The 57,671-nt window shown below is 40.2% G+C and carries 54 protein-coding genes (1 of these 54 running past the window's edge); 24 read left to right on the top strand and 30 right to left on the bottom strand.

The genetic code is table 11. The features are described from left to right. The 20 genes from PSE83_RS14185 to PSE83_RS14090 all read right to left on the bottom strand — a co-directional run. A protein-coding gene (locus PSE83_RS14185) for an efflux transporter outer membrane subunit (RefSeq protein ID WP_036958244.1) crosses the window boundary here: on the bottom strand, window positions 1–647 show its beginning. Its footprint begins 766 nt before the window's first position; 647 of the gene's 1,413 nt are visible here — the first part of the coding sequence; the start codon lies at window positions 645–647; its stop codon lies off the left edge, out of view. Window positions 648–649: 2 nt separating this feature from the next. Next, on the bottom strand, window positions 650–2,623 hold the full coding sequence (locus PSE83_RS14180; RefSeq protein ID WP_164565585.1) for an ABC transporter permease: 1,974 nt from the start codon (window positions 2,621–2,623) through the stop codon (window positions 650–652). Continuing rightward, a complete protein-coding gene (locus PSE83_RS14175; RefSeq protein ID WP_004259542.1) occupies window positions 2,623–3,804 on the bottom strand; it encodes an efflux RND transporter periplasmic adaptor subunit in 1,182 nt (393 codons plus the stop codon). The genes PSE83_RS14180 and PSE83_RS14175 overlap by 1 nt, the downstream gene beginning before the upstream one ends. Continuing rightward, window positions 3,801–6,002: a peptidase domain-containing ABC transporter gene (locus tag PSE83_RS14170; protein WP_110591116.1), complete on the bottom strand. Its 2,202-nt coding sequence runs from the start codon at window positions 6,000–6,002 to the stop codon at window positions 3,801–3,803. Before PSE83_RS14170 ends, PSE83_RS14175 begins: the two co-directional genes overlap by 4 nt. A 6-nt stretch (window positions 6,003–6,008) precedes the next feature. Beyond that, a complete protein-coding gene (locus tag PSE83_RS14165; protein ID WP_036958073.1) occupies window positions 6,009–6,965 on the bottom strand; it encodes an ABC transporter in 957 nt (318 codons plus the stop codon). Further along, window positions 6,962–7,648: a thiol:disulfide interchange protein DsbA/DsbL gene (locus tag PSE83_RS14160; protein WP_036958248.1), complete on the bottom strand. Its 687-nt coding sequence runs from the start codon at window positions 7,646–7,648 to the stop codon at window positions 6,962–6,964. The genes PSE83_RS14165 and PSE83_RS14160 overlap by 4 nt, the downstream gene beginning before the upstream one ends. Window positions 7,649–7,727: 79 nt before the next feature. Further along, window positions 7,728–7,925 (bottom strand): DUF4762 family protein, encoded by a 198-nt coding sequence (locus PSE83_RS14155; RefSeq protein ID WP_004259555.1) that lies wholly within the window; start codon window positions 7,923–7,925, stop codon window positions 7,728–7,730. 110 nt (window positions 7,926–8,035) lie between these two features. Next, window positions 8,036–9,706 carry an O-antigen ligase family protein gene (locus tag PSE83_RS14150; protein WP_272660941.1) on the bottom strand — a complete coding sequence of 557 codons (1,671 nt, stop codon included), beginning with the start codon at window positions 9,704–9,706 and terminating at the stop codon, window positions 8,036–8,038. Between the two features lie 11 nt (window positions 9,707–9,717). Further along, a complete protein-coding gene (locus PSE83_RS14145) occupies window positions 9,718–10,281 on the bottom strand; it encodes a fimbrial protein (protein WP_262960852.1) in 564 nt (187 codons plus the stop codon). An 8-nt stretch (window positions 10,282–10,289) separates the two neighbouring features. Then, window positions 10,290–11,411 carry a fimbrial protein gene (locus PSE83_RS14140; protein WP_272660940.1) on the bottom strand — a complete coding sequence of 374 codons (1,122 nt, stop codon included), beginning with the start codon at window positions 11,409–11,411 and terminating at the stop codon, window positions 10,290–10,292. A gap of 2 nt (window positions 11,412–11,413) precedes the next feature. Further along, window positions 11,414–12,028 carry a fimbrial protein gene (locus PSE83_RS14135; protein WP_004259573.1) on the bottom strand — a complete coding sequence of 205 codons (615 nt, stop codon included), beginning with the start codon at window positions 12,026–12,028 and terminating at the stop codon, window positions 11,414–11,416. Window positions 12,029–12,038: 10 nt separating this feature from the next. Further along, window positions 12,039–12,791, bottom strand: coding sequence for a fimbrial biogenesis chaperone (locus PSE83_RS14130; protein WP_004259578.1), 753 nt, complete (start codon window positions 12,789–12,791; stop codon window positions 12,039–12,041). A 41-nt stretch (window positions 12,792–12,832) separates the two neighbouring features. Further along, entirely contained in the window at window positions 12,833–15,310 is a 2,478-nt protein-coding gene (locus PSE83_RS14125; RefSeq protein WP_272660939.1) for a fimbria/pilus outer membrane usher protein, read from the bottom strand. Between the two features lie 74 nt (window positions 15,311–15,384). Beyond that, a complete protein-coding gene (locus tag PSE83_RS14120; RefSeq protein ID WP_004259587.1) occupies window positions 15,385–15,924 on the bottom strand; it encodes a fimbrial protein in 540 nt (179 codons plus the stop codon). 83 nt (window positions 15,925–16,007) lie between these two features. Continuing rightward, window positions 16,008–16,550: a fimbrial protein gene (locus PSE83_RS14115; protein ID WP_004259591.1), complete on the bottom strand. Its 543-nt coding sequence runs from the start codon at window positions 16,548–16,550 to the stop codon at window positions 16,008–16,010. Between the two features lie 187 nt (window positions 16,551–16,737). Next, window positions 16,738–17,058, bottom strand: coding sequence for a helix-turn-helix domain-containing protein (locus PSE83_RS14110; RefSeq protein WP_004259596.1), 321 nt, complete (start codon window positions 17,056–17,058; stop codon window positions 16,738–16,740). A 680-nt stretch (window positions 17,059–17,738) separates the two neighbouring features. Further along, complete coding sequence (locus PSE83_RS14105; protein ID WP_004259599.1) at window positions 17,739–18,347, bottom strand: sulfite oxidase heme-binding subunit YedZ; 609 nt, start codon at window positions 18,345–18,347, stop codon at window positions 17,739–17,741. After that, window positions 18,347–19,354: a protein-methionine-sulfoxide reductase catalytic subunit MsrP gene (gene msrP, locus PSE83_RS14100; RefSeq protein ID WP_036958075.1), complete on the bottom strand. Its 1,008-nt coding sequence runs from the start codon at window positions 19,352–19,354 to the stop codon at window positions 18,347–18,349. Before msrP ends, PSE83_RS14105 begins: the two co-directional genes overlap by 1 nt. Window positions 19,355–19,442: 88 nt before the next feature. Then, window positions 19,443–20,807, bottom strand: coding sequence for a heavy metal sensor histidine kinase (locus PSE83_RS14095; RefSeq protein WP_004259604.1), 1,365 nt, complete (start codon window positions 20,805–20,807; stop codon window positions 19,443–19,445). After that, the gene (locus PSE83_RS14090; RefSeq protein WP_004259607.1) at window positions 20,804–21,475 is read right to left on the bottom strand and encodes a heavy metal response regulator transcription factor; all 672 of its coding nucleotides are present in this window, start codon (window positions 21,473–21,475) and stop codon (window positions 20,804–20,806) included. The genes PSE83_RS14095 and PSE83_RS14090 overlap by 4 nt, the downstream gene beginning before the upstream one ends. Window positions 21,476–21,917: 442 nt before the next feature. Between PSE83_RS14090 and PSE83_RS14085 the strand changes: the two genes are divergently transcribed. The 14 genes from PSE83_RS14085 (at window position 21,918) to PSE83_RS14020 (ending at window position 33,150) form a co-directional block, all read left to right on the top strand. After that, the gene (locus PSE83_RS14085) at window positions 21,918–22,466 is read left to right on the top strand and encodes a tyrosine-type DNA invertase (protein WP_071585867.1); all 549 of its coding nucleotides are present in this window, start codon (window positions 21,918–21,920) and stop codon (window positions 22,464–22,466) included. Window positions 22,467–22,885: 419 nt separating this feature from the next. Continuing rightward, complete coding sequence (locus PSE83_RS14080; RefSeq protein ID WP_004259612.1) at window positions 22,886–23,200, top strand: helix-turn-helix domain-containing protein; 315 nt, start codon at window positions 22,886–22,888, stop codon at window positions 23,198–23,200. A gap of 10 nt (window positions 23,201–23,210) precedes the next feature. Continuing rightward, entirely contained in the window at window positions 23,211–23,441 is a 231-nt protein-coding gene (locus PSE83_RS14075; RefSeq protein ID WP_210839958.1) for a helix-turn-helix domain-containing protein, read from the top strand. Between the two features lie 169 nt (window positions 23,442–23,610). Then, a complete protein-coding gene (locus tag PSE83_RS14070; protein WP_004259621.1) occupies window positions 23,611–24,147 on the top strand; it encodes a fimbrial protein in 537 nt (178 codons plus the stop codon). 67 nt (window positions 24,148–24,214) lie between these two features. Further along, window positions 24,215–24,751, top strand: coding sequence for a fimbrial protein (locus tag PSE83_RS14065; RefSeq protein WP_004259625.1), 537 nt, complete (start codon window positions 24,215–24,217; stop codon window positions 24,749–24,751). A 92-nt stretch (window positions 24,752–24,843) separates the two neighbouring features. Next, window positions 24,844–27,513: an outer membrane usher protein gene (locus tag PSE83_RS14060; RefSeq protein ID WP_004259630.1), complete on the top strand. Its 2,670-nt coding sequence runs from the start codon at window positions 24,844–24,846 to the stop codon at window positions 27,511–27,513. Window positions 27,514–27,586: 73 nt separating this feature from the next. Next, window positions 27,587–28,360 (top strand): fimbria/pilus periplasmic chaperone, encoded by a 774-nt coding sequence (locus PSE83_RS14055; protein WP_409418040.1) that lies wholly within the window; start codon window positions 27,587–27,589, stop codon window positions 28,358–28,360. 39 nt (window positions 28,361–28,399) lie between these two features. Continuing rightward, window positions 28,400–29,008, top strand: a complete 609-nt coding sequence (locus tag PSE83_RS14050) for a fimbrial protein (protein WP_272660938.1) — start codon at window positions 28,400–28,402, stop codon at window positions 29,006–29,008. A 10-nt stretch (window positions 29,009–29,018) separates the two neighbouring features. Continuing rightward, on the top strand, window positions 29,019–29,555 hold the full coding sequence (locus PSE83_RS14045) for a fimbrial protein (protein ID WP_228677414.1): 537 nt from the start codon (window positions 29,019–29,021) through the stop codon (window positions 29,553–29,555). Between the two features lie 10 nt (window positions 29,556–29,565). Further along, a complete protein-coding gene (locus PSE83_RS14040; protein ID WP_036958077.1) occupies window positions 29,566–30,063 on the top strand; it encodes a fimbrial protein in 498 nt (165 codons plus the stop codon). A 2-nt stretch (window positions 30,064–30,065) separates the two neighbouring features. Beyond that, window positions 30,066–30,578, top strand: coding sequence for a fimbrial protein (locus PSE83_RS14035; protein WP_004259643.1), 513 nt, complete (start codon window positions 30,066–30,068; stop codon window positions 30,576–30,578). Window positions 30,579–30,596: 18 nt separating this feature from the next. Beyond that, window positions 30,597–31,127 (top strand): fimbrial protein, encoded by a 531-nt coding sequence (locus PSE83_RS14030; protein ID WP_110591110.1) that lies wholly within the window; start codon window positions 30,597–30,599, stop codon window positions 31,125–31,127. A 6-nt stretch (window positions 31,128–31,133) separates the two neighbouring features. Continuing rightward, window positions 31,134–32,000 (top strand): MrpH family fimbial adhesin, encoded by an 867-nt coding sequence (locus tag PSE83_RS14025; protein WP_136135308.1) that lies wholly within the window; start codon window positions 31,134–31,136, stop codon window positions 31,998–32,000. Window positions 32,001–32,616: 616 nt separating this feature from the next. Then, window positions 32,617–33,150, top strand: coding sequence for a MarR family winged helix-turn-helix transcriptional regulator (locus PSE83_RS14020; RefSeq protein ID WP_004259653.1), 534 nt, complete (start codon window positions 32,617–32,619; stop codon window positions 33,148–33,150). Between the two features lie 74 nt (window positions 33,151–33,224). Here PSE83_RS14020 and PSE83_RS14015 read toward each other — a convergent pair whose 3' ends face one another. Further along, window positions 33,225–34,166 (bottom strand): DMT family transporter, encoded by a 942-nt coding sequence (locus PSE83_RS14015; RefSeq protein ID WP_004259656.1) that lies wholly within the window; start codon window positions 34,164–34,166, stop codon window positions 33,225–33,227. 220 nt (window positions 34,167–34,386) lie between these two features. Here PSE83_RS14015 and dcuC point away from each other — a divergent pair, with 220 nt between their 5' ends. The 3 genes from dcuC to PSE83_RS14000 all read left to right on the top strand — a co-directional run bounded on the left by dcuC (window position 34,387) and on the right by PSE83_RS14000 (window position 38,174). Then, window positions 34,387–35,751 (top strand): C4-dicarboxylate transporter DcuC, encoded by a 1,365-nt coding sequence (gene dcuC / locus PSE83_RS14010; RefSeq protein WP_004259659.1) that lies wholly within the window; start codon window positions 34,387–34,389, stop codon window positions 35,749–35,751. A 26-nt stretch (window positions 35,752–35,777) separates the two neighbouring features. Then, the gene (locus PSE83_RS14005) at window positions 35,778–37,052 is read left to right on the top strand and encodes an amidohydrolase (RefSeq protein ID WP_004259661.1); all 1,275 of its coding nucleotides are present in this window, start codon (window positions 35,778–35,780) and stop codon (window positions 37,050–37,052) included. Between the two features lie 72 nt (window positions 37,053–37,124). Next, a complete protein-coding gene (locus PSE83_RS14000) occupies window positions 37,125–38,174 on the top strand; it encodes an asparaginase (protein ID WP_004259666.1) in 1,050 nt (349 codons plus the stop codon). Between the two features lie 205 nt (window positions 38,175–38,379). Here PSE83_RS14000 and PSE83_RS13995 read toward each other — a convergent pair whose 3' ends face one another. From PSE83_RS13995 to dpaL, 5 genes are all read right to left on the bottom strand, one after another. After that, on the bottom strand, window positions 38,380–39,726 hold the full coding sequence (locus tag PSE83_RS13995) for a cytosine permease (protein WP_004259669.1): 1,347 nt from the start codon (window positions 39,724–39,726) through the stop codon (window positions 38,380–38,382). 27 nt (window positions 39,727–39,753) lie between these two features. Then, the gene (gene hydA, locus PSE83_RS13990) at window positions 39,754–41,160 is read right to left on the bottom strand and encodes a dihydropyrimidinase (RefSeq protein WP_004259672.1); all 1,407 of its coding nucleotides are present in this window, start codon (window positions 41,158–41,160) and stop codon (window positions 39,754–39,756) included. 70 nt (window positions 41,161–41,230) lie between these two features. Then, window positions 41,231–42,829: an N-acyl-D-amino-acid deacylase family protein gene (locus tag PSE83_RS13985; protein ID WP_096865084.1), complete on the bottom strand. Its 1,599-nt coding sequence runs from the start codon at window positions 42,827–42,829 to the stop codon at window positions 41,231–41,233. A gap of 52 nt (window positions 42,830–42,881) precedes the next feature. After that, window positions 42,882–44,072 (bottom strand): YgeY family selenium metabolism-linked hydrolase, encoded by a 1,191-nt coding sequence (locus PSE83_RS13980; RefSeq protein ID WP_096865085.1) that lies wholly within the window; start codon window positions 44,070–44,072, stop codon window positions 42,882–42,884. Between the two features lie 14 nt (window positions 44,073–44,086). Beyond that, window positions 44,087–45,304, bottom strand: coding sequence for a diaminopropionate ammonia-lyase (dpaL, locus tag PSE83_RS13975; RefSeq protein ID WP_004259682.1), 1,218 nt, complete (start codon window positions 45,302–45,304; stop codon window positions 44,087–44,089). Between the two features lie 347 nt (window positions 45,305–45,651). On the opposite strand from dpaL, the gene PSE83_RS13970 reads away from it, so the two are divergent. Continuing rightward, on the top strand, window positions 45,652–47,406 hold the full coding sequence (locus PSE83_RS13970) for a sigma 54-interacting transcriptional regulator (protein WP_164565592.1): 1,755 nt from the start codon (window positions 45,652–45,654) through the stop codon (window positions 47,404–47,406). 260 nt (window positions 47,407–47,666) lie between these two features. Here PSE83_RS13970 and PSE83_RS13965 read toward each other — a convergent pair whose 3' ends face one another. Next, window positions 47,667–47,882, bottom strand: coding sequence for a YccJ family protein (locus PSE83_RS13965; RefSeq protein ID WP_047756975.1), 216 nt, complete (start codon window positions 47,880–47,882; stop codon window positions 47,667–47,669). 181 nt (window positions 47,883–48,063) lie between these two features. Between PSE83_RS13965 and rhaB the strand changes: the two genes are divergently transcribed. The 6 genes from rhaB to rhaM all read left to right on the top strand — a co-directional run bounded on the left by rhaB (window position 48,064) and on the right by rhaM (window position 54,265). Beyond that, window positions 48,064–49,512, top strand: a complete 1,449-nt coding sequence (gene rhaB, locus PSE83_RS13960; protein ID WP_172767467.1) for a rhamnulokinase — start codon at window positions 48,064–48,066, stop codon at window positions 49,510–49,512. 44 nt (window positions 49,513–49,556) lie between these two features. Beyond that, a complete protein-coding gene (locus PSE83_RS13955; protein ID WP_004259694.1) occupies window positions 49,557–50,807 on the top strand; it encodes an L-rhamnose isomerase in 1,251 nt (416 codons plus the stop codon). 10 nt (window positions 50,808–50,817) lie between these two features. Next, entirely contained in the window at window positions 50,818–51,639 is an 822-nt protein-coding gene (gene rhaD, locus PSE83_RS13950) for a rhamnulose-1-phosphate aldolase (RefSeq protein ID WP_164565594.1), read from the top strand. A 74-nt stretch (window positions 51,640–51,713) separates the two neighbouring features. Further along, window positions 51,714–52,748, top strand: a complete 1,035-nt coding sequence (gene rhaT, locus PSE83_RS13945) for an L-rhamnose/proton symporter RhaT (RefSeq protein WP_004259701.1) — start codon at window positions 51,714–51,716, stop codon at window positions 52,746–52,748. A gap of 39 nt (window positions 52,749–52,787) precedes the next feature. Continuing rightward, window positions 52,788–53,939, top strand: a complete 1,152-nt coding sequence (fucO, locus tag PSE83_RS13940; RefSeq protein ID WP_164565595.1) for a lactaldehyde reductase — start codon at window positions 52,788–52,790, stop codon at window positions 53,937–53,939. An 11-nt stretch (window positions 53,940–53,950) separates the two neighbouring features. Beyond that, window positions 53,951–54,265 carry an L-rhamnose mutarotase gene (gene rhaM / locus PSE83_RS13935; protein WP_096865089.1) on the top strand — a complete coding sequence of 105 codons (315 nt, stop codon included), beginning with the start codon at window positions 53,951–53,953 and terminating at the stop codon, window positions 54,263–54,265. A 36-nt stretch (window positions 54,266–54,301) separates the two neighbouring features. Here the strand turns inward: rhaM and PSE83_RS13930 are convergent, their stop codons facing one another. The 3 genes from PSE83_RS13930 to PSE83_RS13920 all read right to left on the bottom strand — a co-directional run bounded on the left by PSE83_RS13930 (window position 54,302) and on the right by PSE83_RS13920 (window position 57,626). Continuing rightward, window positions 54,302–55,159 carry a helix-turn-helix domain-containing protein gene (locus tag PSE83_RS13930; RefSeq protein ID WP_144140484.1) on the bottom strand — a complete coding sequence of 286 codons (858 nt, stop codon included), beginning with the start codon at window positions 55,157–55,159 and terminating at the stop codon, window positions 54,302–54,304. 42 nt (window positions 55,160–55,201) lie between these two features. Beyond that, window positions 55,202–56,011 (bottom strand): HTH-type transcriptional activator RhaS, encoded by an 810-nt coding sequence (rhaS, locus tag PSE83_RS13925; RefSeq protein ID WP_004259717.1) that lies wholly within the window; start codon window positions 56,009–56,011, stop codon window positions 55,202–55,204. 640 nt (window positions 56,012–56,651) lie between these two features. Further along, window positions 56,652–57,626, bottom strand: a complete 975-nt coding sequence (locus PSE83_RS13920; RefSeq protein WP_004259721.1) for a hypothetical protein — start codon at window positions 57,624–57,626, stop codon at window positions 56,652–56,654. Between the last annotated feature and the right edge of the window lie 45 nt (window positions 57,627–57,671).

Genomic DNA, 57,671 nt, shown 5'->3' with positions numbered 1-57,671 from the left:
CTAACTTTTCCTGCTAAATACCATGACTTAATTTGCTGCTGGCTTTTTTCTGCAATCTTTTGGCTCGCAATCAGGTTATCAATCTGTTGATTTAACAGTGCAATATTCCAATATAATTGTGCAGTCGTATTAATAACCACTAATGCTGTTGCATGGTAATCCTGTTCGGTTGCTATTGCTTCCCACTCATTCTTTTCACGAATACGTGCCAGTTTTCCCCATAAATCGATTTCATAATTTAAAGTTAGATTTGAGCTATAACTCTCTTGGGGGGAGGTTCCATGACGTATAGATTTTGTATTACTTGCTGAGCCCCCAAGGGAGAAATCTGGGGTTATATTGGTATTTGCTAGCCCAGCCGTACTTCGCGCCAGCTTTAATTTAATTGCCGCTGTGGCTAAATCATTATTATTTTCTAATACCTGATTGATCAGTTGGGATAACAGAGGATCTTTAAAGTTATCCCACCAATTTTCAGTTAGGTTCAATGCCTGAACTGATGTCATCACGTCATTTGCACCGGATTGGCGTATTTTATCATCCCACTGCTGTGGCAAAGTGAGCTCAGGGCGTTGGTATTCCGTACGCGTAAAACTGCCGCAACCATTTAGCAAAAATAAAGCAGAAATAATATAAAGTGATTTGATATTCATTCGCGTGCCAATGCCTCCGTTGGGTTGAGTTTGGCAGCCCGACGAGCAGGAAAATAACCAAAGACCAAACCAATTAGAGCGGAGAAACCGCACGCTAATAAAACGGGGAACAGGGTAAATACCATCGTAAATTCAGTGGTGAAATAAGAGAAAATCCACCCCGCTAACCATGCACCGACAATACCAATTAACCCGCCAAGCGAACAAATCATCACGGCTTCTATCAAAAATTGGTTCATAATATCTTGAGGACGCGCTCCGACGGAAAGGCGGATCCCGATTTCATGAGTTCGTTCCGTCACAGAAACCAACATGATATTCATCACCCCAACGCCCCCAACCAATAAGGAAATAGCGGCAATCGAAGTGATCAGTAATGACATAGAATCGGATGTTTTTTGTAATGCATTTGCGAGCTGGTCATCCGACTGAATAAAAAAGTCCTTTTTACCATGTTCGCGTAATAACAAACGCTCAACCTGTAATTCAGCTTGTTGAGAAGTTAAGTTTTCAGGGAAGCGCAGTGAAATAAACTCAATAGGTTTGTCCCCGACCACACGTTGCTGTAACGATGAGTAAGGCACCCACCCCATAACAAAGCCACTCGACATTTTGGGCCCCGGTTTACGGGCAATACCAATAATTCGCCATGGTGAATGACCAATCTGCACAATTTGCCCTAACGGCTCTTCTTCTGGCTGAAAAAGTACCTCTCGACTTCCTTCATCCAACACAATAACGGGCTCGCTGTCTGCCATATCGAGCGTACTGAAGAAATTGCCATGTAAAAGCTGAAACCCTTGTGCCGCAAAATACTCTTCTGAAACGCCATTAAGCATGATGGAGTTATCCAAGCCTTTATTAACGACCATCGTCATGCTGCTCGCGACGGGGGAAACAGACTCAATCCATGGCAACTGCTTTAGACTTTTAACATCATTTAACGATAACGCACGCTCCATATCAGGCCGCTTAGCCCCCCACCCAGTACCGGGGCGAATTTCCAGAGTCGTACTGCCGAGCTTCCCGATTTCATCCATGATCGAGCGTCTTGCCCCTTCCCCCACGGCCATTGATGACACCACAGAAGAAATACCGATGATAATTCCCAACATCGACAAAAATGCACGCATGCGATGACCGAGTAAGGCCCGCCATGCCATACGAATAGACTCAATAATATTGCGCCACACCGATGCACGGCCATTATCTTCAACAGAAGGAAGCTGGTTCCGTTGTTTTGTGGCTGTCTGAGCTTGGTTCTGCTTATCAGAAACAATTTTTCCATCACTAATTTCAATAATTCGCTGAGTTTGCTGAGCGATATTTTTATCGTGGGTCACAATCACAACAGTGTGACCATCGAGATGAAGTTGATGTAAAATATCCATTAATGCGTGGCCACTAGCGCTATCTAATGCCCCTGTAGGTTCATCCGCAAGAATGATTTGCGCACCATTAACCAAGGCGCGGCAGACACTGACACGCTGCTGTTGCCCACCAGATAATTGATAAGGTTTGTGATCCAAGCGCGTTTGTAACCCTAACTTTTCTGCTAATAAAGCAACTCGAGCGCTCCGCTCATCTTCTGGCATCGCCGTATATAAAGCTGGGATCGCAATATTTTCTTCTGCAGTCAGGTAAGGCATTAGGTGATAACGCTGAAAAATAAACCCAAGATATTGGCTACGTAATTCTGCCAACTGATCGCTATTCACCTCATGAACCGCAATCCCATTGATCAACACTTCTCCTTGAGAAGGCTTATCTAAACAACCAATGATGTTCATCAGAGTCGATTTACCTGAACCTGATGCGCCAATGATAGCGACCATTTCCCCTTGGTTAATTGATAGCGAAATATCATTCAAAACAGGAATAGTTTGCGTACCGGCTGAAAACTCACGGTAAACATGATGAAGTTCAATCAGAGGACGGGTAAAAGATACATTTCGTGTCGTCGCCATCATTAACTCGCCACATTATCTGATTGAATAACAACTTGTTCGCCCTCGCTAATGCCCTCAAGTACTTCGACGAAATGGCGATCATTAATCCCCACTTTGATGGTGCGAGTTTCCGGTTTTTCATTGTTGATCACGGTCACTTCATATTGGTTTGCACCTACAGCTCGCCCCAGAGCACTAACGGGGAGTCGTAAAGCATCTTTCGCTTGTGCAACACGAATAAATACTTGCGCTGTCATTGATGTCTTTAATGCACGATCGGCGTTATCAACCTCGAACGTTCCGTTGTAATAAATTGCACTGTTCTGTTGCCCCCCAGAATTATTATTACTTTCATCAAGTGCTTCGGGGGGAATGGGTTGAACATATCCCATCGTACTTTCGTAGTGCGTTTCAGGGTCCGCAATCACATAGAATGTGAGGGGTTGGCCTGGGTGGATTTTTTGAATATCTGCTTCCGAAATTCGTGTCTGAACCTGCATTTTATCTAGGTTCGCCAACACTAAAATGGTCGGTGCCGTCTGTGAAGAAACGATGGTTTGCCCTTCGTTCGCCACAATACCCAGTACTTCGCCACTAATCGGCGCGATGATTCGTGTAAAATTGAGGTTAGCTTGTGCAGTTTGTACATCCATTTCTGATTGTGTGATTAACGCCTCATTGACATTAACCTGCTGTAATTGCGCCTCATATTGTGCTTGCGCTTGTTCATATTCACTGCGAATACCAGAACCATCTCGCTGCATCACTACCTGACGCCGATAGGCTTTGATGTACTGTATTAAAGTTGCTTCCGCAGCCCGTTTTTGCGCCTGAGCACTGGATAACCGGGCGGTTGCATTTTTGAGCTCAGACTGCTGGATAGTTGGGTCGATTTCTGCTAATAACTCCCCTTTAACCACTTTGTCGCCTTGTTTTACATATAATTTTCTGATTTGCCCGTTAACCTGAGCACCTACATTAACTTGCATTGAGGGCTTTAATGTCCCCGTTACCATGACGACTTTTTCAATATCGCCACGTTCTACCGATAAAATTACGTTTTCATGCAATGCTGGGGCGGGTGATTGCCACACAAAACGGCCGATCACCACGACCAGCACAAGCAATGCCACTAACCCACCTAAAGTGCGTAATCGTTGGGTCGTTAAACCCAATTTTGGTGCTACATGGCGGGAGGTCATAAGGAAGTTCCTTCCATTGCCGCTAACAAAGAAGGTTCAGATTGAGGCGTGCCTGCTGTGACACAAGGGGCTTTATTGGTGCTGTTCTCAAGACTTAATTCCCCATCCACGATTCGGTAAAGTGCATCGAAATTAGCCGCTAACTCTTCACTATGAGTGACAACAATCAATGTTTTACCTGTTTTCTGGCAATGTGACTGAATGGTTGCCATGACTATTTTCGCCGTTTCTTCATCCAAATTGGCGGTGGGCTCATCCAATAACAAAATAGGGCGGGCACTGTACAACGAACGAGCCAATAACAAACGTTGACGTTGCCCAAGTGATAGCGCCGCATGGCTTTCTCTTATTAACGCATTAACCCCACCAGGTAATTGAGTAATCACTGCGCCGAGTGCCAATTTATCAAGCAGCACTTCGACTCTTTTTTTATCTTTTTCGCGGAAGTTAGGGTCAAATAGTGTAATGTTATCTAAGACGGTCGCATTAAATAAAATATCTTCTTGGCTTTGCAAGCAAACCAATTGCGTAAGCTGCTGCACACTGACGGCTTCACCATTGGATTCGCATACTCCTTGCTGTGGGCTGAATAAACCCGCAATGGTACGTAATAACGTGCTTTTTCCTGCCCCTGACTCCCCAACAATGGCAACCTGCGTGCCTGAAGGTAAGTCTAATGACACATTATTTAAAATCGGTTTTGCAGGGTCATAACTGAAATGGATCCCCTTGAAAGATAAGTGTGGTGCTTTTCCTTGTACTGAGGTTTGTTTTTCGTGGAATGGTGCGGTGTCCTGCTCGCTTTTCTTAGGGAATAAAGAATGGGCGCGTGTATCAATAATATGCAGTTGCGACTTATGTATAATCGCATAAAAAATACGCGTCACATAATTGGTAAAGATTTGACGCAAGAAACTATAAGCAAAGAAATCCCCCAACGAAATTAACTCATTGGCCACCATGGGTAAAACCACCAACATAAAAATGACCATCTCCAAACTACCAGTTAATTGATAGATGCCATCTTTAATTTGTTGATACACATTTCTGCGTTGTATACAGGTAAACAATTCACGGCTTAGCCATGCAAATTGCGCCTTACGCTGATTTTCTATCCCTGCTGTTTTTATGGTCAGAATGCCTTGCAGCGTCTCCATAAAAAAGTCATTTAATTCTGCCGATTTTAGCTGTAACTGCTGGGTATACCACCGATCACGAATAATCGCCCATACACTAATTAAGCCCATCACGGTAACACCCACAGCTGAAATAGCCGCTAATACGGGTGCAATCCAAAACATGGTACCTAATGCTATCGCACAAATAACCCAATCCGTTCGTAGCCCGTTATCCAGCTCAATTTTTTCGGTTAATGCCCCCTGCCAAGCGACAAAACGGCTAAAAACATCCCCGGGTGCGCGTTTTTCAAAAAATCGCAATGGATTACTCAATAAACGAGAGAAACCAACCCCACTTTTAATCAACACAAAGTGTTTTACGAATCTCTCACTCAGCATTCTCACACCAAGGGCTAATAGTGTTGCAACCACAAAGGCAACAATAAACCAGCCATAAGGGAAAATGGCATTTTTGGCGTCGGAAAAGGCTTGGTTGATTGCATTGCTCACCATGGCTGGCATTAAAAATAGCGTTAAAGAAACCAAAAAAGCGAATATCATCAACCAATAAACACCGCGAATCTCTGAGGTTTCTTTCAGGCTCATTGCATGAGGGGCTTTTTTCCCTGCCCCATCATTTTTGTCTTCCGGTGCTAATGATTCAATTTTTTCCAGCGCGGTATCCGGTTCTAAAATTAATGCATAACCGCTGATTTCCGCTTTTAATGCAGAGAAAGGTAGCCACTGCTGCCCAATTGCAGGGTTCATCACACACACGTTATTTCCCTTGCGATAAGCAAGCAGCACAAAATGGCTTGCTCCGTAATGTAAAATAGCGGGAAGTGGTAAACTATTGAGCTCTTGGTGCTCAAATAACACCGGTGTCGTCGCAATACCGTAATTGGCTAAAATGGACGAAAGGTCAATCAAAGAAGTTCCATGATCCGATGCTGGATAGACCTCTCGCAGAGTTTCAAGAGAAACGTTGAGACCTTGGGTTTGTGCTAACATCGCAATACATGCTAAGCCACATTCATTGGTTTCTTCTTGAGAAACAAAATTTGGAATAATATTTTTCATTATTATTTAATGGCTAATAAAATAAAGTGAATGGCTATGCCATAAAAGCCAATCATTGGGATAATGACGAACCGCATTTTCAATGATGGCTGGCATTTGAGTTGCAACATCTTTTGCTGCAACAGGCGGATAAACCTTGATTTGTAAACCATTTTGGTAGTACAGATGATAAAAAACTACCTGTGCCGAAATCGCACTGGACAAACGCACGACACCATTGTGTAGCTTTGCTGCACGGTTAAATAAGTGGCACGATAATTTGCTCGACGCCCCTTCCTCTGTTTGAACCGTGTAATCAGGGGTAATATCAGGGAAAACAATCATATTTTTTTGCCCGGCCGCCGTTTCTGTCATCGCAGTCATTAATTGGCTAGCTAATACTTTATTTCCCTGATGAATAGAACAATAAGATAAATTCACCTGACCTAACTCACGTGCCGAAGCGTTATACTTTTGCTGCTCTGCGCTCGACGAAACCACCACCGTCGCATTCCCAGGAGTCACCCCCGCCCCAACCATGGTGGCTAAAACATCAGAAACCATATGCAACGGAGCAAGTACAACGGGTTTATTTTGTTGGTGTAAGGGCGCAACGACGCTATCAAGTTCAAGTGTACAAACTCGAACTTGCGCCATGATTTTTTGGTTTTGTCCCCATGTGGCTGCCTCTTCCAAAATGAAGCGTCGAACGGCTATCCAGCCCATATTAATATGCCCTTTCGTTTCCATTAAACTACGAAAGTTTTCCGTGGCGACTTTATTCCGATTACGATATTGACGACCTAATAAACCTACACGACATAATAAATTAGAAACAAATAATACCGATGTGATATAGCCTCGGCGCAATAACAACCGTAAAAAGGCAAGTCCACTATGATTGAGTTTTTGATATCCTTTTTTAAACGGCATCAAACAGTTTTTCGCTGTAAATACCGTCCAGACAATGAAAAACCGGATCACCGTAACTCCTTATTACTTTTATCTAATAACTCAAGCATATAGGCAGTAAAGTCTGCAAAATCACGGTCTTGGTAAACAACATAGCGTTTATTGATAATAAAGGCAGGTGTTCCAGTAATTTGATAAAATTTGCTAATTTCAAGCATATTTTTTAGACGTTCTTGAACGGCTTGGCTTTCACTGGTTTTTAGGTATTGGGTTGAATCAATATTGTGCCGTTTTAACCATTGGTTTAAGACATCTTTATTAGCTAAATCAAGCTTATCGTTGATAACGGCAGTATAAAGATCCTGACGTAATTGAGATTCCACCCCCATCTCTTCCAATGTCGCAAAAATAGGCGCATAGGCAGCCAGCCCCATATTATTATCCATGGCTAAATGAACGACTTTAAAGTTGACATTCTCAGGGAGTGTTTTTTCGAATTGGCTGACATTGTCATGATTTACTGCACAATAATGGCAACCATAAGAAAGGACTTCTATGATGCTATTATTTTCTTTTATTGGACTCAACAGAACTTGTTCACTATTAAATTCAATAAAAGAAGAGCCTTGTGCATCATCATTTGAGAAAGTATTAAAAACAAAAATATGATAGAACAAAACCGTCATGAGTGAAGAAGCAATAATAACAAATAGAGTATAAAGTGTGATAGTTATTGGTTTAAAACGAGTATTCATAACAGTTAATTCCATTCAGGTACGAAAAATACATGGGGATAACTCCCCATGTATCAATTAATAAAAATTAAATTTAATACTATGGAGCTGTTACATCACAGTTTGATGCACCAACAGCTTTCGCTTTGTATGTTTTGTTACCGTGCTTATCAGTACAAGTCGTTACTAATTGGCAAGATTTAACACCACCAACAGTGATGCTCTCGTAAGAATCAGTACAAACTTGTTTTGTTCCACCAACTACAGCAGCAGCTTCGATAGCATTTAACTTTTTCATGTTATTTCCTTTAATATAGATTTTAATTAATAAAACGCCCTATTTATTGATAATTAACACCAATAAATCCTTTAGATTTTTAATTAACTCACGAATTACCACGTGAATAATTAAAAATTCAATCCTTCTAATCTCTCATTATTATCAAATAAAAAAATCGCTTTTCCTTTGACGCTTTTTGCTTTCTCTTTCTCACCTAATTCATTTAAAACAAGGATCCAAGAAAAATAAACATTAATATCTGGGCAAGAACGAGAATAGCTTTCTGCCCAAGACGAAAATAAATTCAAGTAATAGGGGTTCTGTGTCTCGTTATAGCGTAACAAATACCCCATATTGAGATCCAATTTATAACGATCATTGATTAAGTAATATTTCCACTCGCTATAATCGGGCTCATTCATAGAAAGAAGAAACTGTTGCCCTGTTTTTTCGATATACGTTAAATATTGCTGCGTTTGCAAAGTAAAATACAGCAACCCCATGGATAACAAACCACCTAACGCAATAATTGTTTTCGAACAATACCCTACAATTTTATTTAAATGATACTTTTTAGTTGGAATATCGGCACAACGTATTAGTAGTATCAATACCACCCCATGAGGTATTGATAGCCACAATGGAAACTCTGTCATCATATGAAAAACAATTGGTAACGCAATAACTAAAAAAACATAATTATTATTTTTATTTTTTAATGAAGAATAAAGTAGATACCCACTACCAATAATAACTAACAATATCGCAGCAATGCCAACTACCCCACCTTCAACCATCCAACGTAATATCTCATTATGTGGATGTGATATGACCCTTTCACTGGTTCCAAGTAACCCACCACCAAAGCGCTCTAAAAATACAGATTCAAAACTACCAACACCCGTACCAAATAAAATATTTTCACTAAATAAATATAAACTATGCTGCCATAACACCCATCTAATGTGCGATGTCTGTAATTTACTTTCAGAAAAGTCAGAAATATTAAAACCAATTTTTATTCCATAGCCAATAATAAGACCGATAACAATCGACATTAAAGAATAAAAAATATATTTACGATGATACTTTGCAAAAAAATAAAAAACAATAACAATTAATAATAAATTTAAATATCCAGTTAATGATTGAGACAATGGCAATACCACACTCATTAAAACGAGACTCACAATGATAATGGCTGACGCATACCATGTGACAGTTCTCATTAAAATAAACATACCTATTGCACTGGCAATGCCAACACAAATAAAACTAGAGAGAACATTAACTTGTTGGAATACGCCATATGGCCTATCCCCTGATATCGGAAAAAAATTAAAAATTTGTGCTATTGAAAATAGGCTCTCAATAATAGCAGAAAATAATATACTGCAAACAATTATTTTCAATACAGTTTCTGAAATATTTATTTGCAGTAAAGCTTGATAAAAAAATAACGCGCCCAATAACCAATATGCTGTCAAGTATGCATTAAACTGGTAATCTTTAGGCGCAAAAAAACACAAGCCTAATAATAAGACCAATCCAATCGTAATATAATTACTCGACTTAGAGTAATATAAGCTTGAATTTTTAATTTGTGTAATACTAACCAATACAATAAAAAAAGCAATAAAAAAACTACTAATTATATTGAATGGTAATGACAAACCTGTTCCGCCCATATTCGGCAGATAAATATGCAATATAATGCCAAAAAATATAACGACAAAACTTAAAAGAACCCATGGATAACGTTCTTTTTTATTATCTTTAATTTTGATTGCAAACATCATGTTTTCATTCGTTATTGATAATTTAATGTATAGTACGCAGTACTATAAAAATTCCCATAGGTAATCGTTTGGTTAATTCTCGCTTCAGGCTCAGCCTCGACATAAGCCTTAAATTGAATTTCCGTATTATTTGTTGCCAGATTTTGTGCTAATGATGGCGTATTCAATTCTATGGGTGTTTCATTTAAGTTTAATAACCCAATACCGATTCCGCTAGCTTCACTTTGGTCACTAATCGCAAGATGGTCAGGAAGATTCTTATTTTCAATTCCATTAAAAGTCACTGTCACCGATTTAAATATAGTCGTATTACAATTCGTTAAATGAATTGAGAAATTTAAAGGTTTCGATTTGCCTTCTTTATAAAGATCTTTGACCGAGATTTGTTGAAAATCAACAGGGACCTTCTCACTTCCAGGCGCTATCTGACATGGCGTAGCAATAACCATGCCTCTGAATGAATAGCTTCCCATATTAGTTGGGATCACACTCGCACTCATCGGCCCCGAGATTAATAAATATAAGCCAATCGACAATAAATATTTTGTACGCTTTATCTGATTATTATTTCGCATGATTGGCCTCATTGGAATTCAGCAAGGATTGTCCCGGTACTTGTAAATTCACCTTCTTCCACACTACTACCAGGCGCAGCTATTGGCGCAGCCGTTAAGTTCCAGGTACCTTGGTTATTAATAAAGTCAGGCACTTGGTATGCTTGATTCGGTTTTACCAATGTAACCGCCACATTATCAGTCACCACAATGCCAAGATTTGTGCGTTTCACGCCGTTTTTTAACGTACCGAAATAATCAGGGTTAAAATCCGCACTGCCTGACGCCCCCGGTAAGAGTGACAGCTTGATATTTAAATCACCTGTCGTAAAACTTCCACCGGTACATTTAACTGGGATCTTAAAGGGCTGAGCATAATTAATTCCATTTAACTGTTCACTCGTATTTGCTACATCAAGAAAATCAATATTAATTGGGTTACCTTCATTAATCGTACACTCATCAGCAACTGTGATAATCCCTGCTCCTAAAACAACCCGAGTTGAAGGGATTGGCGCATAAGCTGTACTGCCATTCGCTGGGCTGCCTTTTTTGGCAAAAACCTGTACCAGCTCAGCTTGGTTGATGGTAATGCCATTAATAATCGGTTTTTTCAGCCTAAACGTGATTGTCCCACTCGACCCTGTCCGTAGCTCGACGCCATAGTCACGGCTATTAACACTCGGTGGTGTACACTCTATTGGGTCAGATCCCCCATTCCACATATCCTTCACTGGGACAGTAACTTTCTGACCAACCCTTCCCCCTATTTGAATTTCAACTTTTACATCAAAATATTCATTAAGGTTCAGGTACCCTGGGTTTTGCATTGATGTAGGAATGGTTGACATTAAATCAAATGTCATTCCTGAATCAGGATCTGAATTTCCAGGACCTCCTGGCTTCATATAACTTTGGCAGTAAATATCGAAAAAAGGCCAGTTACCCACATCAAAATTGAATACTGTTTCAGCATCTTTCTCATTGACCAGTAGCTGATTATTCATTGTCGCTTCGAATGTGTAAGTCCCCCCATCAGGTATAGCGGAGCCGTGAGGAAAGCCTAAAGCAGATAACGGCATTAACCCTATTGTGAGTAGACCGGCCACAATAGTCATATCTTTTAGTTTTTTGTTGTTGGATACAAACATGGTTATAAATACTCCAGTTTTAGCCTAACTAATCCGCTAAAAGTTCCCGCTGAAACAGACTGTGCTGTAGATTCCAATGAGGCATTAAGTGTAATGTTGTTATCACCAGGTTTGATCACCCATGAACTTGTTGGCTGATTGACCATTAAGTTTTGATGATCTTTACTGGAAATACGTAATCCTGCGCCTCGAACATCGCCTGTAACTCGCACAAGATCAGGGTTAAAAAAATCCGTATCTCCCGCAATACTCAATGAAACTGCGCTTTCTCCCGTCAAGTAATAACGCTGAGCATTTTGAGTTGCCTCTCCAGCAGCATTCACAAATGACTTGGATGCCCCGCGTTGGCAATCTTTGAGCCGAATATTAAATGCAACAGGAGTACTTCTATCGCCAATGCGGTGAAATTCTCTGGCATTGATGTCACCTAAATCGACATACTGCTCTTGTGTTTCTAATTCAAGAACACAAGGTGATGCATAAACGCTTCCTGTCAAATGCACAGTACTATGTACGTCTAGCAATGTTTGGCGAGACAGCTTTTCATCCGCAATTTCTGCAACTGCGGAGAAACTTCCTAATCCCAATAACACGATCCCTAAGCACCTAATGTTCATATCAATACTCCTAGCGAATCTGTTGCTCTGGTGGTAACGCTTTACACGTATTTCCGCTACAACTGTATTTAAGTTCTGGATGACCACCATAATCATTCACATACATCATGGTGAAACTCTCGCCTGAACTATTGACCTTAATATCGAGATGCGATTTAGGGGCAATCATCACTCCTGGAAAATCGGTTAGTTTTTTTCCACCTTCTGCCACTGGTTTATTATTAAGGCTAATAATGGTTACAAAATAAGGTGTTGGGTTTTCAGCACGCCAGTTATTTCCCTGTTTATAAAATATGACTTGGTCTTGCCAAACCGCACTTCTAGATTTAGGAATAATGGCTGTCGGCCGATAAAATAATTTAATACGCGATTGCATCGCTAACTGTAAAACATTCGGTTTATCGGGTTTTGGCGGAACTTCGCGTACATTTAAATAAAATAGACTTTCACGATCTTGAGGTAACTTATCTATCTCGGCTGTTTTTGAAACACGAGCAACCCCTTTTTGCCCCCCATTAATGCGCTGTAATGGGGGCAATACAACTAATGGCGATGTAATTTTTTTTCCATTGGCATCTTCAACCCATGACTGAGCAAGAAAAGGAATACTTGAGCTGGTGTTTGATAAATTAGCACTCGCAGAATTTTCATCGCCTGTAATAATCAGTCGCGTTCTATCCAGTGAAATACCTGCATATGATTGCCCTACGCCAACCATCATAACTAGCAAACCACCTACCCATTTATTTATACGAATCGCCATTTTCTCTACCTTATAGAATACTTTTTCAAACTGTCATTACATTATTGGCAAGGCAGCAAAACTGACATGCCCGAATTTATTTTTTCAGGCAGTTGAATTTTACATTGCGCTTTTCCACCCCAAGATACTGTTAACGTTTCTTTAGGATTTACTGCCATCAAGTACGCCAACCCATTTTCCATTAACATGGCAATGTTAATTCCATCCGCGTTTGTCACATCAGCACCAAACGGAGGTACCGTATCGTTATAACGAATGGTGGCAATGAGCTTTTCACCTTGTGCAACATCAAATCGCTGATAACCGATTGCCCCTTCTGTTAATGTCGAGGTTGCGATCGCCTTATTGGTATCAACGTTATTTTTTAACTTATCGACATCAATACGTGTGTCGAAGCTGTAATAGCTGACAATATCAGGCACAACAGAGATACCAGCCCAGTTAGTTCGCGTTTTTTCATGGTTAAACGGCACGCCACCAACACCGTTGGTATCGACCATAATTCTTGCTGTATCCGTTGTACCGGTGCTGTTATGCAATGCAGCACCATGCTTAGTAGCAGTGAAGCCACCGCGCAATGTCCCGTTGATCGATGCCGTTTGTCTTTCTTGATAGCTCACATTGCTATTAACTTCAGCAAGTTGCGTCCGTTTTTGATAATATCCATCAAACCGGACGCGATCATCGCTGCTTCGGCCGGCTCTAACTCGCCATAAATTATTCGTATCCCTGTTATCACTGTAAGACAGCATATGGCTGGTCTTACTACCACTATTTTGCAAGTCGTATCCAGCCCAACGGCTATCACCAACAGGCACTGAAACCGAAAGTGAAATGCTATCGTCACGTCGACCTCGATAGTCAGAACGGTAAGCCGCAATATTGGTTGAAACACCATTGATGCCCATTAGACGAAATGTTCGCCCCACGGATAAGCCATATCTATCTTGAGATGTTTGGTCCCAAAAGGTCTGATGGGTATAAGTTAAGAATACTGTCGTTCTCCAATCAGGATCATCCGCCCAAAAAGTTTTATTCCCTGTAACGGTATACATCTCTTTTTGACGGCCAATACCCAGATATTTGTTTTCACGCTCATCTAAATATTGCGACAGCGTTCTAAACTTATCCTGCGAGAAGCGGTAACCCGCAAAAGTAATCGTACTGTTAAGTTCATCAAATGACTTTGAATAACTCAGACGATAAGAAGAACCCGTTTGTGTGTTATCACCCGGCATTCGGCTAATGGATTGTGTGATATCTGCAGAAAGTGCACCAAATATAGATAAATCGCGCCCTAACCCAGCAGATATTGCGGTGTAATCCCTACCCGCAAAAAGTAGGCCTCCAATGAGTGACCAGTTATTGCTCAGCCCCCAAGAGAAATCTCCCGTGGCAAACATTGGCCCCTCAGGCTTGTGATTAAATCGAGATGGCTTACCGACCGAAGCGTTGTAACGCACATAACCCGGGCGAGTTAAATAAGGGATATTTGCCGTATCAACTTGAAAAGTCGATACCTCGCCGTCATCACCTTCAACTTTGACATCCAAGGTTCCACGGATTGAGCTTTGCAAATCTTGAATACTGAATGGCCCCGCAGGTACCGTCGTTTCATAAACGACACGCCCAGCTTGAGTCACAACAATTTTTGAATTGCTTTTCGCGATACCATTAATCTGTGGTGCATATCCTCGTAGATTCGGCGGTAACATACGTTCATCACTGGCAAGGTTAAAACCAGTGAAGCGAATCGTGTCAAAAACCTGAGAACTTAGATAAATTTCACCCAGTGTCAGCTTAGCCGCCATGTGGATCAGAGGACGATATGCATAAAACTGGTTCCAATCGAATTTTCTATCGCCACGCTCATTATAATTAGCTTGATAATCAGCTCTAAAACGCCATGCGCCCAAATTAAATCCCGTTTGGCCATATGCTGATAATGAGTGTTTATTTGTATGTGTCGTCAAAGAACGAGAAACTGACCCGGTCAGGTTATAATCAAATATAAGGCCTGAAACCCCTGAATCCCAACGCTCAGGCGGCACCCAACTAGGATCGGAATATTTCATCCATGCCTGTGGAATAGTGATATCCAGTTTGCCTTCATGATTATTAATTTTAACGCCTGAAATAGGTAAAATATTTGAACATTCAGGGGATATGGCTTGGATTTTTTTTAACGCATCTTCTTTGAGCGCTAACATTTCAATTTGCTTAGGGGTAAAACAAACTAATGATTTTTCACTATCGTGAGGATCGGTAATATAAGTGACCTTCTGCTGAGACAATGATTGTCCATTAATATAGAGATCTAATAAATATGTCCCAGGAAATACGAAATTATCTTTAGAGAATCGAGTTAAATCAATATTGTTACGGTCACCAACATCTAATACGTCAACATTAAACTCAACAAGATCATTTGCAGACATATTTGGTGAATAGCAAAGTACTGCAATATATATTGCAAATAGTTTTTTTATATTATTTATATTTCCATTTAAAATAATCATTTTAGTTACTCAGTATTCACTCATTAGGCTAGAGATTTAGCTCAATTCTCTTTTATATGTAATTATTATTAGCTTTAGAAATAATCCATTCTAAACCTTAGAACTCCAGCGAAATCACCTGCCTTAATATGCTTTTGATAAGCAACTAAAATTGCAGTAAAATCTAATCTATTGCGCCCTTCTAATAATGTGTAATCCGGCATTTTTCTATTAAGTTTAAGTATTTCGCCGTGAGAGTCTCTAAACTGAATTCCAAACCCCTCTGAATCGCCACTTACTTGTAAAAGTTGATCATCATTAACAGATGTTCCCATCATGGTTATTTGCGCGCGTGATGCACTACCTTTATCATTAGAAGGCAACGTACATCCAACGAGCTTTATAGCAAAATTCTTACTCACCAGCATATTGACTTCAGGAGTGATCTCTCGGGCACTGATTTCACCAAAATTAACCCAAAGTTCTCGGCTTTCAGGATCAATCGTACATGAGGCTTCTATTAATTCACCTTGCATTACAATATCACCGGGGGTGTTATTGGCGGTCATTCCCCAACTTAATAGAGGCCATAGCAAACTAGAGCCTAGTGCTATTTTTGCAACCCGAATAGTCATGGATAATACCATTTAGTTATTGGTAGATTTTATTAATGCGGAGTATTTAACACTCCGCATCTTGGTATAAAATCAATTACAAATTATTGGTAATCAATTTTAAAATTGATGGTTGAATCAAAGCTACCTGGAGTTACTGCATTAGATGCATTATCAGATTTTAAATAAGCAACGAATGGAATTGCAGTTTTACCATCAGTTAAATTAACTGCTGTAGAAGCTTGTCCCCAAACAACATCTTTATTTCCATTGTCTCTTAAACCGATACCAGCACCACTTGCAGTACCTGAAGTGAACGCCGCTAATGTATTATCATTAGGGTTAATAGTTGATGGTGTATAAGTTACAGTTGCAGTTTGTGCAACGGTAGTATCACACCCTTGCAGAACGATATCTTTCTTGATATTACCTGCACGCTCACCATTTTTTAAATTAGAAACAGGGATCTGATAAAAGTTTACTTTTACAGGACTTGATTCTTCACTTAAACCACAAGCAGAATTCACTAATTCACCTGAAAATTCGATAGTACCGTTAGTAGGTGTACCAGTATAAGCAGCCATTGCTGCGAACGAAGCAAAGCCTGATGCAAATACAGCACCCATTACAAATTTATTCAATTTCATGATTATTTAATCCTGTATAATACTCGTATAATGTATGTTTCGCCAAATAGTTGTTAATAACAACTTTAGATAAAAATAATCATTATTTTTAATTAAATTAATGATTATTTTTAATAAAGTTATCATATATACAAGTTATATTTACTGATTACACTTTGTAAAATAGGTTATATTTTTATTAACTGAATTAACGCCACATTTTTTTAGTGTCTTTATCTAAGATAGCAAAATAATTATTTTCATTTTTTATAATACATTGTAATCTTTCATTATCGTATCTATCTATTACATGATTAAAAAGGTCTCTCCATGACTTATTGAATATCAAAAGGATTGTGTCCATCATTTCAAATGTCAGTTTTGTTTTTCCCGTTTCATATCGAGATATCTGCTGTTGACTAATATTCAATCTTTTTGCCAACTCTTCCCCTGTTAAGTTTCGCTCTTTTCTAATTCCTCTCAGATACTGCCCTATTTCTTTATTTATCTCATTAGAAAAATAAGTCATTTAATTTAACCTTTATATTAAAAATTAATTATAGGCACCAATCTGAACCATAGATACCGTCCTAAAATTTTTGATTATTATATGTCTGATTATTTATTTTGTATAATCGATAGAGCAAATTGATTACTATTAAAAACATTTATCGCTCTATTAATATAGGAGAAATGTAACAAAAAAAAATCACACTTAAATTAATAATATAAATAACAATATGTTATAGATTAAAAATCAAAGCTTACCACCCAAAAAATTACATTTTGATACACTTAAAAATATTAAAACATATTTTTTACTAATGAGATGTATTTTATGGTTAAATTTCGACCACGAAATACAACTTAAAAAAGTAGCTTTACTCAGATTTTGTGTTTGTAAATTATATGAGATTTTTTTAAGATTTATCTTAACCTTGTTATTTACAAACACCAACAAATTAATTATAAATTACCGTAAAATTTATAATCGAAATTATATACCACAGAAATCATCACTAGCACCCAATAAATTCCAACACAATCTAAAAACCAGGGCATTTATTACACTAATAATGAGTATTAAGAGATTATATTTCACACATATAATTTTGTGCTTTGATAAAGTGAATGCCTAATACTGAGAAACTTCAGTACTGGCATTAGATAATATCAGGTAGGAATACAATTAAAGAACGTCAACCTTTATTAAGATTTTATTCGTTGTGTTTGCTGGCTCCGCATGCGATAAGTAAACGCACTTCCCACGATGGCTAAATAGATAAATGGTTCAGGCGTTAAGGTTTTTAATGACAAAGTATAGTGGCAAAGCGCCAATATGAGCGTAGGGTAAAGCAGCATATGAATTCTTTTCCACCATATGCCCAAATAAAGACGTATACGGTTGAATGAACTGACTGCCATCAACAATAAACACAACCAAGCTATCGCGCCAATCACTAAATAGAGCCGCGAAAAAATCTCTTCGAAAAATAGCACCAAATTATTTATGCCAATTTCCAGTAATAGATAGCTACTTAAATGCAGCACAGCCCAGAAAAAACACCATAACCCCAGTAATTTTCGCGTCTGAAACAAGGCAGTAAATCGCAATAATTTCGCAACCAGTGGGATCAGTACAATAATAACAAGCAGACGTAAAGCCGCTATTCCTGTAAAATGTTGGATATCTTTGGCAGGGTCGGCTCCAAGCCGTTGGGTATCGACTAAAAAAATCAGCCATACCAAAGGGAGCAAAGCAATAAGATGAAAGCTCCCTTTGGTTAATCCAACAATGAACTTATTGTCTTGGGGCATCAATAATATCTCCGCAAATCCATTCCTTGATACAAACTTGCCACTTGTTCGCCATATCCATTAAACAACAATGTTGGCTGGCGGGTCACTTGGCCTAAGCCCCCAGCACCAATAAAACGTTCGGTGGCTTGTGACCAACGAGGATGGCTTACATCTGGATTCACATTGGCAAAAAAGCCATATTCGCTCGGCGCTGATAAGTTCCATGTCGTGTCAGGCATTTGCTCAGTAAGGCGAATTTTGACGATAGATTTAATCCCTTTAAAGCCATATTTCCATGGGACGACCAACCGGATCGGTGCTCCGTTTTGGTTGGGTAATGTTTTTCCATAAACGCCGGTCGCCAGCAAAGTCAGTGGATTCATAGCTTCGTCTAAGCGTAGCCCTTCAACATAGGGGTACGATAAACCACCACCAATATAACGACTTTTTTGTCCTGGCATTTGTTCTGGTGCGTAGCGTGTTTCAAAAGCCACATATTTAGCTTTGCTAGTAGGTTCGACTAAAGCCAATAATTTCGCTAAAGGAAAGCCAACCCATGGAATGACCATCGACCAAGCCTCAACACAGCGCATGCGATAGATGCGCTCCTCTAAGGGAAACTTAGTGTTTATGTCATCTAAATTAAGCGTCAGGGGACGATTCACTTCGCCATCTATTGTCACCGTCCACTCATCCGTGACTAAAGTATGGGCATTCTCGGCAGGATCGGATTTACCGAGCCCAAATTCATAAAAATTATTATAACCAATCACTTTATCTTCAGGGGTGAGGGTTAAAGATGGCTGAAACTCTTCAGGTTGAATAAATGTCAGAGGTTTTCTTGGCGTCATCGGAGGTGTTGGCGTATCGTCATTGAACCAAGAAAACAGCCCTGCATTAGCCGTCGTCGCAACGGTTAAACCTGCAGCTCCAATGCCTAAAGCCTTAAGTAGCTGACGGCGTTTCATAAAAAAGAGGGTTTCATCCGTGATTTGAGATGCGGGAATTTTAGGTAACTTTTTCATCATGCGCTCCATAGCAAAAAGGATATGAAATTAGTTATACCGAAAGTACGACAAAAGTGGCTGACAGTAAGATGACAAATTTGTCATCTTACTTAATTGTAGGAAATTTCAGGGTAATGGTACTGGTTCCTGCATGGTGTTCAAAACTCGCTGATCCGCCATGTAATCCGACTATCGCTTTCACAATCGCTAACCCGAGTCCTGTTCCCTCTGTCGTTCGAGCATTATCCCCGCGCCAAAAACGGGTGAAAATTTCATCACTATTTTGTAGAGGTTCACCTTGGTTAGTAATTTTAATTTCTCGCTGTTGCGGCAGCGCAATAATTTGGGTAACGACGCGAGTGCCTGAGTGAGAATATTTAATCGCGTTGGAGACAATATTCACTAAAACTCGGCTGAGTAATACTGGGTCAGCATCCAGAGTCAGGGATGAGGGCTCACAATACAGCTCAATCTGTTTTTCTTCTGCATAGGCAGAAAAGAGTTCGTAAACATCGTTAACTAACGTATATAAAGAAAGTTTATCTCGATTTAAGGTAATATTTTTATTTTCCGCACGGGCAATAAACAAAGTACTTTGGATCATTTGTGACAGTTTATCGAGCTCTTCAATATTACTGACTATCATCCCTTCATATTCGCTAACACTGCGCGAGCGCTGAAGTGTAATTTCATTTTGTACCCGAATCGCATTAATTGGGGTTCTCAACTCATGCGCCAAGTCATCAGCAAATTGAGTAAGTTTGACAAAATCATGCTTTAACCGCTGGCGCATCGTATTCATTGATTCGCCCAGCTCTTTTAGCTCTTGTGGTAGCTGATCAATATCGATTGGATCATTTAATGCATGAACGTCTGTTTTGACCGTTATCTGGCTCAATGCTTGAATGTCGGATAACCCTTTTTTCAACAGCCATAAGCTAAGTAGCCCCATCAGCAAAATTGAGAGGACAGAAATCACCACGCTTTGGGTGAGATATTGAGCCAACACGCCACTACGGTCGACAGAAACTTTACCAAGTACCACATGGAGCGGCCCTATTGGAGAATTCATCGAAAAATAGACCGCAGAAATAGGGATGCCTTGAGCAGTTTGCCAATGGTTAATGGCATTGATGTTTAGCTGCTCAAGATTGACTAACTGAAGAGGTTGGGAGCCCAATAACTCGCGATTGGTTGTGACCAATATTTGCCCTGCTGCATCAGAGATTTGGATCAAGTCTTGGCGCATATCCATCATGCTTTGGAAATACATGGGAAGTGTTTTGATATCAATGCCACCAGCGATGAGTTTGGCAAGCTGCTCCGCACGGTTAACCAGTAAATTATTATCTTGTTGAGATAGTTCATTTTTGAGTGAATGATACAAAATCCATGTCACCACTCCAGCATTAGTAACCATAAGAATGATAAACAGAGAAATAAGTTTGAATCGAAGTGATTTCTTTTTCATTCTATTGGCCTATTTAAACGGTATCCCATCCCTCGAATGGTTTCGATGAGTTTAACGTCAAATTCATCATCGATTTTTTTTCTCAATCGACGGATAGCCACATCAATAATATTCGTGTCACTTTCAAAATCGATGCCCCAAACTTCGCTAGCAATTAAGGTTCTAGGTAAAATTTCATCGCAATGTAGAACGAAGAACAGCAATAAGGAAAACTCTTGCCGAGTTAAGGTGATTTTCTTTCCAGCCCGCTCAACATCGTGGCGAGTTAAGTCGATTTTTAAATCCGCAATAGTTATGGTGGTTGAGGCTGGCTGGTTAATTTTTAATTGGTTTTTAACCCTAGCTAATAATTCAGAAAACGAAAACGGCTTCACGAGATAGTCATTGGCACCAAGCTCTAAACCTTTAATTCTGTCATCAACGGCATCCCGCGCAGTGAGGCAAATCACCGGTATGTTTTTAGCTGTGCGTAAGATTTTTAAAATTTCCCAGCCATTCATACCAGGCAGCATGATATCGAGGATCACCAATTGATAACTGTTTTCTAAGGCAAAATAGAGACCATCGCGACCATCATTAGTCACATCAACGAGAAAACCCGCTTCTTCTAACCCATTTTTGACCCACACTTGGGTTTTTAGGTGATCTTCAATTAATAGTATTCTCATGGAAACCTAATAGTGACTTTATTTGACTTAACTCCATTTCATCTTAAAGAAATTTTCCCTTTAAAGAAACGGGTAGGAATTTAACCATAAAATACTCGGAGAAAGACAGCGGGAAAAAACAACATGGGGCCATTAAAAGCAACTCGTAGAATGGTGAGTGGGCCGGCACGAAAAATGGAAATTAGCTGCTTTCATCGACGATTAAGTATTGTTTCGTAGGCAAATAATCCCTTTTCCCTCGCATTTATAACACAGAATAAAAATTGATTAACCAAATATAAAACTTTAGTTAATTAGTCTTCAATTACCGACTTGGCGGATAATAAATAATTTTTTATTTCACTCATAGAATAAAGGCATTATATTTATCTAAAAAAATTAATGTGTTAGGTCGATTAATTTAGATATGATTGACCTTTTTTGACTAAATAGGGAAACGTTCATGTCCACTCGTAAGTATTTAACTCAACAGGAAATATCTAGACTTTTAGCTGCTTGTCATTTGTCGCGACATCCCGAACGTAATTCTTGCTTAATTTATATGTGCTTTATACATGGTCTAAGGGCAAGCGAAGCCCTATCGCTAAAATTATCTGATCTTAACTTAGAAAGTAATGAACTTTATGTACACCGTTTAAAGAATGGTTTTTCAGTTAATCACCCACTGATTGATGAAGAGCTCCCACTCATTAAAGCTTGGCTAAAAATTAGAAATACATGGAAAGGGAAAGAAAGCCAGTGGTTATTCTTATCTGAAAGAGGGACTGCCATGACTCGCCAGCGCTTTTATCAACTTTTTTCACGACTTGGCGAGCTAGCTGAGCTGACCCTAGGTATTCATCCCCACATGTTACGACATGCATGTGGTTATGCATTAGCGGATAGAGGTGCCGATACGCGTTTAATTCAGGATTATTTGGGGCATACGAATATACAACATACCGTACGATACACAGCAAGTAACCCTGCAAGATTTCGGGGAGTGTGGTAAGAAAGGTGCTATATGGTGGGATAAAGGCGCTAAAAGAGTTGTCAAAATGCACCAAATTGACAAACGTAATGAATTAGGTGCATCTTAAGTTAAATGAAAATACACGTCAAATACGTAGCGTGTAAATAACGCTATGTATACATTACTAAAAATAAGTACATTCCATTATTAAAAGATCATTGAATTTATTAATTTTTTCACACATTCAAACTCTCCATGCCACTTCAAACTTACACATTGTAATATTCTGAAATGCTTTATTTGGAATAATTAACTAATAATTTTAAAAATAAAATACAAAATTAAAATTATTCATTCATTAATGAAATATTTAACTAACAATATACAACTATTGTCAATTTGGTGCATTTTGACAACAGTTAAATTAGTAAATCATTCAGTTTCGTGAGGAAGATTTTATGCAATCTAACTTATCTCCTAAAGAAATTGTCGGGGGTAATATATATAAAGCCCGCCGAGCAAAAGGATTAAGTGGCTCTGAGTTAGCTGATTTACTTTTATGCTCTCAGCAACATGTTTCACGTATTGAGCGCGGAGTTATTCGACTACACCTAGAGCAGATTAAGCAAATTGCGAACTCGCTTGATATTGATATTAATTGTTTATTAGATGGTGTTGGATTTCAAAATAACTCAGTAAATTATATCCATAATATGGAATGTTATTTTAAAGCTGAAGGATGGTTTTCTGGATCTAGTCAATTTATGAAATAGGTTTAACCTTATGTCAGAAAATATAATAAAACCAACATTTAATATTATTGTAGGAAAAAAAATAAAAAAACACAGAAAAGAAATGAAATTAACTGCTGAGGAACTAGGGAGATATATTGGCGTAAGCCAACAGCAAATTTCCCGTTATGAATCAGGAATTAACCATATTAACATTGATTTTTTATCTCAATTATCTGAGTTATTTAAAGTACCAATTCAAGTTTTTTTAATAGAAGACTAAATATATTTTTTAATTATTAACAATTCAATTTCATTTTTAGTATTTGATTTTTTAAATCAAATACTAGTGCTTTGCTTTTTTCCAGTTCATTGCAAATAGAGTGTCTGCAATGAGCAATGAAAACTGACACTCATTCTTTACTTAACAATAAACATAGGACTTTATATTCATGAAAATGAAATCTATTGCAATGGCAACTTTTATGGCTCTGGGATTAGCTTCTGCAGCAAACGCAGCAGATCAAGGCCACGGTAAAGTAACGTTCAAAGGCGCTATTATCGATGCTCCATGCTCAATCTCTCCTAGCTCAATCGACCAAACAGTTGAATTAGGTCAAATTTCTAACATGGCATTAGTTGATGGCGGTAAATCAACTCCACGTCCATTCGAAATCACTTTAGAGAACTGTGATATCACTAAACTGACTAAAGGTGTTCAATTAACCTTTAGTGGTGCTGCTGCATCTTTCGACAATACCAATAAAACACTGGGTATTGTTGGTACTGGCGCAGGCGCTGGTGTTCAGATCACTAATGGTAGCGGCAATGTGGTGACTTTAGGAACAGCAGCACCATTCCAACAAATTCAAAATGGTAACAACACACTGAATTTCGCTGCTTACTTAAAAGGTAATGGTGGCGATATCGACACTATCACTGCCGGTGACTTTAGCTCAGTAGCGGATTTCACTCTGTCTTACGAGTAATTCATCTTGAGCCAACAAATTAATTTGTTGGCTCATTCCGACTGAATTGGGTGTAAGAGAGGGAGCAATGAATAATTCGATAACCAGTGGAGTGTTTTCATTGATCTTAAGTATAGGCACGTTGACTGCGGTATCAACTGCATATGCTCAAGGCTCAGTGAGTATGAATGGAAGCATTATTGAAACAGCATGTGCAATTGATGTCGGCAGCCGTGATCAAACTATTGATATGGGAAGTATTGCGCTGACTCAAATTCGCCGTGATGGGCAAGGACCTGCTCGCCCTTTTGTTATCCGATTAGTGAATTGTGTTCTTGAACGCCAAAATCCTGACAAACCGAATTGGCAATACTTTCGCGTAACATTCGATGGCTCCCATGACAGGGGGTTATTTGGTGTGAACGGACAAGCTCAAGGTGTTGGATTACAAATTCAACGTGAGGGAGATGGTGAAATTGCCATACCTGGCCAAGGAATGTCAGTGAGCTCCCTAACAGCTGGAACAAAAGATCTCACCTATCGGCTACGGTTGGTGGCGAATAACCGCCCATTGGCATCAGGCCAATACTACAGTCAATTACGTTTCAAACTGGATTATGAATAGTCGGTTCCTCTTATAAATGAAACTCCCCTTTGTAGGATGAGCTTCGTGAGCGAAATGACATTACGGATAAAAGAACGCAAAAGAAGGTCGAGATGATGACCCTGAATTTCATTCACACGCCTGTGTTACAGATAACTCGGCCTTGCAGATTAGGGCTTTTAGTCGCGTTGGCTATTAGCTTTGGTGGTCACGCATCCGATATTAAATTTAATATGGATATGCTAGACGTCAATGATCGTAACAACATTGATCTAAGCCAATTTGCGCGTCCAGGCTATCTCATGCCTGGTGAATACAGTTTTACGGTTTTCTTAAACAAGCAAAGCATGCCGGAAGAAACTGTCTTTTACTATGCACCTGAAGGTGAGTCGAATGAAAGCCTCCCTTGCCTGAGCCCTGCTTTAGTTGAAAAATTCGGTATCAAACCTGAATTGATGTCGACGTTAAAGTGGTGGCACGAAGGACAATGTTTATCGCTTGAAAGTTTACCCGGAACTGAAGTTAAAGCCGACCTTGCAACTTCGGCTATGTATATTAGTTTGCCGCAAGCCTACCTCGAATATACCGCTGAGAATTGGGATCCTCCTGCACGCTGGGAAGAAGGATTACCCGGCGCATTGTTTGATTACAACTTAAATGCACAAGTGGGCCAACAAACCCGCTCAGGACAACAAACCAACTACAGTACCAGCGGTAATGGGGTTGCTGGCGTTAACTTGGGTGCTTGGCGTGTTCGTGCTGACTGGCAAATGCGTATTGATAAGCAGCAAGGGCAAAGCACGACCACATCACTAGATTGGACTCGTTATTATGTCTACCGAGCAATCAAATCCTTAGGCGCAAAACTCACCTTAGGTGAAGATTATTTAACCTCTGATATTTTTGATAGTTTCAGATTTACAGGGCTTAGCCTGATTACCGATACCAATATGCTACCACCTAATCTACGTGGATACGCACCAGAAATTACTGGGGTAGCAAAAAGTAATGCAACCGTCATCGTGAGCCAACAAGGACGCATTATCTATCAAACTCAAGTCGCTGCGGGCCCATTCCGTATCCAAGACCTAAATGATGCATTAGCTGGGCAAATCGATGTTGAAGTTAAAGAACAAGACGGCTCAACACAGACTTTCACTGTAAATACTGCAAGTGTTCCATATTTAACACGCCCGGGGCAACTGCGTTACAAATTAGCCGCAGGGCGCCCAACAAATTGGCGCCATCATGTTAGTGGCGATACCTTTGCAAGTGGCGAATTCTCTTGGGGGGTTAACAACGGCTGGTCACTGTATGGTGGTGGAATTGGTGCAGAAAACTATGCATCCGCGGCTATAGGGATTGGTCGTGACTTAATGGTATTCGGCGCATTGTCATTCGATATTACTCATGCTCGGGCGCATTTAACCAACTTAGGTGATATTGGCAATAAAACGTATCGCGGGAGCTCGTATCGTTTAAGTTACTCTAAACGTTTTGATACTTATAACAGCCAAGTGACATTTGCAGGATATCGATTCTCTGAGCAAGGTTTTATGAGTATGTCTGAGTATTTGGATGCGCAGGAAACGGGTGCACGCCAATACAACAGCAAAGAAATGTATACCATCTCTTATAACCAACAATTTTCAGAGTTAGGGCTAAGTGCATTCATCAATTATTACCATCAAACCTATTGGGATCAACCGGATAACGACCGCTATAGTATTTCGTTAGCTCGCTATTTTGATATTGGGAAATGGAAGAATCTTAGCCTCAACTTGACGGCATATCGAAATCGTTATCGTGAAAACAATGATGATGGCGTATACGCGTCACTCACAGTGCCTTGGGGTGAAAAAAGTTCCATTAGTTATAACAGTAGCTGGGATAAAAATGATAACTCACAGCGCGTGAGTTACTACAGCACCATCGATGAAAGAAATAACTATCAGTTAAGTACCGGATGGGCACGTTCAGGTGCACTTGTGAGCGGCTATTACACTCATCAGGGAGACTTAGCACAGCTCAACGCGAACGCAACGTACCAACAAGACCGTTATCGATCTGCGGGGTTCTCTTTACAAGGTGGTTTCACCGCAACGGAGAAAGGTGCCGTACTGCATCGTGGTAGCCAAATTGGTGGTACTCGCATATTTGTTGATACCGATGGAGTACCTAATATCCCATTACGTGGTTACGGCTCGATTGTGCGCACTAACCGCTTTGGACAAGCCGTTATTAGTGACGTGAATAGCTATTACCGTAACCAAATTAGCGTTGATTTGAATGCATTACCAGATGAAGCGCAAGTGTCTCAATCTATAAAGCAAGGCACTTTAACGGAAGGAGCAATTGGCTACCGTCAATTTGATGTTGTCGCAGGAAACAGTGCGATGGCGTTGTTAAGGCTGTCGGACAATAGCACACCACCTTTCGGGGCAATTGTCTTAAATGGTCGTGGTCAGCAAGTCGGTATGGTGGGTGATGATGGAAATACCTATCTCACTGGTTTAAACGCAAAAGATACCTTGCAAGTTCGTTGGGATGACCAAGTGCAGTGTGAAATCACACTCCCTGATACCTTGCCAGAAGATGAATATTTACAGGCAAGCTGGTTATTACCGTGCCACAAACCGGGAGCAAAAGCCGCATCGCCAGCGACCATAAAAACACAATCAGCGAGTCGTGCATTAGAAGCAATGCCGAGAGCATCAGAACTCGTTGTGCCTGTTGTTGAAAGAACAGCGCCAAAGGAGTCAAGCCGCTGGTTACAAAAATAATAAAAATGAGTGGTACGCAAAGAGCGATGAGTGCTCCTTAACCATAGAAGATAACAATATGATGAATAACATGATGAAAAACAAATTGATGAACAAAAAAAACGCCCATAAAGCAGTATTCGCATTGGCTGGTGTTGTGTTGATTTCAACAACGCTATCTTCTGCTCAAGCGGCAGTTGCCTTAGACAGAACTCGAGCGATTATTACGGGAGACGAAAAATCGATCAGTTTAAACATCAGCAACGAAAACAAACAATTACCTTATCTCGCTCAAGGTTGGGTGGAAAATGAGAAAGGTGAAAAAATAAGCGACCCATTTACGGTATTGCCACCGGTACAGCGTGTTGAGCCGGGGGCAAAAAGCCAAATCAAAATCCAAGCTCTGCCAAGTGCCGCTTCTCTGCCGCAAGACAGAGAATCCGTGTATTACTTTAATTTGCGTGAGATTCCACCGAAAAGTGATAAACCCAATACGCTGCAACTGGCATTACAGACACGTATTAAATTGTTTTATCGACCAAAATCAATCATTCCAACACGTGAACAAATGGATAACCCATGGCAGGAAAAAGTGACTCTTACGCGTCAGGGTAACCAGTATACGATTAATAACCCAACTGCCTATTACGTTTCTTTTGTCGATGCTGTCCCCAACAAAAATGGACAGACAGTCGCAGGGTTTGAGCCCGTAATGGTTGCCCCCAAAAGCAGCAAAGCACTGAACGTCAGTGCAGACGCATTAGGTAATAAACCTGTGCTGACCTATATCAATGATTATGGTGGTCGCCCAACACTGTCGTTTACATGTCAGGGAAATAGCTGCCATGTGGTACCTGAAAAAAAATAGACTGATCTGAAATGCGCGATGAGATAGCAGGAGAATATCATGGCAAACACAAGCAGGATGCTCCGTTATGTGGGCTTAGGAAGTTTAGCGCTGAATTTATTCAGTAGCATGGCGATGGGAACAGCCCTAAATAAAGTTGATAGCTGGGATGTAGATGGTTCACATGGCACGCTATATGTCCATGGAGCTTTGACGGAAAGTGCTTGTCGTTTAGCAATGTCATCAGCATATCAAACTATTAATTTAGGTACTGTGGGTACAGGACAGCTTCAGCATGTTGGGCAAACTGGTAACCCTGTTGCGATTGAACTGCGTTTAGAAGATTGTCTAAGTGGTGAAAGTCGCAGCCGCACTCCACAGGGGAATCTTTTGTGGAGCCAACAAATGCCGTCAATGAAGATCCGCTTTTTGGCTCCTATAGATACCCAAGACCCGCGCTTGGCAGCTGTTATCGGTGTTCAGGGGATTGGCCTGCAATTAAGTGATGCAGCGCGTTCACCAATTAACTTAGGTGAGTACAGTACACCACAATTGGTTTCACCTGGGCAAAACCAATTAACTTACTATGTAACGCCAGTACGTACCTCTGCTCAACTAAATACTGGAGCTTATCAGGCGTTAATTAGATTCCAGGTAAGTTATGAATAGGGGCATGGAGATGAGAGGAGCTTATTTTCTTACGATATGCTTTAAAGCACTTGTCCTAGTTGGGGTAATTCTCTTTGGTGCTCTGATTTCACTCAGCTTTTCTTACAAAGCTATCGCTGCAAATCTCAGCACTAATATCCAAATTCGTGTGACGGTATACGGTGAGCCGGAATGTACCCTTGGCGGTGCAACAACGACTTCTGTAGATTTTGGCGATATACATCAGGCAAAGATTGACGGTGCTTATGGGCGCTCACCTATCAATTACAACTTGATATGTAATGGCTTATATAAGAATACATTAAAGATGACGCTGAGATGGACTGATAGGCAAATTAATGGTGAGTCATCCGTGACGACCAATCTCCCGAATTTAGGTATTGCCATTTACCGTGATGGAACCCGACTCAGCAATGGCGCAACACTCAATTTTAATTATGGGAATTCGCCTGCTTTGTATGCCGTCCCCGTTAAACCTACAGGGGTAAACTTAACATCAGGTGGGGATTTTACGGGCAATCTCACGATGGTATTGGATTACCAATAGGATGATATCAATGAAATTATTCCGTTATCTTCTCTCGGTCTGCATGATGCTTAGCCTGTTTAGCCAAAGCCAAGCAGCAACACTTGGTATCCAGCTAAAAGGTCGATTATTGGTGACACCGCCCGAGTGCATTTTGAATAACAACCAACAAGAAACTATACATTTTGGCGATATATTGCTTCCACGTATTGATGGAGTTCAATACAAGCGTGCTGTACCGATGAGACTCAGTTGCACAAATCTAGCGAAAAACGCTATAAAGCTCACGCTTGTCGGCGATGGAACATCATTTAATAGCAATGGCGCATTGAAAACGAGTAACCCAAAACTCGGTCTTTCCTTTTATGTGAACAATGCTAAGCAAGTTATTAACCAGCCTTTCAATGTGTTATATACAGCGCTGCCAACCTTAGAGGTTGCCCCAGTAAAAAACAGTAATGCCAATTTTACGAATACCGATGGCGGATTTTTTACAGCACTGGCAACACTGAAAATTGAGTATCAGTGAGAATGATTATGTGGAATAACAATCAAATTAAGCATTGGATGGCAGGATTTATAATGGTGATGTCCATATCTTCAGCGCAAGCAAATTGGGCATTTGATGGCACGCTAATTATTCCTCCTGTTTGCCAATTAAGCCATGACGACCCAATAAAAGTTTCATTCGGTAAAGTGGGTGTACGAAAAATCAACGGTACCGCCTTCAAGCAATCTATTCCTTTTCAATTAAATTGTGTTGGCGATATGACACAACCGTGGGATATCAGCTTGATATTCGGAGGAACACCTGCAGGAAGTGGATTTGATAATGCGACATTAAGAACAGTGACACCGTTGAATAATGGCAAATTAGGAATTCAAATTCAAAAAAATGGCCAACCTCAACCATTGAATGAAGCCTTTTTGATTAATGCGGCTTCATTACCATCCCTTTCAGCCGTTCCTGTCATGCGTTCAGGAAGCGAACTTGTAGGGGATAATTTTACTGCATCAGGCACGTTAACCATTATTTTTGAATAGGAGGCGGCAGTCATAACTATGAATATTAAACGTAATATGAGCTTTGCCTTTAGCTTATGGTTTTTGGGTGCCACTGCGGCTTTTTCTGCAGATGTGGAGTTTGATGGCACGCTAATTGAAGATGCTTGTGACGTTTATCCGGGCGACGAATCGATTGAATTAGATTTCGGTACGATAGTGGATAAATACCTGTATCTAAATACTCAAACAAATAGCCAACCTTTTACCATTCGCTTAATCAATTGCGATTTAGCATTAGGCCATGAAGTGAAAGTCACATTTATTGGCGCAGAAAGTTCAGCTTTACCTGGTTTATTGGCATTAGATGCAGGAAGCCAAGCAACTGGCGTGGCTGTTGGTATTGAAAGTATTTCCGGTGCGGCAATCAAAATTAATAGTGGCAGTTATACCCAAGGGTTATATACCGGAAATAATAATGACCTAAGATTTCAAGCGTATGTGAGAGCTGAGCCAGTTGCATTGCAAAATAAATCAATTGTGCTCGGTTCATGGGCTGCGAGTGCCACGTTCAAATTAGATTATGAGTAAATCATTATGTATGCGAAAAAAGCAAAAATATACGGAATGTTAAATACAAGCCGTTTGAGTATTTTATTATTAATCATCGCATTAGCGTCTCTATTTCCTTCTCGCCCAGCCAATGCGATTGCGTATGTAATGCCTGTGAGTATGACCTCTGGAGCCTGGCCTCGTGTTGAGATGGACATTCTTTCTTGGAGTGAAGCAAGTGGTGTCACTAACCCTTGTTATGGGTCAACAGAATGCTGGGTAGGCCCTGATGTTCTGTATGCATCTGGTGCGCCGTCGTTGAGTGGCTCTTGCTTAGATTATGGTAACTGCATTCGAATTAACCAGTATCGAACAGCGGAAGAAGTCGCTGCGGCGTTTCGTAATGCAAAAGGAATTCCTTATCGTGCATCGTTTGTCATTGATAGCCCAAATGCAACTTGTATTGGGTTATTTTATGTCAACCATAAACCAACCCCGGGAGTTAGGAATGCAATCCAATGGCCAGGTAGCGTTTGTGGTAAAATTCCACCTACAAATCAAACATGTAGTATTTCTTTGCCTTCTTTTGTTAATCACGGGGCGCTCAGTAACACGAGTTTAAATGGTAAAACAAACTCAGTTTCTGGCAATATCACTTGTACACAGGCGACAAATATCAACTTATTTGCTCGCTCAACCACGGGTGAGCGTTATGTATATTTAAATTCGACTTCTAACTTTTATTCAAATCCATTAATTAATAATCAAAATGGCTGGAATGGCGCGAACATGAATATTTCTGGAAACAATGCGGCGAATTCATTTACATTCACTTCTGAATTGCATGCATCAGGAACGGTAACGCCTGGATATTACACAGGAAATGCAGTCGTCATTATTGCATTTAATTAGTTAATCAAAGCCTTCGAACCCAATTCACTAACTTGGTAGTTTAGCAGCGTATTTTTAAATAGAATACGCTGCTTTTATGAATATTAATAAGCTGTAACCTTTTCATTTCAATAATATTTCTAACCCGATAGAAAACTTGAAATCCACTAGCACCGCAAAGTGAATAACCAGTGCATTGCTGGTACTCGATGTGGCACTCTCACTTCACCAAAGGTATATCTGCAAGCTAAACCATTTGGCAAATTTAGCGAAAAAACCAGCAACCACATGATATAATTTGAGTTTAGAATTAAAAGTCCTAACGATATAAACTCGCCTGAACCGGACGGTACCCACTAATGTAATAAAAAGCCAATCATAGGTATGTATTACCGATTCAAATGTGACAATACATAGCTACCAATGCTAAATTATAAAAAGAACATGCAATCGAAAAATCTTATATTAAGTCAAATGTAAAAATTGAGTTTCTGCTGACACTCCGATTAGTTCAATACTCTGAATAGGGGTAAGTGTGTGAAATGCTCCTTTTTCATGATAAACTTATATTGAAAATATAAAGAGTTAGGTTGATTCAGACTTAGTATACAAATAAGCTCAATACTGGATTTTAGTCATGAAAGAAATCAAAAAAATGTCAGATAAAGACTTTGTTGATACACTAATACAAGAGTGGCTGGAAACCGTCCCTACATTAGACTTGAGTGGTTTGCCTATTATCGCCCGCATAGTACGCATGAGCCATTATATTTCTCAATTTATTGATGCCAATCTCGCTCGTTATAATCTAAATGTGGGTGAGTTTGAGGTACTAGCAGCACTTGCTAGGAATCCTGATCGTCAGCTTTCACCAAAAGAACTTCAAAAAAAAATCCTTATTTCCTCCGGTGGGTTATCTAACCGAATTAATCGATTAGAAGAAAAGAAATTTATTGTTAGAATTCCAGATCCTGCGGATAGACGTGGTGTGATTGTAAAAATAACACCAGAGGGACGAAAGCTAACCCTTGAAGCTGTGGAAACTCACGTCGCGATTGAAAAATCATTAGTTCAAGGATTAGATGACGAAAATAAAGATCAACTCGCAATGCTACTGAAAAAACTTATTCAATCACAAAAATCTGAGCTCAACGAAAAAAATGGGGCTTAATAAAAAACCCCAAAGTTGGAATAAACCTCAGGGTGCAGCTCACATTGAGCTGTCTTCATTTTGCCTTAATCACTTTAGTTAGGTTTTTTACTGACCCGTCCCTCAGACTTTAAAACTAACCATAACCCAGCCAAAATCAAACATAGCCCTACTATAGCAAACATATTAACATTTTCATGGGCAACAACGATCGCCAGGAAAAATGCCACAATTGGTTCAATTAAACCCAATGCCACTCCTGTTGGAGCACTAATATGTTTCAAAGCTTGAGTATATAAAAGATAAGCCACTCCAGTTGTTAATAATCCAAGATAAAATATGACTGCAATGCTCACCCAACTGACAGTTGGCGTTCCCGCTAGTATCCAAGCAATTGGAACCGCGATAAATATAGCAATACTGAATGTATGCTTAGTAATGGTTAATGGAGAATCAATGCTAACCAATTTCTTACTCATCAACGTATAAAGTGCATAGCAAAAGCCAGCACTTAAACAAATAAGTAAGCCCCCCGTATTGATTTGCCAACTGCTACTTTGAGAAAGAACCATCCATGTCCCTCCAGCCGTCGCACAAAAAGTTCCAAGCCACCAAAGTAAAGATGGGGATTTCTTGAGAAGAATCGCCTGCATTAAGCCAGCCCAAATAGGTGCGCTACCAATAGTTGTTGCTGTACCAATGGCAATCCCTGTCGCCTTTATACCTGCAAAAAACGTTAAGTTATATAATCCCATACAAATACCTGCGATAGTAATATATCGCCAATATCTCCTTGACCTATTCGAAGAATTTTCGCTTTGCTGTCGCTCATTTATTTTTAGTGATTGGCGGCTTGCACCACGATAAAAAAACAACAAATGGAAGAATAAACACGCAACAAGTAATCTAAATGCACCAATCCAGTAAGGTGCTGTTGCACCCTGTACAAAGCTTTGAGCCGTCCCCGCAGTACCCCATAAAAAAGCGGCACTTAGCGCTAGTGTGATACCCACTAAAGATACTTTTCTCATCGTCATTGAACTTTTACCACCATTTCAATAAAAATATATCTTCACATTAAGATACTTCATAAGAAGATACAAGTTGGATTAGATTTAAGGTGAAAGAAAAGTAATTGTTCATGATAAAAATCAATTATAGTACGTTTTTTGATTGATATTAAAAAGCGAATTACTAATATTGACATATCTTCTTATGAAGATACTTCCAATAAAGAAATAATAATGAGAGGCAGCTATGACTGTTATATTTATCAGTGTAATAGTGTTGATACTGGCGGGTTATGCAATTGCGAAGAACTACGAAGCAAAGATTGTATTGTTCACTGCTGGTATTGCGCTGATGCTCAGCGCAGCAATGTTAGGGATGCCCATTTTAGATATAAAACAAAGTACAGGGAATATTTGGCTTGATCCACTAAAACAAATACAGCTAGGGTTTATAAAACAGTTTGGTGGCGCAGGGATCATAATCATGGTCCTATTTGGTTTTTCTTCTTATATGTCACGCATTGGTGCAAACGATGCAGCCGTTCATTTAGTCGCAAAACCTATTTCAAAAATTCGTTCTCCTTATATCCTAGTTCCAATCGTTTTTTGGTTAGGAAACTTACTATCATTAGTGATCCCCAGCGCAGCTTCATTAGCCGTTATTTTAATGGCGACCTTATATCCAATATTAAGAGCTGCCAAAATGTCATCAATGACAGCGGCAGGTATTATTGCAACTACGGCGACAATTATGCCAACACCACTAGGGGGTGATAATGTTGTTGCGGCTCGATTACTGGGTTTTGAACATGTTGTCGACTACGTCACGTTACACCATGCTGTTGTCTCACTTCCTGTTTTATTATTAATGGGATTTGCACACTATTTTTGGCAAAAGTATATGGATAAGCGCCAAGGTGCATCCGCATTTACTGAAGTTGATGAAAGTAAACTCGAAGGTAATAAAGAACTACCCCCTGCCTACTACGCCTTATTTCCGCTCGTTCCACTTATTCTAATTATCGTTTTAGGACTCTGTTTTCGAGAAATCAAAGTGGGGCTTGTTGAAATCACACTCTTCTCTTTTATTCTTGCATTTGCCACTGAACTTATCCGTAAAGGCAATCCAAAAGAACAAATGGTTCAAGCTGGGCTCTTTTTTAAAGGCATGGGTGAAGGCTTTTCTCAAGTTGTTGTTCTGATTGTTGCCGCAGGTACGCTTGTTGCTGGCCTTAATGCTATTGGCATCATCGATATGATTTCGGGCGTGGTCAAAAACGTGAATAATGCAGGCGTTGGATTAATGTTTATTTTCTCCGGCTTAACAGCATTAATCACCTTTATTAGCGGTAGTGGTAATGCGGTATTTTATTCTTTCATTGAATTAATTCCATCTATAGCGAATCAAGCCCATGTTGATCCAATTATGGTTGCTCTTCCAATGCAATTTACGTCTAACTTAGTTCGAGCAATCTCTCCAGTCTCAGCTGTCGTCATTATTGTCGCATCGGTTATCAAAGTGAGTCCTGTTGAAGTAGTGAAAAGAACCTCTGTACCTTTAGCGGTAGGCACGATAGCAACGTTAATTTATGCATATTTTCTGTATGCGTAGAATGGGTTATTAAAAGGAAAATAAAAATGACTACAATAGATAATGCCTCATTAGTTACGTGGCGACGTCAATTCCACCGTTACCCAGAAACGGGTTGGGGGGAGTTTTATACCACGGCGACCTTAATTAAAATACTTGAAGAAATGGGGCACCACGTATTAACAGGGGAGCAGATCATCAACCCTGATTTTATTCGTGGGCGCAATCCATCCATTGTTGAAAAAGCCAAGCACGCAGCCAAAGAACGTGGAGTCGATGATGCGCTACTCGAAAGGATCGGCGACTACACAGGATGTGCAGCAATCTTTGATACCGGACGACCGGGGCCCACTATCGCATTTCGTTTTGATATTGATTGTGTCAATGTACAAGAAACCGATACGGCAGAGCACATTCCAAATCAAGAAGGATTTAACTCTACTAATCAAGGCTATATGCATGCTTGTGGCCATGATGGGCACATGGCTATCGGCCTCGGTGTCGCAAAATGGTTGATGGAAAATAAAAATAGTTCACTAAAAGGTGTTATTAAACTCATTTTCCAGCCAGCTGAAGAAGGTGTACGCGGAGCAAAACCTATCGCCGAAAGTGGCATTCTAGATGATGTTGATTACTTTGCTTGCGGGCATCTTGGCTGTGATATCCCAAGTGGAGTGATTGTAGCCGCACCGGAACGTTACCTTTCGACATTAAAAATGGATCTACGTTTTAAAGGTAAAGCCGCACACGCAGGTATGGAGCCACATGCCGGAAAAAATGCATTACTCGCCGCTTGTAACGCGACTATCCAGATTTTAAGCCTACCTACCCACGGTGAAGGAATGACCCGCGCTAATGTCGGGGTATTAAATGCAGGAGAAGGCCGTAATGTGATCCCTTCATACGCACAAATGCAAATTGAAGTACGTGGCGAAAATGAAAAAATTAACAATTACATGACCGAAGAAGCCTTAAGACGTGCACGTGGTGTAGCACTCAGCTTTGATGTTGAACTCGAAACTGAGGTCATGGGGGAAGCCGTTGATTTCATTCCTGACGATGAAATGACTGACTATATCACCGAAGTAGCCCAAACCATTCCAGCCGTAAAAAAAGTACAGCGCACCATGAATTTTAATGGCAGTGATGATGCCACACTGTTGATTAAACGCGTACAAGCTCATGGCGGAAAGGCCGCTTATTTTGTGATTGGATCTGATATCAAAGCTGGCCACCATCAAGCCAAATTTGATATCGATGAAGAACAGCTATTCACTGGTTTTTCAATCTTTACAGGGTTACTACAACGTTTATCCGTATAAAAACAGCAAATCAATATAAGCCAATTATGAAACCTTATAGCTGATGATGTTATAAGGTTTTTTTAAGGAAATATGATGAAAAAGACATTATTAAATACACTACTTTCTAGCCTGATCTTATATACCTCTGTTTCACTCGCAGCTGATGCCATTAAACCCAACGTAACTATTTTAGCCACTGGGGGGACCATCGCAGGAAGCTCCAAATCCAACCTTGATACCACCGACTATAAAGCGGGCTCACTGGGTATTAATGTGTTAATCAATGCCGTGCCAGAAATCAACGATGTTGCTATCGTCAAAGGAGAACAGATTTCTAACACCATCAGCGGCAATATTAGCAGCGAGATCCTATTAAATCTCAGTAAACGTGTTAATCATTTACTGAATGAAGGAAAACAACAAGGCGTCGTTATCACCCATGGGACGGATACAATTGAAGAAACAGCGTTCTTCTTAGAGTTAACCACCCAAAATAAACAGCCTATCGTTATTGTCGGAGCAATGAGACCAGCAACCGCTATCAGTGCAGATGGCCCAATGAATCTGCTTGAAAGCGTCGTACTTGCTGCGGATAAGAAAGCTGAAAATCGCGGAGTCATGGTAGTTTTAAACGACCGCATTGGTTCTGCTTTTTATACCACCAAAGCAAACTCAACCACTCCTGATGCATTTAAATCTTATGAACCTGGCTATCTTGGAGTCTTTGTCAGTGGAAAACCCAAATTCTACTATACCCCTGCACAGCCTGTTGACCGTACTTTTTTCGATGTTAGTAAGGTAGATAAACTCCCTAATGTTGAAATTATTTATGCCTACCAAGACCAGACCCCAGCTATGCTTCATGCCGCTATCAATAACGGAGCCAAAGGGATTATTGTTGCGGGAAGTGGTAATGGAAATGTCTCAAGTAACATGGAGGAGGCAATTAAGCAGCTCAGTGACAAAGGTATTCCTGTTGTGATGGCAACCCGAACAGGCTCTGGCTATGTGAGTAGTAAATCATTTGCTATCGGGTCTGGCTTTTTAAACCCACAAAAGTCTCGCATTCTCTTACAACTCGCCCTTGCAACTGGTGCCAATCTTAAACAAATATCGAATTACTTTGATAGCCAACGTTAATTAAATATCTTCATTGTTAAAGGCGTCTAAAATATAGACGCCTTTTTAGCATTCATCATACTTATTTCTAGGATAATAAATAAATTATAAAAACAAGTTTAAATTTATTATATAGATAATCAATATTCAGATAGCGTTAGTGCCCCACTTAGTTAAATGGCTAATATTTGAATAATTAAAATTTGGCTTTATTTTATTACTATTTTTAAATATTGGCTTTCTTTGCTAGTAGATAATAAATAATTGCTGTAATCGGAAATGCAATAAAGAATGCAAAATTATAACCTATCATACCTGATACCAACCCAATCACTAGCGCAGTAATACCCGGTTTTCGCCAGTTAGGAATATCATCGCTGTACAGGTTTTCTAAATTAAGATGACATTTACGAATAAGGTAATAATGTACTAGCATAATCGCCAATATGGGAGCGAGTATTGCAGAGAAAATCATTTGCACATAATCAAGGTAGCTTAATAATAACCATGGCATCATTAAAATACTAATCAACCCAACTAGCCATGTCGCTTTTGCGAAAGTTAATTTAGGGAAGAAATTAAGCATAATTAATGTTGCGGGAAAAATATTCGCACAGGTATTGACGGTCCATTGTGCAAATACAATGATAATACAGCTAATAATTAATATGGTTGCGTTATCAGCAAAAGCAATTTGTAGCATCCCAATAGGGTTATCGCTTTTCGTCAGATAAGCACTAATCAACCCTGCAAGGGTGAGCAATAAGCCTGTACCAACAAACCCAAGCCCAAAACAAAAGATAGTGCGTTTATTACGAGCAAAGAAGCTACTTGAGGCACTGTTTTCAGGTAATTTTAGCTTTCTGGTTAAGTCACTGCCATTTAGAGCTTCAGATAACCATCCTCCACTAAATATAGCAATAACAGTAATAAAGCTGAACCCGGTTCCTTCTAATGGAGAAGCCGTCACAATATCGGGTAAAGAAATTTGGTGTTCTTGTAATAACCAAGCAACCAATGACACCAATCCGCATGCCAAAATGGGGACTGCCAATGTGCCAAACTTACTCATACTGTCTACGTTACGGCTTGCATTGAATAGCTGTAAGGATGCATAAGTGATGAATATCACCCAAAACATGGAAACCCCAGTGACAATTTCGATAATCGCATTAATCGCCTGTGTCCCTAAAAATAAAATCACACCGCACCATGTTAAACAGACGATGGCTCGACATATCGCACCAATTTTAGCCCCTTGTTTTCCTAAGCAGTCGCGAATAAAAATGGTGAAAGGAACACCGTAACGTGTACCGATATCACCAGTTAACGTAATTAACACGGTGACTAATAAAAAACCGAAAAAACAAGCAATTAACACTTCAATAGGGGAATATCCTCCTCTTAAAAGTACTTGAGCGGGGATCACCAACCCCACAACGTTGATCACCATCGATGAACAAAGCACCAGCAAGTCGCGCGTCTTTAACGTTCTGTCTTTTTCCTGTGTAGGTAGCAATTCCTGATTGGCTTTAGCAAGCAATTCCTGTGAAATATTTTGTCCATTATTCATGAGTCTAGCCTCATATTTATTGTCGTTTTAGTTTAATTTCAAAGTACGTTTAATAAATTTCCCTTGGCCTTTACTTCCCATAAAGGTGTTGTTATCCATAATGATTTCGCCACGTAAAAGGGTTGTTTTAACTTTTCCTTTCGCTTTATATCCTTCATGTAGGCTATAGCCAGCACCACTGTGTAAGTTATTGGCTGAAATAACCCATTCCTCATTCGGATCAAAAATGACAATGTCAGCATCAGCTCCAGGTAATAGCGTCCCTTTTTGTGGATAACATCCCATGGTTTTCGCAATGTTAGTGCTACATAGTGCAACCGCTTGGTTCATAGTGATTTTTCCGTTCTCTACACCTTCGGTTACCATCAAATTAAAACGGATTTCGAGGCCAGATAACCCATTCACCACCTTAGTAAAATCGGGGATAATTTTGCCATTGGCATCGCGCTGTAAAGCCTTTTCCTTTTCCTCACGAGTGAAAGTGCAATCATCGGAACCAATCAAGGTGATCGTACCGTTCTTAATGCCATCCCAAAGTTCATCCCGCTCTTTACGAGTGCGCAGTGGAGGCGAACAAATGGCCAGATGCCCATTTTCAATATCATCATAGAGTTCATCGAACAGCGTTAAATAGTGAGGGCCCGTTTCGATATACAGTTTTTGGCCTCGCTCTTGTGCTTGTTGTGCAATGTTTAGACAAGGACCATTTGTGGTATGAACAATCAGAAGAGGAACACCAACTGATTCAGCGAGTTTAGCCACGCGGCCAAAGGCTTCTGTTTCACAAATAACGGGCTTACTATTGGCAAAGTCACGCCAAGTTAGGGTGTTATTTTTGATGCACTCATCCACCGCGGTTTCTGCTATCGCATTACTTTCCGCATGGATCAATGGCATACAGTTATTTTCTTTTGCACGTTTAAAGACCTGCATCAGAGTCATATCATCTGCCATCACACCTTCTTTACGGTAAGTCATAAATAATTTAAATGTTGGGCACCCTTTTGCCGCAAGAAGTGGAATTTCATCTAATAACTGCTCGTTAGCTTCAACAAATTTGCCATGTACACTAAAATCAATCGCAGACTCAGTCATTTCCTCAATACGGTCATCTAGCGCCTGAAGAACACTTGAGCCTTTCCAAGTATTGGTAAAATCCATATAGGTTGTGACACCCGCAAATGCGGCGCAAATACTTTGCTGATAAAAGGTAAGTTGCGGGGAAATCCCTTGAAATGGAGCCTGTGTGTGCATATGCGCATCAATTAAACCGGGTAGAACTAATCGGCCTTGCGCATCAATTTCTTTTTGGCATTCAGCGGGCTCATCAGGGCCAAGTAAAGCAGCAATTTTGCCTTTTTTAATTGCCAAATCGGCGCGAACCGTACCCTCTTCAAGAACTAAATGCCCATTTCTAATAATTGTGTCAAACATAACTATCTCCAACGATTTTTATGTCACAACACAGCGAAAAAGAGACTGTGTTGCAGCTATTATTGATTGATCAACTCAGCGTTCCTTTCCGTAAAACTTGTCCACTGCAGGCATAACTTTCAATGTGATTAAACAGCGCAATTCGACCATTAACCATCACAAGCTCAATACCTTCAGGGTATTGATTTGGTTCAACAAAAGTACCTTTGTCTGTAATGGTATGTGGGTCTAACATTACGATATCGGCTTGGTAACCCTCTTTAAGTAATCCCCTATTGGTTAATCCCAAAACCTCTGCTGGTTTGCCGGTCATTTTGCGAATCGCTGCTTCCCAAGTTAAACAAGCTTCTTCGCGTACATACTTCCCAAGTACTCGAGGAAATGCTCCAAAAACACGGGGATGAGGCTTACCTGCCCCCATTAAGCCATCCGTACAAACATTCTGCTCTGGGCGGCACAAAAATTTAATCACGTGCTCTTCTGTCCCATAAAAATCCACCATTCCAACAGCGTTATCTTCCTCATATAACAGGTCAAAAGTGGCGTTATAAGGGTCTTTACCACGTAACTCTCCAAGTTGAACTAAGTTTAAACCTACTGCATCTTGGTTTTTCTGTTGCTTCACACTGGTAATGAAGATTTGATCTAACCCAGCGAAATCAATGAAGTTATCCCACCCAGGGATCCCTTTTTCGATATCGTCAATCATACGTTGGCGTAATTCAGAAGATTTCAGGCGTTCGAGTAGCTTTTCCGTACCACCTGCATGCACCCACGGCGGTAAAATCACCCCTAACATGGTGCTACCAGCAACATAAGGATATTGGTCGAAAGAGATGCGTATTCCTTCTTGCTGTGCTTGTTCAAGCATCGATAGCATTTCATCGATCAGTGACCAGTTTTTCTTACCACAGACCTTCATATGAGAAATATGTAGCCAAACTCCGGATGCATGAGCAATATCAATAAGTTCTTGAGTCGACTGAATGATGTCATCCGCTTCACTGCGCTGATGAACCACAAAAATCCCATTATATTTGGCTGTCACTTTGCAAAGTTCGGTGATCTCAGCGGTATCGCCAAAAGCACAAGGCATATAGATAAGGCCTGTAGATAGCCCATAGGCCCCTGCTTGTAACTCTCGCTCAAGAATCTGGCACATTTTGGCGACATCTTCCTGCGTCGATGCCTTACCATCTAATCCCATGGCTTCCATACGGATATTACCGTGGGGAACAAGATAAGCGAGGTTCGTAGCGCTTCCTCGCGCCTCTAACATGTTGAGATATCCCGCTGTATTTTTGAAGTGCCAGTCAATCTCATCAGAGTCACCATCGAGGCCAGCAATATTTTTACGCCACGCGGAAATATATTGTTCAGGCAAAGGTGCCAATGCAACGCCGTCTTGCCCCAACAGCTCAGTCGTGATCCCTTGGCGAATTTTTGCGGAAACTGCGGGGTTTAATAACACCGATAAATCAGAGTGAGTGTGCGTATCAATAAAACCGGGACAAATGATTTTACCGGTTGCATCAATAACCTGGTCCTGAGTGTTGGCGCTAATATCGCCGATTTGAATAATTTTACCTTCATTAACAAGTAAGTCGCTGTGATACTGACTTTCTCCTGTACCGTCAATGATGGTGGCATTTTTAAATAGTGTTTTCATTGTTCTCTTCCTTTATCAATGCCTTAGTAGTCACTAAGGCATCAAAAGATAACTATTTGTTATTATTGTAAATACTAGAAATTATGCTGTAGTAGCCTTTGACTGAGCCTGTTAATTGTCCAATTTCGATATATTCATCAATGGTGTGAGCCAGATTTTCTCTGGAAGGCCCAAAGCCAATCGTAGGAATATTGGCTTCCCCCGCATAGTGGCTACCGTTGGTACAAAATGAATATTGGGTAATGGTTGGGTTAATACCGACTTTTTTGAGTCCCGATAAAACACACTGCACAAATTCATCCGATTCATCTAACACCCAACCGGGAAAGAAACGCTCTCCTTCAATGGTACTACCGGTATAGCAAGATTCCGTACCATAGGCATAAGACACCCGCGCTTTAAATTCGGGGTCCAACTGAATCATTTCTTCCAACACTTTTTGGATAGGTTCAATTACGCTATCTTTGCTTTCACCAACCAATAACCTACGGTCATAAGTCGCGCGGCAATATTCAGGGACAACCGATGCGCCGGGATATGGTGAAGATTTAATATCCGTTAATTCAAGGATCCCTAAACCAAGAACGGGGTGAACAGGCGGAGTTAATGTTCTAATTTTTTCAACCAATGCCGCCATTTTATAAACCGCGTTAATACCCGCTTGCGGGTTTGCGGAGTGAGCTGGCTTACCAAATGTTTCTACCACCACCTCTGCGCGACCACGTTGGCCAATTTTCAGGTTAAGCTCAGAAGCCTCGCCGATAACCACATAATCAGGATGATACTTTTCAGTGACTAGGCGTGCCGCTACACCTTCAAAACATTCCTCATGTACGATGCAGGAAACATAAATTTTCCCAGCAAACTCACGCAGATAGTCTTGGCCGAAAAAACCAATGGCTGAAATCATGGCAGCAACTGCACCTTTCATATCGGTCGTACCACGACCATAAATTTTGCCGTCATTAATTTCTCCGCCAAATGGGTCTTGCGTCCATTGGCTTTCATCGACTGGAACCGTATCGATGTGTCCATCAAAAACCAGCGTTTTTCCAGGGTATTTCCCTACAATTCCACCAATGATATTGCCGTATCTATCAACATGAATATCATCAAATTCATAATCTTCCATCATGGATTTAATAACACGGACAACATTGCCCTCTTCACCGGAGTAACTTTTTTCACGAACTAAAGCCTGACAATTCTTGATGACTTCGTTAAGACGATTTTCTGAAAACATATTTTTCACCCCGATTAAAATTGGCCAAAGCTTGGGAACTCACCATCCCAAACAATATCCCGATAACGTTGAATATCCGTGTCGCCCTCAGTACTGATAAGCAAAATGCGTGAATTTTCATTCAGTTCCAGCCTGTTGCGCACATCAGCATAATTTTGGGACTGCATTAAAATAGAAAGTAACCCTGTAGTGACAGCACCAGATTCACCCGAAACAATCGGAGGGTCAGTCGGTAATGGGTTACCTAATATCCGCATCCCTCGCGTTGCGACAAAGTCAGGGCAAGAAAAGAAAGCATCGGCGTAGTCTCGTAATAATTGCCAACCTGCAATATTGGCTTCACCACATGCCAGCCCAGCCATAACTGTTTGTAGATCGCCCCCAACAGAGATCGCTTCTTCATTTTCAGCAACCGCTGAACGGTAAAGGCAATCCGCAATTTGAGCTTCAGCAATAATCACTTTCGGTCTATCCTCTCCATAAAGCGCCGTTAACATCCCCTGCACCATGCCAGCAAATGAGCCAACACCAGCTTGAACAAAAACGTGAGTCGGTTTCACTTCATGTAACTGTGACAAAGCTTCAAACATTAACGTGCTGTAGCCTTGCATAATCCACTGCGGGATCTTTTCATAGCCAGCCCAAGCGGTATCTTGCACCACCACCCAGCCATATTTTCTTGCCATTTCGGCTGTCATACGTACCGCATCGTCATAATTCATATCTACAATTTCTGCGGTCGCACCTTCATTCAAGATGGCATCTAAGCGTTCATGGGAAGAACCTTTAGGCATATAAACTACTGATTTTTGTTTAAGTTGACGTGCCATCCACGCCACGCCTCGCCCATGATTGCCATCCGTCGTGGTGGCAAAAGTAATGCCATTTAATTGTTCTCTAACCTCATTGCTGACCATTACGTTATAAGGAAGCTCAGAGATATCTTTCCCCAACTCTTCGGCGATATGGCAGGCCATTGCATAGGCGCCACCTAATGCCTTAAATGCCTTGAGGCCAAAGCGTTGAGACTCATCTTTTAAGTAAATCTGTCCGACATTTAATGACTTGGCGAGTGCAGGTAAATGATAGAGCGGTGTTGGTGCATACTCAGGAATTGAGCGGTGAAATTGCCACGCTTTATGTAATTCAGCTTGCGAAAAAGAGGCAAGGTTCGCCGTAGGTTTCTGCTTAAAACGGCTGTGATTAATGTAGTACTTTAATTGCTCCTGCATGGAAAACCTCATGAACTTATTATTAATAAACAAGACAATTAAGTCTTAATAAAAAATAGGTTTACAGCTTAGGTAGCAATACACATGCCAAGATCGGCATTTACGTATAATTATAATGAGAAAATAATGTAGCCAGTTGATATAAAACAAAATTTAAAATAAACCATATAGAATTGCTTTTACTAAATTCGATATCATTGATTTACCTCATTGATAAATTATCAAATATGATAAATAGTGTGATGGCGATATATAAATAATTTAATATATTGATTTAAAAATAAAATTATAATTATCACCTCAATTAAATTTATTAATATTTATCAATTTTGATAACAAGGGAAAAAATGACATCCATTCTGAGTACTATCCAAAATGAAATTTGCCATTACGCAGAAGCTATTTCTGGCGTGACCGGAACAGATGTCGAAATTATTGATGAATATCTGATTCGTATTGCAGGAACGGGTTATTACAAACACATGCTTAATCAAAACGTTTCACGTAACGGCTATATTTATCGTCATGTTTTACGAGTACAAGAAACCGTATTAATTAAAGATCCTGGGGAAAATAACCTCTGCCATCTATGTGAAAATAGAGAAACCTGTACGGAAGAATTAGACCTTAACGCACCGATTTTTTTAAATGGTAAAGTCATTGGTGTCATTGGCATTATTTGCTCGACCAAACAACAGCGAGCCGTATTACTTCAGCAACTCAATAAATTCATCACATTCATCGAACAAATAGCCGAAATGATATCGAGTAAGGTATTTGAGTGTCTTGAACGCTTGAGAGCCCAAGAATCTTTACATGCATTTCGGCGATTAATTGATGCTATGGATAGAGGCGTAATAGCCATCGATAGCCAACAAAAAATTTGGCATACCAACCGCTCTGCATCCCGCTTTTTTAATAAAGATATTATAGGCCTATCACTGTCCTTTGAACTTACAGGAGATATTTTATATGGCGATGAAGAAGCATGGTTAGAATTAGAAGGCCAGCGCTATCATGTACTCTGCCGTAATGTTACTTTTACTTCACTGGAAAATGATACGTTAACCATGATCATTTTTCAGGACGCCCGTGATTATATTACTCATGTCAATCAATCATCCGTTGAAATCAGCGAAGCCCCTTCACAGTTAATCGGTAATTCATTGACTATGATGAACCTCAAACAAACCATCAAGAAGGTCGCTGTCAGTCATGCAAATGTACTGATCACGGGGGAAAGTGGCTCAGGAAAAGAGGTCGTCGCTTATGCTCTACATACACAAAGTGCTCGACATGCTCAGCCCTTTGTCACCATAAACTGTGCGGCAATACCAGAGCAACTCCTTGAAAGCGAGCTCTTTGGCTATATCAGAGGCGCATTCACAGGAGCAGATCCCAAAGGGCGTATAGGTAAGTTTGAATTAGCCCATGGAGGTAGCCTATTTCTCGATGAAATTGGTGATATGCCTTTGTTATTACAGGCTAAGCTACTGCGTGTTTTACAAGATAAAACCATCACCCGAGTTGGTTCAAATAACCAAATACCTACCGATGTCCGCATTATTGCAGCCACAAACAAAAATTTATTAGAGATGGTCGAACACAAAACGTTTCGAGAAGACCTATATTACCGATTAAATGTTGTGCCGATCCCTGTACCTGCATTACGGGAGCATCGTGAGGATATTGCTGATTTAGCGAAATATTTTTCTGACCAATTTTCAATGCAATATGATAGAGAAAAGCAAAAGATCCCTGATACAGTAATGAATTATTTATATGGCTATCATTGGCCGGGTAACATACGTGAACTGCGTAATGTCATCGAGTATATTTATGTAATGCAAGGCGATCTGCCTGAAATGAACCATAGCCATTTACCTGAGTATATTACAGAAACAAATTCATCAACAGAATCAATACATTCCATTACAAAAACCACTGCGCTGCCTGTACACCATTATGAGAAAGAAACCATACAACACGTACTTGAAAAAACGGGTTACTCCATGGGAGGAAAGAAAGAAGCGGCACAAATATTAGGTTTAAGTATTGCGACACTGTATCGCCGATTAAAAAAATACGATATTTCCAGCTGACCTTCATATCTAGGCACTAATATTTCTCTCAGTGCCTGACTTATCGTACTTATTACTAATAATCCAACCAACTGTTACTGCTATACAAATAGTCACAAAGCGAATGGTCATTTTGTGATGGCTATCTTACTTTTGTTTTTACGCCCTTCTCAAAATATCTCATCTTTTAATGGCAAATAAGATAAATTAACACCTTATGATCGCCAATAAAAACCTCGCCAACGCGAGGTTTTTATCTCTTCAGAAGAACACAAAACGAATTATACATTTTTCCTTTCGATGGTTTCTTCCCCCCAATATAGCCTATCCGCGGTGGTCTTCGAGAAGGCCAGAGGTAAAACTTCATCAGAACCTTCTTCCCAAATTTGTTCCGCTAATACTTCATCATTATTCGCTAATTCAAAAATAGCTTGAGCAATTTCAATTGAGGTTTCTCTAACTTTAGCCCATTCGGCTATATGGTGAGGGTCTTTCATTATTCGCTCCTGATTAAATGGTTCTGGTAAAAACACTGAGAGATTTCAAGTCTGTGAATAAGATCACTACGACTTTAAATATATTGCCATTTTTCCTTTTTAGTGACGCTCTATTAAACGCACTCACTATTCACTATCTCTAGTATATGACTATAAGTTAAGTAATAGAGATTAAAAAGTCATGAATATTCGCCATGTTGTTGCTATTGATTTAGGCGCATCTAGCGGTCGTGTCATGTTGGCTTGCTATGATGTGCATAATAAAAAATTATCATTAGATGAAATTCATCGTTTTACAAACCATTTGATCACTGAAGGTGATCATTGTTATTGGGATCTGGATGATCTTGAGGCTCAAATACGGATTGGCTTACACCATGTAGAGCAATCTGGCATCCATATTGACAGCATTGGCATCGACACTTGGGGCGTTGATTATGTTCTACTTGACCGTGATGGTGCCACCGTCGGTCGCAATTTCTCTTACCGTGATAACCGCACCCAAGGTGTCATGGAGCAAGTCCAAACCGACCTTGGTGTTCAAAATATCTACCAAAAAACAGGGATCCAATTTCTCCCTTTCAATACCTTATATCAATTGAAGTCCTTGCAACAATCACACCCTCAATGGCTGGAACAAGCACACCATTTATTATTGATCCCTGATTATTTCGCATACCGTTTGACTGGGCAAATCAACCATGAATATACCAATATTTCCACCAGCCAAATGGTTAACCTGGAAACAAGTGATTGGGATGATGAGTTAGTCGAGTATCTACAAATACCACGCCGTTTATTAGGTGAAATCAAGCAACCAGGTAATATCATTGGCCACTGGCAAACGCCCAAAGGTAAAAAAATTCCGGTGATTGCCGTAGCAAGCCATGATACGGCCAGCGCTGTCATTGCGGCGCCGATAACCGATAGCCATAGTGCCTATTTAAGCTCAGGAACTTGGTCATTAATGGGCCTCGAACGTACTACTCCTTGTACTTGTGAATACGCATTTGCTGCCAATATTACCAATGAAGGTGGAGTAAATGGCCACTACCGTGTCCTAAAGAATATTATGGGGTTATGGTTATTCCAACGCATTTGTCTTGAACATGACGTGCAAGATATTTGCAGCCTAATTGCGTCAGCAGAAGCTATCCCTGCCTTCACTTATCTTATTAACCCCAATGATAACCGCTTCTTAAACCCTGAGTCGATGAGCCAGGCCATTAAAGAGGCTTGTCAGGAAAACCAACAACCCGTCCCAAATACTATCGCTGAGCTAGCTCGCTGTGTTTTCGACAGCTTAGCACTGCTTTATCGTCAAGTGTTTCTTGAATTACAGCAAATAAACCATGCCCCATTACAACAGCTGCATATCGTCGGTGGTGGTAGCCAAAATGCCCTACTTAACCAACTCTGCGCCAACACTTGCGGAGTTCCTGTAAGCACAGGCCCGATTGAAGCGTCTACCTTAGGAAACATTGGGTATCAGTTGATTGCCCTAAACACCATTCCAGATGTACCAACCCTGCGCACCATTATTGCAGAAAATACTGAGCTTTGTTGGTTTCAACCTCAAAGCATCACGCTGGATGAACCTTGGAAACGATTTAAAACCATTACGGCCTAACTCAGGTTATTAACCGTATATCGATAAGTTATAAGGAAAATTTCATGTCTAATTACAAAGAAAGTTATCTTATTGCCAAACAACGTTTTGCTGACCTTGGTATCGATACTGAACTGGCGATGCAAGCCATGGCTGACTTGCCTGTATCGATGCATTGCTGGCAGGGAGATGACGTAGCTGGCTTTGAAAAATCTGCAACCGCTTTAAGCGGTGGTATTCAAGCTACAGGTAATTACCCCGGCAAAGCGACCAATGCGATTGAATTACGCGCAGACATGGATAAAGCAATGAGCTTAATTCCTGGCCCTAAACGCGTTAACCTGCACGCTCTTTATCTCGAAGCTGATACCGCCGTCGAACGTAATGAAATTGAACCTCGCCATTTTGCCAATTGGGTTGATTGGGCGAAAAAAAACCATATCGCGCTCGATTTTAACCCTTCTTATTTTTCCCATCCACTCAGTAGCGAAGCGACGCTAACTCACAGTAATAAGGAAATTAGAGACTATTGGATTGGTCATGGACAAGCTTGTCGCCGTATTTCTGCGTATTTTGGCGAGTCATTAAATAGTGCTTCCGTAATGAATATTTGGATCCCTGACGGCATGAAAGATCTCCCCGTCGACCGCTATGCGCCACGCCAACGCTTAGTCGAGTCATTGGATGAAATTATCAGTGAAAAAATTGATATTAAATATCATATCGATGCCGTCGAAAGTAAGTTATTCGGTATTGGTGCCGAATCTTACACCGCAGGCTCCAGTGAGTTTTATTTGGGCTATGCCATCACACGTAAAACCGCATTATGTTTAGATGCCGGCCACTTCCATCCAACCGAGGTTATTTCAGACAAAATTTCAGCCGTCATTCCTTATGTTGAACGCCTATTATTGCACGTCAGCCGTCCTGTGCGTTGGGACAGTGACCACGTCATTTTACTTGATGATGAAACTCAAGCGATTGCCAATGAAATCATTCGCCATAACTTAAAAAACCGTGTGCACATTGGTCTCGATTTCTTTGACGCATCGATTAACCGCATTGCTGCGTGGGTCATTGGGACTCGCAATATGAAAAAAGCGTTACTACGCGCCTTACTTGAACCAACCGCAAGACTGCGTCAACTCGAAGCAGAAGGGGACTTCACAGCTCGCCTCGCGCTATTGGAAGAACAAAAATGCCTGCCATGGCAAGCTGTTTGGGATGAATACTGCGAACGCAACAATGTTCCTGTAGGCGAAAAATGGTTAGATGAAGTTAAACAATACGAAAAATCAACATTATTAACACGTTAAGGTGAATTGTATGCAAGATATTCTGACATCTTGGTTTGTCCAAGGGATGATAAAAGCCACCAGCGATATGTGGCTCAAAGGCTGGGATGAACGTAATGGCGGTAATGTGAGCTTACGACTAACTGAAGACGATGTTGCTCCATTTAAACACACTTTTCACGCTGACCCGCGTTATATCGAAACAACTGAACCAGTTAAAGAGCTAGCAAACCAATATTTTATTGTCACAGGTTCTGGTAAATTTTTCCGTAATGTTGCCTTAGACCCTGCAGATAACTTGGGTCTAGTTCGTATCGATAATGAAGGTCAGGGTTACCATATTGTTTGGGGCTTTGTGAATGGTGCAATACCAACCTCGGAATTTGCTGCTCACTTTCAATCACATATCACACGTATGCAAGCCACTAATGGCGCTAACCGCGTCATCATGCACTGCCATGCAACCAATATCATTGCGCTAAGCTATGTTTTACCGCCAGATAGTGCATCCATCACGCGTCATTTATGGGAAATGAGTACCGAATGTTTGGTTGTTTTCCCTGATGGTATCGGTGTGCTGCCATGGATGGTGCCTGGCACAGATGGCATCGGCTTAGAAACAGCGGAACAAATGAAACAACATGGCTTAGTACTTTGGCCATTCCATGGAATTTTTGGTTCCGGCCCAACCTTAGATGACGCTTTTGGTTTAATTGATACCGCAGAAAAATCCGCTGAGATACTTGTCAAAGTTCTCTCGATGGGCGGTAAAAAACAAACTATTTCAACAGAGAATCTGATTGCGCTTGCCAAGCGATTTAATGTCACACCAATGTCTGATGCATTGAAATAAAGCCTGTTTCTCTGTGGATAGGCCTTCCCTTCCACAGAGAAATTAAAACGATAATAAACAGTGAGGAATAGTTCATGGGCAGTGGAATTTTACTCGGTATTTTTTGGCATTTTGTCGGCGCAGCTTCGGCGGCTTGCTTCTACGCACCATTAAAAAAAGTTAAAAACTGGTCATGGGAAACTATGTGGTCCATTGCCGGGATTTTTTCTTGGATTATTTTACCTTGGACCATCAGTTACATTTTACTTCCTGACTTTTGGGCCTACTACAGCTCTTTTAGTGCAAATATTCTGATCCCCGTTTTTTTATTTGGTGCTATGTGGGGGGTGGGTAATATTGGCTATGGTCTGACTATGCGCTATTTAGGTATGTCAATGGGCATCGGAATTGCCATTGGTATTACGCTCATTGTTGGTACATTAATGACCCCAATTATTCAAGGCACATTTGGCGAATTGATTGCCTCTACGGGCGGAAAATTAACAATTCTTGGCGTTCTCGTAGCTGTTCTTGGGGTTGCCATCGTTTCCTATGCTGGGTTACTGAAAGAAAAAGCGACCGGAGTGCAAGCCGAAGAGTTCAACCTGAAAAAAGGCTTATTACTAGCAGTCATGTGCGGTATTTTCTCAGCCGGTATGTCATTCGCAATGAGTGCAGCCGTCCCTATGCACGAGGCGTCCGCTGCCCTTGGCGTTTCTTCTCTTTATGTGGCATTACCAAGTTACGTCATCATCATGGGTGGCGGTGCATTAATCAATTTAGGCTATTGTTTTATTAGACTTATCTATCGTAAAGATATCTCTTTCAAATCAGATATCTCTGTCCCCAAAGCCCTACTGGTCAGCAATATTTTATTTGCCATTTTGGGTGGCGCTATGTGGTACTTCCAATTTTTCTTCTACGCATGGGGACATGCAAATATCCCGTCACAATACGGCTTTATGAGCTGGATGCTACATATGAGTTTCTATGTTCTGTGTGGTGGTATCGTGGGGTTAGCGCTAAAAGAATGGAAAGGCACCGGCAGAAAACCCGTTCGAATTTTATGTTTAGGCTGTTTAGTGATTATCTTAGCGGCAAATATTGTTGGCTTAGGAATGGCCGCCTAATGTAACCGTTTTTTATTTTAATTGATTGGGAGGTCAGCGATGACCCATAGAATGATACTTAATGAAACCTCATACTTTGGCGAAGGGGCAATTAACCACCTTATCGAGGAAATTCAAAAACGCCAATTTAACAAAGCACTGATTGTCACGGATGCGGATCTGGTTAAATATAATGTAGTCAGTAAAGTCACCCAATTATTAGATGACGCTAAATTGGACTACGCCATTTATGATGGCGTTATTCCTAACCCAACCATTGATACCGTCCAACAAGGGCTAAAACACTTCAAACAATCTAATGCAGATTGTCTTATCGCTATCGGAGGAGGTTCTCCACAAGACACCGCTAAAGCGATTGGGATTATTATCAATAACCCACAATACGAAGATGTAGTGAGCTTAGAAGGTGTCGCTCCAACCCAAAACCCAGCAGTTCCTATTATCGCAATCCCAACTACCGCAGGAACTGCAGCTGAAGTCACGATTAACTATGTCATCACAGATAACAAGCTGTGCCGTAAATTTGTGTGCGTTGACCCCCATAGTATTCCGATTGTTGCCATTATTGATCCATCAATGATGGCATCCATGCCTGCAAGCTTAAAGGCTGCAACTGGCGTTGATGCTCTCACCCATGCTATTGAAGGCTATATCACGAAAGGGGCTTGGGCACTTACCGATGCTCTACACCTTAAATCCATTGAGTTGATCAGCAATTCGTTACGGCAATCCGTTAAGGGCGACCCGCAAGGTGTTGAAACGATGGCACTAGCACAATACATGGCAGGAATGGGCTTTTCTAACGTTGGCTTGGGGTTAGTTCATGGTATGGCTCATCCCCTTGGAGCGTTTTACAATACTCCACACGGTGTCGCTAACGCCATTTTATTACCTCATATTATGTCGTATAACGCTGATTATACTGGGGAAAAATATCGAGATATCGCTCGTGCTATGGGTGTAAAAAATATCGATGCCTTTTCACTTCAAGAAGCCAGAAATACCGCCATTGCTGCTGTTTTTGCGCTAAACAAGGACGTTGGTATTCCTGAAAAACTGCGTGAGATCGGCATGAAACTGGAAGATATTCCATCCCTTGCTCAAGCCGCCTTTGATGATGTGTGTACTGGAGGTAATCCACGTGACACCACATTAGAAGACATCACTGAATTATATCAAGCGATTTATTAGAGGGTGATATCATGATAAAAAAAGCATTTGTGATGCAAATTGCTCCTGACGCCCACCAAGAATATCAGCGCCGACATGATGAAATTTGGCCTGAATTAGTGCTGACACTCAAAGAACATGGCGCACATCACTATTCTATTTTCTTAGATAACAAACGAAATTTATTATTCGGCTACGTGGAAATTGAATCACAGGAACGCTGGGATAGCGTTGCACAAACGGAAGTGTGCCAAAAATGGTGGAAATATATGTCGGATATTATGCCATCAAACCCTGACAATAGCCCAATCAGTGATGAGTTAAGGTCGGTATTTTATTTAGACTAATCTCCCCCTAGGCAGTGCTAGTCTATTGGCTAGCACTTACCTCAATTTATCTTTTTGTAAAAAACAACGGCGATATGCACTTGCTGTCATTTTCATTTTTTTATGGAAGACACTCGAAAAATAATTACTGTCTTCATAACCACATTGCCCAGCGACTTCACTAATCGACAACGAGGTACTACGCAATAATAACGCCGCTTGGCACAAACGTAATTGTTGCAGATATTCCATTACCGTCATTCCTGTTTTCGACTTAAATAAACGCTGCAATGAACGCGCAGACATCTGATGCTCCTGAGCAAATTTTTCTAATGAAAATGACGTATTGATACTTAAATTTAAACAGTTTATTAGCTGATCCATTTGGTGTAATAAACTTATTGGAGCTTGATCTGGCTGATAACGTAAACGATAAATATAAATAGCTAACTGTAAAAATAGGCCTTCGCAAAGATGAATAGATGGAATATCCGGTTTTTGGCATTCTAATGCCATTTTCTCAATAATGGGCGTCAACGTTGATAAGCTGGAAGGCGGCAATTTCCAGTGCCTAGATGTTATCGGCTGATAACTTAATGGAACATACTTTTCAATAGATTTTTTAATGAAAAACTCATTAGGTTTATATAATACATTAACCAGTTTTAAGTTATTTACTGAGTGATAGCCATGACAATCTTCCGCATTAATATAAAACAGATCTCCACAAGTAATTGGATAATCAATACCATTCCAATGGTGTAAACCATTTCCTGAAAAAACAATCACAAACTCATTAAAATTATGGCTATGAACAATAAAATCTTCCTGAGAATCCCGCATTTCTATCGTCACGGTATTTTCAGGCCTAATAAAATAATCACTGCTGTTGATCGAAAGAATGCTTTGTATCATGATCACCTCAAAAAAGTGTAGGGATGATCATTACGATCTTTTTTAATTACTGCAATGACGCAGGTCACGGGGTGTGAAATTATACTCACTTTTAAAACACGTCGAAAAATATGCACTATCATTAAAGCCACTTTCCAATGCAATATCCGTAATGGTTTTATCTGAAAAACGAATTTGGTAATAAGCTTCTGATAGCCTCAACTTTATTAAGTAATTTTGTGGTGATATGCCTAAATTATTTTTCATATAACGATGAAAGGTCCGTAATGACACTGAAAATTGAGTGGTTAAATGCCCCCAATCGACATCTTCGATAAAATTCATATTTAGCCAGCGTAACATCTGGATAATACGTTGTTCATTATTCCCTTCACCAATATGGTTATAACGGCCATCTTGTAAATTAACAATTAACTGCAAAAAAAGGCTTTCAGTATAAGCAAGATCAGAGCCATCGCTTTCGTTAAGTTTATCAATAATTTGTTGTGCTTTATTGTAATGCTCTTTATTTAAGAGCCAATGTGAAATGTTTCTTTCAGCATCTGTCGGAAAAAAATGACTGATATTATTTAAATAGGTAAAACTGGAGTCTGAGCGATAAAGTACATTGGTTAAATTTAGGTTGGAAACATTATCAAATAAGTGATAATCACAGGATTTTATATAGCACACCATCCCAGGACATAATGTATAAGGCCTCCCATTAAGTACATGTAGGCCAATACCCTGAGTTACCAAAAAGATCTCACTAAAATCATGTGTATGTTCAGGAAAAATAGGCTGAGGTACCCTTGGCTCAACTGTAATGTGCTGCTGCGGTGTGATAAAAAAATCTTCGCTATATAATTTCATGAAAGATCTCCTAATAAACACTTCTCGCCCGTAAAACTGACCATGGTTTATTTATCGTTCGTGGGATTATCGTAAATACCCTTATATCCCTATTCTATTGATCTCATCCAAAATCGCCTTGAAATTATGACCAAGTAATCACGCGTTATTGGCGATATTTTCAAGAGTTCACCAAGTAAATGTACAAAATGTGACCCTGGATACATAAAAGCCACTCTATCTAAGAACACCGTCTCTGTAGCACATAGCGTATAATAACGATCACACGTTGTTGTAAGCGAGCCACAACATAAAAGGGTACAGATTCTCTACGGCTTTAATTGAATCAAGAGATACCAATAATAGATACTTGATGTAGGATGAGTTGGATTGAAATGTATTAACGGAAAAGTAGAAAATTTCTTATAAAATTTTGATTTAAAACATAAAAAAAGACGCCTTTAGTATCTCAAACTGCTGACCCTAAATAGTCATTAGGGAATTATTGAATACTACCCTAAATTAAATAATTCCATCAAAAACAACACAAAATGCCTGTGTAATTTTAAACCAGAAAAACCTCATTATCTCTCCGCCATTTTAGGCTAAGCCAATACCACCGCATAGAAGTGATATTGACTTAATACAAACCTGAAACTTACTAACGATAGCTAAATAAAACATTCACGGTATTACTGAATTGCCCTGATTTAATGGCTTCGGCATCTTTCTTGGATAATTCGACACTGTAAGGGAAGTAGCCAGGCTGCTGTTTACTGATACTCCCTTTATAATAATACTGATCAAATGCGACCTGCTGGTTATTGGTTCTGTCTGTAATTGCAGCTTGTAGGCCATTGTCAAAGACGATGTACTTTTTATTTACCACGCCGCTGTTGCTTTGGAATGCAACACTGACTTCTAATGCTGCTTCACACGTTGAATCGGGCACTAAATCTAATGAAAAGTTTTCTCTAACTATTTGACCATTTTCAAAATTCTCAGCAGTGAGTTCTTTAAAATCAACCACTTTATTGCTCATACGGACAATCGGTGTTGGGCAATAGTTCACCAGTTTTCCCACAATCTGGGCGCGGTATATATCGCCAAAATTTCGGCCTGTTCCATCAACATGATAGCCCACAGTAAATAAACCTGTATCAAACGATTTTAACGGCCCTACACCTCTTTTGAGCTCATAGATATATATGAAAGCAATATTATACTGACCTGGACTCCAATACCCCACTTCTATCCTAGGTGTGTTTGTAGCGGTAATTTCTACGGGTCTATTTGGGTCCGTATATTGATAGAGCCGAACACCGTTTGACAATAAATACGCTTTTGTTGTTGCTGGTGTTTGATTAACAAAATAAATCATTCTATCTTGTGTATTTCCACTAAAATTACATCTCCATGAAAAAAAGCCTGTAGATGCCGTTCCTAGTATCGTACCCGCGGGTATTGAACCAGGCGTCGTGTTCATATCTATATTTATCAGTGGTGACGGATTCCAGTTATGTCCGCCGTTAGGGACGCAATCCGCGCCTGCATAGACATCATGACCAAAGGCTAGAAGCATCATCCCTAATATACCTTGTCGTGCTTTTATTGATTGTTTTTTGCTATTTTTCATTTATTTTTCGCCTGTGGCAATAATTGGCAAGGCTGTGCTGCGGCG

Source organism: Providencia sp. PROV150 (assembly GCF_028481025.1).
GTDB lineage: Bacteria > Pseudomonadota > Gammaproteobacteria > Enterobacterales > Enterobacteriaceae > Providencia > Providencia hangzhouensis.
Note: the sequence above shows the minus strand (reverse complement) of the source record. Positions and strands in the feature narration are given on the sequence as shown.

Bases quoted from the DNA above. Each gene is read 5' to 3' on its own strand.
- PSE83_RS14110 (WP_004259596.1), bottom strand. From the start codon at position 17,058: ATGACTTATTTTTCTAATGAGATAAATAAAGAAATAGGGCAGTATCTG.
- PSE83_RS13930 (WP_144140484.1), bottom strand. From the start codon at position 55,159: ATGATACAAAGCATTCTTTCGATCAACAGCAGTGATTATTTTATTAGG.
- rhaB (WP_172767467.1), top strand. From the start codon at position 48,064: ATGAATATTCGCCATGTTGTTGCTATTGATTTAGGCGCATCTAGCGGT.
- PSE83_RS14080 (WP_004259612.1), top strand. From the start codon at position 22,886: ATGCAATCTAACTTATCTCCTAAAGAAATTGTCGGGGGTAATATATAT.
- PSE83_RS14130 (WP_004259578.1), bottom strand. From the start codon at position 12,791: ATGGCGATTCGTATAAATAAATGGGTAGGTGGTTTGCTAGTTATGATG.
- PSE83_RS14170 (WP_110591116.1), bottom strand. From the start codon at position 6,002: ATGAAAAATATTATTCCAAATTTTGTTTCTCAAGAAGAAACCAATGAA.
- PSE83_RS14115 (WP_004259591.1), bottom strand. From the start codon at position 16,550: ATGAAATTGAATAAATTTGTAATGGGTGCTGTATTTGCATCAGGCTTT.
- PSE83_RS14020 (WP_004259653.1), top strand. From the start codon at position 32,617: ATGAAAGAAATCAAAAAAATGTCAGATAAAGACTTTGTTGATACACTA.
- PSE83_RS14095 (WP_004259604.1), bottom strand. From the start codon at position 20,807: ATGAAAAAGAAATCACTTCGATTCAAACTTATTTCTCTGTTTATCATT.
- PSE83_RS14005 (WP_004259661.1), top strand. From the start codon at position 35,778: ATGACTACAATAGATAATGCCTCATTAGTTACGTGGCGACGTCAATTC.
- PSE83_RS13985 (WP_096865084.1), bottom strand. From the start codon at position 42,829: ATGAAAACACTATTTAAAAATGCCACCATCATTGACGGTACAGGAGAA.
- PSE83_RS14045 (WP_228677414.1), top strand. From the start codon at position 29,019: ATGAGAGGAGCTTATTTTCTTACGATATGCTTTAAAGCACTTGTCCTA.
- rhaD (WP_164565594.1), top strand. From the start codon at position 50,818: ATGCAAGATATTCTGACATCTTGGTTTGTCCAAGGGATGATAAAAGCC.
- dcuC (WP_004259659.1), top strand. From the start codon at position 34,387: ATGACTGTTATATTTATCAGTGTAATAGTGTTGATACTGGCGGGTTAT.
- PSE83_RS13995 (WP_004259669.1), bottom strand. From the start codon at position 39,726: ATGAATAATGGACAAAATATTTCACAGGAATTGCTTGCTAAAGCCAAT.
- PSE83_RS13970 (WP_164565592.1), top strand. From the start codon at position 45,652: ATGACATCCATTCTGAGTACTATCCAAAATGAAATTTGCCATTACGCA.
- rhaS (WP_004259717.1), bottom strand. From the start codon at position 56,011: ATGAAATTATATAGCGAAGATTTTTTTATCACACCGCAGCAGCACATT.
- dpaL (WP_004259682.1), bottom strand. From the start codon at position 45,304: ATGCAGGAGCAATTAAAGTACTACATTAATCACAGCCGTTTTAAGCAG.
- PSE83_RS13920 (WP_004259721.1), bottom strand. From the start codon at position 57,626: ATGAAAAATAGCAAAAAACAATCAATAAAAGCACGACAAGGTATATTA.
- PSE83_RS14055 (WP_409418040.1), top strand. From the start codon at position 27,587: ATGAAAAACAAATTGATGAACAAAAAAAACGCCCATAAAGCAGTATTC.
- PSE83_RS14105 (WP_004259599.1), bottom strand. From the start codon at position 18,347: ATGCCCCAAGACAATAAGTTCATTGTTGGATTAACCAAAGGGAGCTTT.
- PSE83_RS14075 (WP_210839958.1), top strand. From the start codon at position 23,211: ATGTCAGAAAATATAATAAAACCAACATTTAATATTATTGTAGGAAAA.
- PSE83_RS14085 (WP_071585867.1), top strand. From the start codon at position 21,918: ATGTCCACTCGTAAGTATTTAACTCAACAGGAAATATCTAGACTTTTA.
- rhaM (WP_096865089.1), top strand. From the start codon at position 53,951: ATGATAAAAAAAGCATTTGTGATGCAAATTGCTCCTGACGCCCACCAA.
- PSE83_RS13980 (WP_096865085.1), bottom strand. From the start codon at position 44,072: ATGTTTTCAGAAAATCGTCTTAACGAAGTCATCAAGAATTGTCAGGCT.
- PSE83_RS14060 (WP_004259630.1), top strand. From the start codon at position 24,844: ATGATGACCCTGAATTTCATTCACACGCCTGTGTTACAGATAACTCGG.
- msrP (WP_036958075.1), bottom strand. From the start codon at position 19,354: ATGAAAAAGTTACCTAAAATTCCCGCATCTCAAATCACGGATGAAACC.
- PSE83_RS14000 (WP_004259666.1), top strand. From the start codon at position 37,125: ATGATGAAAAAGACATTATTAAATACACTACTTTCTAGCCTGATCTTA.
- PSE83_RS14150 (WP_272660941.1), bottom strand. From the start codon at position 9,706: ATGATGTTTGCAATCAAAATTAAAGATAATAAAAAAGAACGTTATCCA.
- PSE83_RS14120 (WP_004259587.1), bottom strand. From the start codon at position 15,924: ATGACTATTCGGGTTGCAAAAATAGCACTAGGCTCTAGTTTGCTATGG.
- PSE83_RS14030 (WP_110591110.1), top strand. From the start codon at position 30,597: ATGAATATTAAACGTAATATGAGCTTTGCCTTTAGCTTATGGTTTTTG.
- PSE83_RS14145 (WP_262960852.1), bottom strand. From the start codon at position 10,281: ATGCGAAATAATAATCAGATAAAGCGTACAAAATATTTATTGTCGATT.
- PSE83_RS14125 (WP_272660939.1), bottom strand. From the start codon at position 15,310: ATGATTATTTTAAATGGAAATATAAATAATATAAAAAAACTATTTGCA.
- PSE83_RS13965 (WP_047756975.1), bottom strand. From the start codon at position 47,882: ATGAAAGACCCTCACCATATAGCCGAATGGGCTAAAGTTAGAGAAACC.
- PSE83_RS14175 (WP_004259542.1), bottom strand. From the start codon at position 3,804: ATGACCTCCCGCCATGTAGCACCAAAATTGGGTTTAACGACCCAACGA.
- PSE83_RS14160 (WP_036958248.1), bottom strand. From the start codon at position 7,648: ATGAATACTCGTTTTAAACCAATAACTATCACACTTTATACTCTATTT.
- PSE83_RS14140 (WP_272660940.1), bottom strand. From the start codon at position 11,411: ATGTTTGTATCCAACAACAAAAAACTAAAAGATATGACTATTGTGGCC.
- hydA (WP_004259672.1), bottom strand. From the start codon at position 41,160: ATGTTTGACACAATTATTAGAAATGGGCATTTAGTTCTTGAAGAGGGT.
- PSE83_RS14050 (WP_272660938.1), top strand. From the start codon at position 28,400: ATGGCAAACACAAGCAGGATGCTCCGTTATGTGGGCTTAGGAAGTTTA.
- PSE83_RS14135 (WP_004259573.1), bottom strand. From the start codon at position 12,028: ATGAACATTAGGTGCTTAGGGATCGTGTTATTGGGATTAGGAAGTTTC.
- PSE83_RS14070 (WP_004259621.1), top strand. From the start codon at position 23,611: ATGAAAATGAAATCTATTGCAATGGCAACTTTTATGGCTCTGGGATTA.
- fucO (WP_164565595.1), top strand. From the start codon at position 52,788: ATGACCCATAGAATGATACTTAATGAAACCTCATACTTTGGCGAAGGG.
- PSE83_RS14090 (WP_004259607.1), bottom strand. From the start codon at position 21,475: ATGAGAATACTATTAATTGAAGATCACCTAAAAACCCAAGTGTGGGTC.
- PSE83_RS14035 (WP_004259643.1), top strand. From the start codon at position 30,066: ATGATTATGTGGAATAACAATCAAATTAAGCATTGGATGGCAGGATTT.
- PSE83_RS14065 (WP_004259625.1), top strand. From the start codon at position 24,215: ATGAATAATTCGATAACCAGTGGAGTGTTTTCATTGATCTTAAGTATA.
- PSE83_RS14155 (WP_004259555.1), bottom strand. From the start codon at position 7,925: ATGAAAAAGTTAAATGCTATCGAAGCTGCTGCTGTAGTTGGTGGAACA.
- rhaT (WP_004259701.1), top strand. From the start codon at position 51,714: ATGGGCAGTGGAATTTTACTCGGTATTTTTTGGCATTTTGTCGGCGCA.
- PSE83_RS13955 (WP_004259694.1), top strand. From the start codon at position 49,557: ATGTCTAATTACAAAGAAAGTTATCTTATTGCCAAACAACGTTTTGCT.
- PSE83_RS14180 (WP_164565585.1), bottom strand. From the start codon at position 2,623: ATGATGGCGACGACACGAAATGTATCTTTTACCCGTCCTCTGATTGAA.
- PSE83_RS14025 (WP_136135308.1), top strand. From the start codon at position 31,134: ATGTATGCGAAAAAAGCAAAAATATACGGAATGTTAAATACAAGCCGT.
- PSE83_RS14040 (WP_036958077.1), top strand. From the start codon at position 29,566: ATGAAATTATTCCGTTATCTTCTCTCGGTCTGCATGATGCTTAGCCTG.
- PSE83_RS14015 (WP_004259656.1), bottom strand. From the start codon at position 34,166: ATGACGATGAGAAAAGTATCTTTAGTGGGTATCACACTAGCGCTAAGT.